The 57,671-nt window shown below is 47.4% G+C and carries 43 protein-coding genes, 1 pseudogene, 1 riboswitch and 1 other annotated feature (2 of these 46 running past the window's edge); of the genes and pseudogenes, 8 read left to right on the forward strand and 36 right to left on the reverse strand.

Translation table 11 applies throughout. The features are described 5' to 3' along the window. From MAMMFC1_RS00415 to epsC, 3 genes are all read right to left on the reverse strand, one after another. Positions 1-4,932, reverse strand: partial view of a non-ribosomal peptide synthetase gene (locus MAMMFC1_RS00415; protein ID WP_126305591.1) — the 5' portion only. The gene continues 2,487 nt to the left of window position 1, outside the view; the window shows 4,932 of its 7,419 coding nt (coding positions 1-4,932); its start codon is at positions 4,930-4,932; the stop codon falls past the left edge of the window. Positions 4,933-4,987: 55 nt separating this feature from the next. Further along, a complete protein-coding gene (locus MAMMFC1_RS00420; protein ID WP_126305592.1) occupies positions 4,988-11,893 on the reverse strand; it encodes an SDR family NAD(P)-dependent oxidoreductase in 6,906 nt (2,301 codons plus the stop codon). Positions 11,894-11,989: 96 nt separating this feature from the next. Beyond that, on the reverse strand, positions 11,990-12,628 hold the full coding sequence (gene epsC, locus MAMMFC1_RS00425; protein ID WP_126305593.1) for a serine O-acetyltransferase EpsC: 639 nt from the start codon (positions 12,626-12,628) through the stop codon (positions 11,990-11,992). A gap of 699 nt (positions 12,629-13,327) precedes the next feature. Here epsC and MAMMFC1_RS00430 point away from each other — a divergent pair. Continuing rightward, positions 13,328-14,371: a helix-turn-helix transcriptional regulator gene (locus MAMMFC1_RS00430; protein ID WP_126305594.1), complete on the forward strand. Its 1,044-nt coding sequence runs from the start codon at positions 13,328-13,330 to the stop codon at positions 14,369-14,371. Positions 14,372-14,635: 264 nt separating this feature from the next. Here the strand turns inward: MAMMFC1_RS00430 and MAMMFC1_RS00435 are convergent, their stop codons facing one another. The 9 genes from MAMMFC1_RS00435 to MAMMFC1_RS00475 form a co-directional block, all read right to left on the reverse strand. Then, positions 14,636-15,397: an ABC transporter ATP-binding protein gene (locus MAMMFC1_RS00435; RefSeq protein WP_126305595.1), complete on the reverse strand. Its 762-nt coding sequence runs from the start codon at positions 15,395-15,397 to the stop codon at positions 14,636-14,638. Positions 15,398-15,406: 9 nt separating this feature from the next. Then, positions 15,407-16,342 (reverse strand): ABC transporter ATP-binding protein, encoded by a 936-nt coding sequence (locus MAMMFC1_RS00440; RefSeq protein WP_126305596.1) that lies wholly within the window; start codon positions 16,340-16,342, stop codon positions 15,407-15,409. After that, positions 16,332-17,873: an ABC transporter substrate-binding protein gene (locus MAMMFC1_RS00445; protein WP_126305597.1), complete on the reverse strand. Its 1,542-nt coding sequence runs from the start codon at positions 17,871-17,873 to the stop codon at positions 16,332-16,334. The genes MAMMFC1_RS00440 and MAMMFC1_RS00445 overlap by 11 nt, the downstream gene beginning before the upstream one ends. Positions 17,874-17,909: 36 nt before the next feature. Next, the gene (gene nikC, locus MAMMFC1_RS00450; protein WP_126305598.1) at positions 17,910-18,758 is read right to left on the reverse strand and encodes a nickel transporter permease; all 849 of its coding nucleotides are present in this window, start codon (positions 18,756-18,758) and stop codon (positions 17,910-17,912) included. After that, positions 18,755-19,699 carry a nickel ABC transporter permease gene (gene nikB / locus MAMMFC1_RS00455; protein ID WP_126305599.1) on the reverse strand — a complete coding sequence of 315 codons (945 nt, stop codon included), beginning with the start codon at positions 19,697-19,699 and terminating at the stop codon, positions 18,755-18,757. Before nikB ends, nikC begins: the two co-directional genes overlap by 4 nt. 52 nt (positions 19,700-19,751) lie before the next feature. Then, positions 19,752-20,519: an ABC transporter ATP-binding protein gene (locus MAMMFC1_RS00460; protein WP_126305600.1), complete on the reverse strand. Its 768-nt coding sequence runs from the start codon at positions 20,517-20,519 to the stop codon at positions 19,752-19,754. Further along, positions 20,519-21,538, reverse strand: coding sequence for a FecCD family ABC transporter permease (locus tag MAMMFC1_RS00465; protein WP_126305601.1), 1,020 nt, complete (start codon positions 21,536-21,538; stop codon positions 20,519-20,521). Before MAMMFC1_RS00465 ends, MAMMFC1_RS00460 begins: the two co-directional genes overlap by 1 nt. After that, positions 21,525-22,580, reverse strand: a complete 1,056-nt coding sequence (locus tag MAMMFC1_RS00470) for an ABC transporter substrate-binding protein (protein WP_126305602.1) — start codon at positions 22,578-22,580, stop codon at positions 21,525-21,527. Before MAMMFC1_RS00470 ends, MAMMFC1_RS00465 begins: the two co-directional genes overlap by 14 nt. A gap of 105 nt (positions 22,581-22,685) precedes the next feature. Further along, positions 22,686-24,707 carry a TonB-dependent receptor plug domain-containing protein gene (locus MAMMFC1_RS00475; protein ID WP_126305603.1) on the reverse strand — a complete coding sequence of 674 codons (2,022 nt, stop codon included), beginning with the start codon at positions 24,705-24,707 and terminating at the stop codon, positions 22,686-22,688. A 743-nt stretch (positions 24,708-25,450) separates the two neighbouring features. Between MAMMFC1_RS00475 and MAMMFC1_RS00480 the strand changes: the two genes are divergently transcribed. The 3 genes from MAMMFC1_RS00480 (at position 25,451) to MAMMFC1_RS00490 (ending at position 28,220) form a co-directional block, all read left to right on the forward strand. Continuing rightward, complete coding sequence (locus tag MAMMFC1_RS00480) at positions 25,451-26,500, forward strand: energy-coupling factor ABC transporter permease (RefSeq protein WP_126305604.1); 1,050 nt, start codon at positions 25,451-25,453, stop codon at positions 26,498-26,500. 143 nt (positions 26,501-26,643) lie between these two features. Further along, positions 26,644-27,456 (forward strand): cobalt ECF transporter T component CbiQ, encoded by an 813-nt coding sequence (cbiQ, locus tag MAMMFC1_RS00485; protein ID WP_126305605.1) that lies wholly within the window; start codon positions 26,644-26,646, stop codon positions 27,454-27,456. Then, entirely contained in the window at positions 27,453-28,220 is a 768-nt protein-coding gene (locus tag MAMMFC1_RS00490) for an energy-coupling factor ABC transporter ATP-binding protein (RefSeq protein WP_126305606.1), read from the forward strand. The genes cbiQ and MAMMFC1_RS00490 overlap by 4 nt, the downstream gene beginning before the upstream one ends. A 61-nt stretch (positions 28,221-28,281) precedes the next feature. Here MAMMFC1_RS00490 and feoB read toward each other — a convergent pair whose 3' ends face one another. The 21 genes and pseudogenes from feoB to MAMMFC1_RS00595 form a co-directional block, all read right to left on the reverse strand. After that, positions 28,282-30,657, reverse strand: coding sequence for a ferrous iron transport protein B (feoB, locus tag MAMMFC1_RS00495; RefSeq protein ID WP_126305607.1), 2,376 nt, complete (start codon positions 30,655-30,657; stop codon positions 28,282-28,284). A 39-nt stretch (positions 30,658-30,696) separates the two neighbouring features. Further along, positions 30,697-30,909 (reverse strand): FeoA family protein, encoded by a 213-nt coding sequence (locus MAMMFC1_RS00500; protein ID WP_126305608.1) that lies wholly within the window; start codon positions 30,907-30,909, stop codon positions 30,697-30,699. Between the two features lie 18 nt (positions 30,910-30,927). Next, positions 30,928-31,158 carry a FeoA family protein gene (locus tag MAMMFC1_RS00505; RefSeq protein WP_126305609.1) on the reverse strand — a complete coding sequence of 77 codons (231 nt, stop codon included), beginning with the start codon at positions 31,156-31,158 and terminating at the stop codon, positions 30,928-30,930. A gap of 43 nt (positions 31,159-31,201) precedes the next feature. Next, complete coding sequence (locus tag MAMMFC1_RS00510; protein WP_158618584.1) at positions 31,202-32,206, reverse strand: GGDEF domain-containing protein; 1,005 nt, start codon at positions 32,204-32,206, stop codon at positions 31,202-31,204. A gap of 138 nt (positions 32,207-32,344) precedes the next feature. Continuing rightward, complete coding sequence (locus MAMMFC1_RS00515; RefSeq protein ID WP_126305611.1) at positions 32,345-32,845, reverse strand: response regulator; 501 nt, start codon at positions 32,843-32,845, stop codon at positions 32,345-32,347. Between the two features lie 290 nt (positions 32,846-33,135). After that, positions 33,136-34,044, reverse strand: a complete 909-nt coding sequence (locus MAMMFC1_RS00520) for a hypothetical protein (RefSeq protein ID WP_126305612.1) — start codon at positions 34,042-34,044, stop codon at positions 33,136-33,138. Between the two features lie 247 nt (positions 34,045-34,291). Next, positions 34,292-35,218: a sirohydrochlorin cobaltochelatase gene (locus MAMMFC1_RS00525; protein ID WP_126305613.1), complete on the reverse strand. Its 927-nt coding sequence runs from the start codon at positions 35,216-35,218 to the stop codon at positions 34,292-34,294. A gap of 384 nt (positions 35,219-35,602) precedes the next feature. Then, a riboswitch (cobalamin riboswitch) is annotated at positions 35,603-35,783 on the reverse strand. Positions 35,784-36,041: 258 nt separating this feature from the next. Continuing rightward, positions 36,042-36,227: pseudogene (locus MAMMFC1_RS22545) on the reverse strand (selenide, water dikinase SelD); the annotation flags it as partial. Between the two features lie 72 nt (positions 36,228-36,299). Further along, positions 36,300-37,937, reverse strand: coding sequence for an aspartate 4-decarboxylase (gene aspD / locus MAMMFC1_RS00535; RefSeq protein WP_197723878.1), 1,638 nt, complete (start codon positions 37,935-37,937; stop codon positions 36,300-36,302). Positions 37,938-38,178: 241 nt separating this feature from the next. Continuing rightward, positions 38,179-38,691 (reverse strand): GNAT family N-acetyltransferase, encoded by a 513-nt coding sequence (locus MAMMFC1_RS00540; RefSeq protein WP_126305615.1) that lies wholly within the window; start codon positions 38,689-38,691, stop codon positions 38,179-38,181. A 10-nt stretch (positions 38,692-38,701) separates the two neighbouring features. Then, positions 38,702-38,899, reverse strand: coding sequence for a DUF1858 domain-containing protein (locus tag MAMMFC1_RS00545; protein WP_126305616.1), 198 nt, complete (start codon positions 38,897-38,899; stop codon positions 38,702-38,704). Positions 38,900-38,963: 64 nt separating this feature from the next. Beyond that, positions 38,964-39,629 carry an ABC transporter ATP-binding protein gene (locus tag MAMMFC1_RS00550; RefSeq protein ID WP_126305617.1) on the reverse strand — a complete coding sequence of 222 codons (666 nt, stop codon included), beginning with the start codon at positions 39,627-39,629 and terminating at the stop codon, positions 38,964-38,966. A 15-nt stretch (positions 39,630-39,644) separates the two neighbouring features. Beyond that, the gene (locus MAMMFC1_RS00555) at positions 39,645-40,844 is read right to left on the reverse strand and encodes an ABC transporter permease (protein WP_126305618.1); all 1,200 of its coding nucleotides are present in this window, start codon (positions 40,842-40,844) and stop codon (positions 39,645-39,647) included. 50 nt (positions 40,845-40,894) lie between these two features. Next, on the reverse strand, positions 40,895-41,293 hold the full coding sequence (locus MAMMFC1_RS00560) for a DUF4418 family protein (RefSeq protein ID WP_126305619.1): 399 nt from the start codon (positions 41,291-41,293) through the stop codon (positions 40,895-40,897). 24 nt (positions 41,294-41,317) lie between these two features. Then, complete coding sequence (locus MAMMFC1_RS00565) at positions 41,318-41,524, reverse strand: hypothetical protein (RefSeq protein WP_126305620.1); 207 nt, start codon at positions 41,522-41,524, stop codon at positions 41,318-41,320. A gap of 566 nt (positions 41,525-42,090) precedes the next feature. After that, on the reverse strand, positions 42,091-42,609 hold the full coding sequence (locus tag MAMMFC1_RS00570; protein ID WP_126305621.1) for a nitroreductase family protein: 519 nt from the start codon (positions 42,607-42,609) through the stop codon (positions 42,091-42,093). Between the two features lie 455 nt (positions 42,610-43,064). Continuing rightward, complete coding sequence (locus MAMMFC1_RS00575) at positions 43,065-43,898, reverse strand: Cof-type HAD-IIB family hydrolase (RefSeq protein WP_126305622.1); 834 nt, start codon at positions 43,896-43,898, stop codon at positions 43,065-43,067. A 28-nt stretch (positions 43,899-43,926) separates the two neighbouring features. Continuing rightward, entirely contained in the window at positions 43,927-44,298 is a 372-nt protein-coding gene (locus tag MAMMFC1_RS00580) for an inorganic pyrophosphatase (RefSeq protein ID WP_126305623.1), read from the reverse strand. 74 nt (positions 44,299-44,372) lie between these two features. Then, entirely contained in the window at positions 44,373-44,801 is a 429-nt protein-coding gene (locus tag MAMMFC1_RS00585) for a GNAT family N-acetyltransferase (protein ID WP_126305624.1), read from the reverse strand. 77 nt (positions 44,802-44,878) lie between these two features. Further along, positions 44,879-45,694, reverse strand: a complete 816-nt coding sequence (locus MAMMFC1_RS00590) for a C39 family peptidase (RefSeq protein WP_126305625.1) — start codon at positions 45,692-45,694, stop codon at positions 44,879-44,881. A 44-nt stretch (positions 45,695-45,738) separates the two neighbouring features. After that, on the reverse strand, positions 45,739-46,764 hold the full coding sequence (locus tag MAMMFC1_RS00595) for an aldo/keto reductase (RefSeq protein WP_126305626.1): 1,026 nt from the start codon (positions 46,762-46,764) through the stop codon (positions 45,739-45,741). 321 nt (positions 46,765-47,085) lie between these two features. Further along, positions 47,086-47,363: a binding site (T-box leader), on the forward strand. Between the two features lie 113 nt (positions 47,364-47,476). Between MAMMFC1_RS00595 and MAMMFC1_RS00600 the strand changes: the two genes are divergently transcribed. Then, entirely contained in the window at positions 47,477-49,657 is a 2,181-nt protein-coding gene (locus MAMMFC1_RS00600) for an anthranilate synthase component I (protein ID WP_126305627.1), read from the forward strand. A 16-nt stretch (positions 49,658-49,673) separates the two neighbouring features. Here MAMMFC1_RS00600 and MAMMFC1_RS00605 read toward each other — a convergent pair whose 3' ends face one another. From MAMMFC1_RS00605 to MAMMFC1_RS00615, 3 genes are all read right to left on the reverse strand, one after another. After that, the gene (locus tag MAMMFC1_RS00605) at positions 49,674-51,401 is read right to left on the reverse strand and encodes an amidohydrolase (protein ID WP_126305628.1); all 1,728 of its coding nucleotides are present in this window, start codon (positions 51,399-51,401) and stop codon (positions 49,674-49,676) included. 15 nt (positions 51,402-51,416) lie between these two features. Continuing rightward, the gene (locus tag MAMMFC1_RS00610; protein ID WP_126305629.1) at positions 51,417-51,776 is read right to left on the reverse strand and encodes a nitroreductase; all 360 of its coding nucleotides are present in this window, start codon (positions 51,774-51,776) and stop codon (positions 51,417-51,419) included. 326 nt (positions 51,777-52,102) lie between these two features. Further along, positions 52,103-53,401 carry a homocysteine synthase gene (locus tag MAMMFC1_RS00615; protein WP_126305630.1) on the reverse strand — a complete coding sequence of 433 codons (1,299 nt, stop codon included), beginning with the start codon at positions 53,399-53,401 and terminating at the stop codon, positions 52,103-52,105. 709 nt (positions 53,402-54,110) lie between these two features. Here MAMMFC1_RS00615 and MAMMFC1_RS00620 point away from each other — a divergent pair. The 3 genes from MAMMFC1_RS00620 to MAMMFC1_RS00630 form a co-directional block, all read left to right on the forward strand. Continuing rightward, entirely contained in the window at positions 54,111-54,701 is a 591-nt protein-coding gene (locus tag MAMMFC1_RS00620; protein ID WP_126305631.1) for a TetR/AcrR family transcriptional regulator, read from the forward strand. 253 nt (positions 54,702-54,954) lie between these two features. After that, positions 54,955-56,121 (forward strand): efflux RND transporter periplasmic adaptor subunit, encoded by a 1,167-nt coding sequence (locus MAMMFC1_RS00625; protein WP_126305632.1) that lies wholly within the window; start codon positions 54,955-54,957, stop codon positions 56,119-56,121. 11 nt (positions 56,122-56,132) lie between these two features. Then, on the forward strand, positions 56,133-57,671 hold the start of the coding sequence (locus MAMMFC1_RS00630) for an efflux RND transporter permease subunit (protein WP_126305633.1). Its footprint extends 1,614 nt past the window's final position; 1,539 of the gene's 3,153 nt are visible here — the first part of the coding sequence; its start codon is at positions 56,133-56,135; its stop codon lies beyond the right edge, outside the window.

The following is a 57,671-nucleotide window of genomic DNA, read 5'->3' on the forward strand; positions in this document are numbered from 1 at the left end:
AAATAACTGGGCGTAGCTAAGGGTGTGGCCGGCGGCAATGACGGCCGTTTTATCCGGAACCACTTTGACCTGCTCAGCCAGGAGATCCTGCAGCAGTTTATCCGTCACGGGCCCTTCAGTCGCATTCACCTGCCGGCGCTGGGCGAGCTGCGCCGGAGGTACCGGGTGCAGAATCTGATCCCAGTCGGCTTCAGGTTCTGCCAGGCCGGCTAGCAGTTGGCAGTAGCTGCCGAACATATCATCAATCATACCCTCCGGGAACAGTTCGTCCACAACGTCCCAGTTGAAGACCAGCCCGCCCTTGATTTCAAATACCTGCTGGTCCAGCCAGACCTGGGAGGTTTCGGCTAAGCCGCAGCATTCGCCTTCCTGCATTTCGAACAAGCTGTTCAACTCATTGTTCAGCCCTAACCCACTGGTAAAAACCACCGGCATAGCTGCTTCCCGCATGCCCCGGCGTGCCGCAAGCTCGCGGATTACTTCAACTCCGCTGAAATAAGGGTGGTCAAGCGTCTCCAGCAGGGCTTTCTGAACCTGCTGCGCCCAGCAGAGGAAAGTTTTCGGCCGGGAATAATCAAGTTCAACCAGCGTTACCGACGTAAAGTCGCCGATAATCCGGTCAATTTGGGGATGTAGTGGCAGCCTGTTGGCCAGGGTGAGATTGAGTGTAAATCGGCTGCCTTTACTCCAGTTGGCGATAATCATGGCATAAGCGGCAAACAAGACGCCGGAGGGAGTAAGCCCCTGCTGTTTGGCTTTTTCTTTTAACGTATTCCACTGTTCGGGCGAAAGGATGGAAAACCTCCGTCTGAAGCGTGGATCGGTAATAGTCCGGGGATTCGTCTTCAGCGGCAGTTCCGGCGCCGGCGCCAGGCTGTCTGTTTTAACCAGCCAGTAGTTTTTTGAGTTCCGGTAAGGTACGGTATCTTTTATCTTTTTTTCCGCTAAAACATAATCGCGGTAATGTATTTCCATATCCGCCAAAGGTTTATCCGGATTTTCATAAAGCATCATCCATTCATTAAAGAAGACCATGACACTGGTAAAATCCATGATTAGCATATCCAGATGGATATGCAGCCTGATAGTATCTTCGGACAAAAGGCTTGCTCTGATATCAAAAAGCGGCCACTTGTCGGCAGGCAGCATTTCATGCGCCATGCACTCACGGATTTCCTGCAGCCTTCCTTCTCTGGTCTGCTTGTCCAGCTTTCGGAAATCATATAGCTCAATAGGATAAGGCTCAACCGCCGGCAAAATCTTTTGCTCACTGGCGTTAACAATAACAGCCCGCAGCATGTCATGTCTTGCAATCAGCATATGCAAGGCATCGTTGAGCCTTGGCAGATTGATATTTCGCATTTCAAATTCCTGATAAATATGGGTGGCTACGTTGCCAAGCTCAAAATACGGATTACGCCCTAACAGATAGGCCTGCTGTAAATCGGTCAGCGGAAATGCCTGATAGCGGTTATCAGGGTCGGCGATCATGGCCGGTAGTTCTGCCGCTGCCGAGCTGCCGACACCCTGCTGCAGGGTGTCTTCAATTACACAAGCCAGCGCTTTTATTGTCTGTGTTTCAAACAGCGTCCCCAGGGACATGTCAATGGAAAATTCCTGGCATAGACGGTTATTAATGCGTACCCCGGCCAGAGAATCGCCGCCAAGGCTGAAGAAACTGTCATTAATACCGATTTCGGCCAGTTGCAATTCGGTTTTCCAGATGTCAGCAATCTTTTTTTCCACCTCAGTACGGGGCGCTATTTGCCTGTCGGTCCCACTGCCTGCTGGCGAATCCGGCGCCGGCAAGCGCTGCCGTTCAACCTTGCCGTTGGCGGTCAGCGGCAGTCCCGGAAGCAGCACATAACTCCCCGGAATCATATACTCCGGCAGTTTTGTGCGTAAATACTCATTAATGCCGGCATAATACGCTTCTTTCCCGGCTGCCGCCTCCTCATAATCATCGGGAACGATATACCCGGCCAGCCGTTTTTGCGTTTTCTCGCCTGTCGCAGCCACAACCACCGCTTTTATCTTGTCATGCTTTTCCAATGCCGCTTCAATTTCCCCTAACTCAATCCGGTAACCGCCGATCTTCACCTGGAAATCTTCCCGGCCAAGAAACTCAATGGCGCCGTCAGGCAGATAGCGGCCAAGGTCACCGGTCCGGTACAAACGCTCCCCGGTCACCGGATGCGTTATAAAGCTGGCACTGGTCTTCGCTTCATCTTTCCAATAGCCTTGGGCCAGACCGATGCCGCCGATATACAACTGCCCCGGCACCCATACCGGCACAGGTTCCAGTTTTTCATTATAGATCTGGAAACTCTGATTCCGCAGCGGGGTTCCGTAAGGAATACTGGCCCATTCCGCATTAACCTTTCTAATGGGATAATAAATCGACCAAATGGAGGCCTCGGTTGCCCCGCCCAGACTGTACAGTTCCACCGCCGGCTGCTGCTGCCATATCTGTGCCGGCAGCCCCACCGGGATCCAGTCCCCGCTCATCATGATCAGCCGCAAGGACTCCGGTATTTGCCTGCCGCTGCCCGCCGTATATTCCACCAGCATCTGTACAATGGCCGGCACTGAGTTCCACAGTGTAACCCGGTTTGCTGCCAGCAATTCCAGCCAGCGGGCCGGGTCTTTGGCGTCCGCGGCCGCCGGCAGGACAATGCTGCCGCCCGCCCCGTGCAGGCCGAAGATATCATATACCGACAAGTCGAAGTTGAGGTTGGAAATTGCCAGGGCGCAGTCGTCGCCGGTAACGCCCAAACGCTGGTTGATATCCAGGATGGTATTGACTGCGCCGCGGTGATCGATAACTACGCCCTTGGGATCACCGGTAGAGCCGGAGGTAAAAATCACATAGGCAATATCGGTTGGCGCCTGCAGGCTTTCAAGCGGCGAATCATCCAGCAAATCCAGGCTGCTGTCGGTCACGCTGACCGTTTGCATGCCTGCCGGCCAAACCAGCACCGCCGTGTATTTTTCCTGGGTTACCGCTATCTTGCAGTCGCCGGCGGTCAGGAGATAGTCCAGCCGTTCGGGCGGAACGCCGGCGTCAATGGGCAGATAGGCCGCGCCGGCTAAAAGAATGCCGTAGACGGCCACGACCTGTTCCCAGCCCTTTTCCATGACCACCGCGACCAGGGTGTTGGGCCTGGCTCCCAGTTCCCTTAGCCGCCTGGCAAGCTGGTTGCTGCGCTTAAACAACCGGGCGTAGCTAAGGGTGTGGCCGGCGGCAATGACGGCCGTTTTATCCGGAACCACTTTGACCTGCTCAGCCAGGAGATCCTGCAGCAGTTTATCCGTCACGGGCCCTTCAGTCGCATTCACCTGCCGGCGCTGGGCGAGCTGCGCCGGCGGTACCGGGTGCAGAATCTGATCCCAGTCGGCTTCAGGTTCTGCCAGGCCGGCTAGCAGTTGGCAGTAGCTACCGAACATATCATCAATCATACCCTCCGGGAACAGTTCGTCCACAACGTCCCAGTTGAAGACCAGCCCGCCCTTGATTTCAAATACCTGCTGGTCCAGCCAGACCTGCGAGGTTTGACTGATACCATAGCTGCTTTCAGCAAAAGAATCCAGGATATTAACCACAGCCGGGGATATATCATCAACTTTCAAGCCGCCGTTCAGGTCAAGGCCCAGACCGCTGGTAAAAACCACCGGCATTAAAGTGCGGTGCTTTCCTCCCTGCTTTACGGCCAGCTCCCGTAAAAATTCAATACCGCTGAAAAAGGTATTATCCAGATTTCGGTACATACGCTGTTGAATTTGTTTGGCGTAAGCGCAGAAAGCACACGGGCTGCTGAAATCCATCTCCATCAACACCACAGAAGTAAAATCACCAATAATTTCATTCACCTGCCGATGCAGCGGCAGACGGCGGAAAAGGGTCAGATCAATCGTAAAACGGGGATTTTTTGCCCAGCAGGCAATAACCAGGGCATAAGCCGTTAACAAAACTACGGAAGGAGTAAGCCCGAACTTTCTGGCTGTTGCTTTGAAGGTTTCCCATTGCTTACGTGTTAACTTTCCCTGTCGTCTGCGGAAAAGTACTTTTTTAATAGCGCTTAGTGGTTTGGTAAAAGGAAGTTCAGGCCCGGCAGGCAGGGTATCAATTTGTTGCAGCCAGAAGTCTTTGGCTTTTTTATAGGGCTCGGTATCTGCAAGCTGCTGTTCGGCCAGTACATAATCTCGGAAAGAAAGCTCCAGGGGCGGTATCTCTAGCTCCGGTTTGCTATAATATAAAGTTAATTCTCTTATCAGCACACTCATACTGAATAAATCAACAATCAGCATGTCCAGGCTGATATGAAGTCTGATTACGCCGTCATTATAGCTAGTGGCACACACCTCAAATAGCGGCCACTTATGGGCAGGCAGAACCTGATGGGACATTTCATCCCGGATTGCCTGCAATTTTTGCCTGGTCCCGGCTTCATCCTCACCCCGCAAATCAACCGTATGCAACTCATAAAGGGGAACTTCCGGCAAAATTACCTGTTCACCGGTTGCCAGAAAAACGGCTCTGAGCATTTCATGCCGTTGAATTACTTTGTTGATCGCCTGCTGCAAACGGCCAAGGTCAATCTCTTTACTTTCAAATTCCTGATACGTATGGGTGGCGATATTCCCCAGATCAAACGCACCGGTTCTCCCCACCCAATATGCCTGTTGGACATCATTGAGGGGAAAGGGAAGCAGCCGGTTGGCCGGATCAGGCATAAGTTCCGGCAATACCTGAGGAGCCGAATTTATTCTCTTTTGGATAATGGCAGATAAGTCACTCTTATATGTCCGGATTAAGTTCACAGTATCTCCGGTAAGTATTTCTTTAGGCGCAATAACTTTAATATCTTCACCCTCCAGCCCCAGCCGGACCTTGTTTTGCGCCAATTGGATGATAAGTTCTCTACTATCCATACGCTATTACTCCTTTATCGTTAGGATAAACGCGTTCCCAAGAAATCCGATCGTTTTAGATCAGGAACACCTCTTGCCCATCAAATGTTCCTGGCGAGTGTTCTCCGGTAACAATGACAGCTGCAAGCGCCATTTGATACTGTAACCCGGCAGCAATTGTTTTTAAGTCATTATTTTCCGCAAAATCCTGTATAGAAAACTCCGTTTTCATCTCTGTATTAATCTTATTTCGTAATTCCAGCATGAGTATCGAATCAAAACCAAAATCCGTTATGGGAGCGTTCTCTTCAATATCTCCTTCAGTAACTTTTAAAAGGACGGCGATTTGTTTCTTCAAGAATTCAATCAGGGTCTTATGGCAGATAAATTCTGTCCGGGGACACTCGGGAGCAGTTTGTACCGGAGGCGCTGCTGCAGGCCGCTTGTCAATTTCGGGGAGCACTTCGCCCTTGCCCTGCGCCCAGTAACGTTCCCGCCTGAACGGATAAGCCGGCAAATTAATTCGGCGGGGGGCGGCAGTACCATACAGCAAATTCCAGGGAAGCTCATATCCTTGACAATACAAATCTGCTAAGGCATACAGTATTTCCCGGTACCGGTCTGGGTCTTCCTGCCCATACCGGGTTTGCAGCAGCAGGTCCCGGGCGCACTGCTCTATGGCCTTTCGACCGGTAAAATCACGGGGAACATTGCCCTGAAACAGATTGGGCAGTTTCGCTTTACTCCCGGTCAGCTTCAGCATCTGCAGGGCGTCGTCCCGGTCCTGGATCACCAGCGCATAACGCTGATTGAAATGCCGCCGGCCGGCCAGCAAGGTATAGCTGACGGCAGCCAGGCTATGCTCTTGTCCGTTCCGGCTTTCCAGAAAATCAACCATTGCCGCAATTTTTTCCTGCAGGGCCTCCGGTGTCTTGGCGGAAAAAGCCAATAAAAAATACGGTGCCTGCTGCTGACAGCTTCCCGGTTTTTCCGCCTCGTAGCTTTGCACCACCATATGAGCATTGGTTCCACTCATGCCAAAAGCACTCACTGCGCCGGTACGGCCGGTACCGTTCACTTTTTCCCAATGTCTGGTAGTTTTATTGACATAAAACGGACTATCCTGCCAGTGAATATAGTCGTTTTCCTGCTCACAGTGCAGACTGGCCGGAATTGTCTCATGACGGAGCGCCTGAACCAGGCTAATCAAACTTACCAGTCCCGATGCCGCCAGAGTATGGCCCAGATTGGTCTTAACAGATGTTACCGCGCAATATTGCCGCTTAGCCGTATAGTCTTTAAAGGCATCATACAAGGCATTGATTTCAACCGGATCTCCCAGTTTTGTGCCGGTACCGTGGGTAACAATATAATCGATTTCCCCCGGATTTACACCATATTTCTGATAAACTTCCTTCAAAAGACTGGCTTGGGCAATGCCGTTAGGGGCTGTGATGCCGTTGGTTTTGCCGTCAAAATTAATACCGCTGCCTTTAATAACCGCATAAATCGGATCGCCATCCGCCTCTGCCTGTGACAAGCGCTTAAATACCACCACCGCGACCGCCTCTCCCGGTACCATGCCGTTGGCCCGTTTATCAAAAGCATAGCATTTGCCATCCGAGGATAACATTCCGGCCCGGCTCATCCGGCTGAACCCCGCCGGCGTAAACAGGCAATTGACACCTGCGGCAATCGCCGTCTCACACTCGTGGTTGCGTAAACTCATGATTGCCTGGTGGGCAGCAGCCAGCCCGGAAGAACAGGCGGTATTAATAGCCATAACCGGACCACTCAGGTTTAAAAAATAGCTTAGGCGGGCTGCTAAAATTGCATTGTGATTAGCTGTTATACTCCCTTCTTCGTCAACAAGGCGTTCATAGTCGCCGTCTTCGACACCCACAAACATACCGACTCTACCCGACTTTAGCTGGTCAGCCCCATAGCCGGCATCTTCCAAGGCATTCCAGGCTTCCTGCAGCAATAATCTTTGCCGGGGATCCATTATCTCCGCTTCCCGGGGAGAAATTTCGAAAAACAGCGGGTCGAACTCACTGACCCCCGGAATCCAGCCGCACTGCCAGGGGTTTTGTCCCAAACCCTGATCGAAAAAACGGTCTGCCGGCGCTGGACCGACCACATCCCGTTTTTCGGCAAGAATCCGCCACATCTCGTCAATATTGCGGGCCTGGGGGAACCGTCCGCTCATGCCGATAATAGCGATAGGTTCACAGCCATTTTGACAATCATGGCCCACCGCCACGTCGGTTAGTTGCCTGGGCAGTGTGCTCGAAGTGGCTGCTGCCAATTGGGAACTTGTTATGTCGGACGGCGCGGCAATCTCTTCCCGGTAAAACGCTTGGATTGCGGCCTGGTGCACGGTTAAAAAATATTGCTCCAGTTTTTCCAATGTAGAATACCCGAAAAATAAGGCCGGTGTAATTTCAATTCCATAATACACTGTTAAATTGCCGGCAAATTCCGCTAAGCTGGCTGAATCAAAGCCAAATTCCGCCAGACTGTCTTCCCGGTTTAATTCACTGACGGAAATCTCCAGTAAATTGGCGGCCTGTTCTTTCAGATCCCATTCCACGCGCTGCGCCAGACTTAATCCCTTCATTTTCTTTCCCCTTCCCTGTACTAAAGGACCGGCAGCAGCAGACGTCAGTCTGGCCGCCTGCCCCTGAGTCATGCCCAGAAACTGGTGTATCCGGTTGGATTCACCCACAAAAACGCTGTATTGGGTATCATGCTGGGACAATATATTTTCAAAGATTGCCAGCCCTTCCCCGGTTTCCAGAAAGCGCTGACCGCTTGCTTTCAGATACGTTCCGGTATTCTCGGCCTGGCCAAAGCCCATGCCGCCGTCCTTCCATAAAGGCCAGTTGATGACAAAGGCCTTTCCGGATAAGTGGTGCTGCTGGTTGCGATAATGGGCATAGGCCATTTGGAAACGATTGCCGATCGCATAATCACACGAGCCGGTATCTCCTAAGATAGCCGCTATTGAGGAAAAATAGCAAATAAAGTCCAGCTTCTCCTCGCTAAGCAAGGCATCCAGCACAATGGTTCCTGTAATCTTGGGCGCAAGTATTTGTTGAAAACTCGTTATGTCCTTGTGAAGAATGCTTTGCGTACCGAGAATGCCGGCAGCATGAATAACGCCATGAAGATCGCCAAATCGTTCTTTTGCCTGCCGCAGGCCTGCCTGCAGCAAGGGTAAGTCACAAACATCGGCCTGCAGATACAGGGCCTGCCCGCCTATAGCCTCTAACTCTTTGATTTTAGCCTGTTTATCTTCATCACAAGGCGATCTGCCGGTCAATATCAGCTTGGCAGAGTATTGGCGCGCCAAATGCCGGGCGAACAAAAAGCCAAGTTTACCACAACCGCCGGTAATCAGGTAGGCCCCTCCTCTTCTCAGTATGTTCTGACCTGATGGTATGTTTGCAGCCTGGGTCCGGCAAATATGCCGCATTCCTTTACGGTATAAAACGCTTTGACTCTTGCCGCCTTGAAGCTCCGCCCAAAGTATCTGCAGCCAATCCCGCATGGCCGCTCCCCGGCTTTGCTGCAGTTCAGGCGTTTCCTGCAGGATTGCCGTAACCTGTGTAGCCGGCATAACCAGCCTTACAGACCGTTCAAACCCAATCCACGATTCCAGGTAACACCTTTCCCAGGCATGTTCAAACTGGCCGGCCAATAATATCCGCCTGGCTTGTAATCTGACTGCGGCAATGGCTTGCAGCAGCCAGACTACCGGGGAATATTCCTTCACCAGACTTTGCTCTTCTACCGCCCACAGATACAATATGGCATCTATCTCACCATGCTCCCGGCGTATGCTCCGGAAAGCCTCCTCAAAGTTTTTACGTTCATGGCTGCAAACCGTATACTGCTGCGGCGTCTGGCGTTCATAGGCAGCGCCCTGCCTGATAAAAATAACCTTAATACACTGATTAATACTATGTATCGCACTAACAACGGCTTGCTGATTGTCCGGATCAGAGACAAAACAAATGATACTGCCGACTGGGACATATGAATTATTGACCAGAGTTTCCTCCTGCCAAAGCTCTTTAAATGTCATGACCGCGGCGGCGGCCCCCTTTGTTGCCTGCATTTTCAGCCGGTCAAGCTGTATATAAGCAGGATCTGCCGGGTCATCCGAGACCGTACCCGTAGTTTGTCCAGGCAAGCCGAAGAAAGTATGGGTAAAAGGATAACCAGGCAGAGGCAGCTTGCTAAAAGAATTGCCCGGATATAATTTTTGCCATTGTATGTCTATACCCTGATTCCATAACCCGACCAGCGACTCTTTAATAGCGGCCGGCGCCATTGGCGAATCCACCGTAATTGTCCTTTCCGCCTGAGAATCCCCGGCTAGTTTGCCAAAATCAAAAGTCGCCGCTTCCGGCAAAGGCGGCAGTTCTGACACGGCCTGCAATTGTCCAACCCATCCGGGAATATCCGCTATCTCAGCCAGCGTCCGGCTGCGCGCGCGTAAATACCGGTAAGATTTTTTCATATTGAGCTTATGCTGCATGGCGTTTAATACGGCCGCTGCCGCCATGAACTCAGGGTCATCTGTTGCCAATAAAGCAATTAATGTTTCTTTCGGCATTACTTCATCCGCGATGAGATCCAGCAATTCATAAAACCGCTGGTCCGGTACCAGTTGCCGTTCCGATAAATTCCATCTCTGGTTAAGCTTATTAAAAGCATCCAGCATAATAAGCATTAACAACAATTTTCTGTTACCGTTTTTCAAACTGTTTGTAAGGGTTGCCCCTTGATTATCCAGCATTGTCTTTATAACTAATCCTGCCGGGTTCAGCTTATTATCCCATTCCAGCAGGCAGTTTTTAAACGTAAACTGCCGGGCGACCGAACGGCTTTTTTCCAAGTAATAGCGGAATAATTCGTCAGCAATATGTACCGCCAGTAAATCCTGAATATAGTCTTCAGTAAAAATATGAGGCTTTATCACCTGCCGGTTAACGATATCATAAAACGGCATTGCCGGCCGGGAAAATGTCAGTTGTTCAACTGTTTTTTCCCCGCATAATACTGCCAGAACATCTTTTAGTTCGGTTATACCGCTGATAGTCAAAGCGGCCCAAATCCCGTTCCCGAAACCGGTAATGGAATGCGCCGACAACCCTGCCGCAAGTAAGATGTCAATCAGGGCATAGGTCGCTATAAAGCAATAGAGAGGTTCATGGGTCTTGGGCCAGTTCTGTTGGAAAAACCCTTCTCTATGCTGCTGACCGGCAGCAAATTCAGCTAAAATGCCCAGTATCTGCTCAATATTTTCCTCAAATAACGGCATTTCTTTGCAAACCGCTGCCGAATCAGCACCGCCGCTCCCGTGAAATTCCCCAATGCGCAAACACCAGGATTGATTCGTACGCTTAACAGGGGAATCGTTGCGACCCTGTTTTAAAAAGTCTATTATCGCCGCCTTATTGTTCAGCAGCGCACCATAACGGTAAGGCAGAGCCTTCCGGCCGGTTAGTAAAGTCAGGCTAATATCCTTGAGTGTATATTGTGTAAAATTTTCGGTTGCGGTAAATTCAAGCCAATTGTCCAGCAAATGCTGCAGCGAAGAGGAACTTTTCGCCGACAGCAGAAACGGATAACAGTCAGAGCCGACTGCCGGCCCGGTTTCTACTTTCCTATCGATATACTCCTCCAATAATACATGGCTGTTGACCCCGCCCAAGCCAAAGGAACTAATCCCGGCCCGCAGCGGTAATCCCGGCTGAGAGCTTGTCCATGCAGTTAAACTAGTGGCCACGGCAAACGGGGAATTGGCAAAGTCAATCATTGGATTTACCGTGTCCAAATTCAAACTGGCAGGTATCTTTTTATAGCGCATCATCAATAAGACTTTGCTGACACCCGCAATGCCGGCTGCCGCTTCCAAGTGGCCGATATTGGTTTTTACCGAGCCGATCTTACAAAATTGCCTATCTGCCGTAAAGCTTTGAAAAGCCTGGTTTAAAGCCTCAATTTCAATGGGGTCTCCCAGGGAAGTCCCGGTACCATGAGCCTCTACATACGTAACGGTGTCCGGGCTTATGCCTGCATCTTCATAAGCGGCGATAATTACCTCCCGTTGCGCTTCCACCCGCGGTGCGGAAAGGGAGACCGCCTTGCCGCCATGATTGACAGCAGCGCCTTTTATTACACCGTAAATGTAATTCCGGTCCTGTATCGCCTGCTCTAAAGGCTGCAGCAGCAATACCCCGACTCCTTCCCCGGAGACAAAACCATTGGCATCTTTATCAAACGTTTTACATTTGCCATCCGGACTTAGCATACGGTTTTTTGACCACAGCAAATACCGCAGGGGAGAAAACTGGTTAACACCTGCCGCGATTGCGTAATCACAGTCACCATTAGCCAAAGACCTCCCGGCGTTATATAATGCAACCATAGATGAAGCGCAGGCTGCATCTATGGCAATGCTTTCACCGCTGAAACCCAATAGATAGGATATTCTGTTGGCCAGTATATACTGATCCATGCCGGTGGCCGAATATATGTCGATATCGGTTTCGGAATAGGCTGTCAAAGAATCTGTGGTTGCCATAACTCCCACATATATGGAGGTTTTCTTCTCCTGAAGCGTCTGCAAAGCTATCCCGGAATCTTCGATACAATGCCAGGCTTCTTCCAGTAAAACCCGTTGCTGGGGATCCATTTTAGCTGCTTCCCGGGGGGAAATATTGAAAAAAATGTTGTCAAACCAGTCAAAATCGTCCAGTAAACCGTACCATTTACTGATACATTTTTGCTCCTGCCTTGTAGCTGAATAATGCAGTTCAGTAAAATTCAACCGGTTAATTTCCCGAATGGAACTAACTCCGTGGCTTATATTCTGCCAGAAGGCTTCATAGTTCGCAGCGCCTGGGAACCGGCAGGCCATACCGACTATGGCAACATCATGGCAATGACTTGTACTGTTTTTCTTCATAGTAAACCCTCACTCCTTGGCTTTGTTGTTCCATTTCTCAGCCATCGGCTTATCCAAATTACCCAATCTAAATAAATTCCCTTTTAGTCATGCGGCTCAGCACGTACCGTCATAATTACAAGTACTCTCAACTTCACCCGGCATACTGAACTCCGCCTTTTTTTCCCGTTCCTGATCCAATTGCCTGTAAGGAGATACCGGCAAAGGCAAATTCACCTGCCGGCCGGCAAGTTTAACAATTCTCGGCGGTGAACCGACCACAGTGCAGTTTTCCGGTACATCCCGGTTCACAATCACGGTTTGCGCACCGATTTTGCTGTTGCTGCCAATTGTCACCGGGCCAATAATAGTGGCACCATGCCCGATAAACACATCGTCACCAATGGTCGGATGCCGTTTTCTTTTTTCTTTCCCTGTGCCGCCCAGGGTAACGGCATGAAACATAACGCAGTTCCGGCCAATCTCTGTGGTTTCCCCGATTACCACGCCACAACCATGATCGCAAAAAAAACCTGGTCCGATTTTGGCTCCCGGATGAATTTCAATGCCTGTAAAAAAGCGCATCAGTTGAGAAAACAAACGTGGCAGAAATGGCACTCCCAGACAATAAAAAGGATGGATTACATATCGGTGGACTGTGATAACATGCAGGGAAGGATAAAGAAGAACTTCTATGTTCTTGCAAGCAGGATCATGTCTGTAAATAGCCCGTATATCTTCGAGCATTGCTCTCATAGGTGTAACAACCCCCTTTTAAATAAATACGAATGTGTCCGGCAAAAAGTGAGACTGAATTTCTTCCTTATATATATCTCCTCCTCTTAATGTCCCCACTCCAAATCAACAAAAAAATCACCAGTTTCCGTTTGTCATTTCAACAACAACTGAAAACTAGTGACTCCCAAGTCACATATGCCTCACTTAATTTCCTTGTGACGGTCAACTTACTAAATTGATCTTCAGATCAACTGATTTCAATGCCATCTAAAAATCTGTTATTACCTTCTTTGATTATAGTAGTACCAAAAGCAGTATGCAATTCATAGATTGCCGATACTACCTGATGATTAAAAAGGACTACTTTTTCGCAAAAAAATAAGATAAAATTTATAATCGGCAAGTCTGATACTTCGCTTTTTAAATTAATATGTTGGACAAAATGTTGTAATAAAGTTATAATAAAGTTATAATAATCGCATAGCGAACAATGGATCATGAAGATTCATGAAAGTATATTTTTATTCGTCTGAATTTCATTACACGCCAAATTCAGGTATGAAACCTTGGGGGAAGCCGCTCCCCATGTTTCATGCCTTTTTGTTTTTCGCTGAAGCTATCGTTATCCCGGCAGATTCAACTAATTGCAAAATTAAACGCCTGGCCTTTTGAAAACTGGGAAAACCATTACTTATATTTAAAGAAATAGGTGATAGTGTGAAAAATATATTGACTATTTCCTGTCCGGAAGATTATTACGCTAAGATGAAAGAAATTGGTTTTATAATACAAAATTTTGATGATCTTTTTGAGTTTGAAGTTCTAAAAGACCATGGCGACGGCCGCATCACCCGCTACTCTTATAAAAACGGACTTGAGATCTGCTGGGCCACTTTGCGCCTAAAAAAAGAATTTGCCTATGATGTCAAACTAGATAACAAATTTTTTGAAATCTTGTACGTAATTTCCGGCCGTATAACCATTTGTGACACTGTCACCGGTGAGCAATACCAGGTTAAGGCCGGCGAATATTATGTCAACGTGAAAGAACAGTACCAAGGGCGCATCATCTATCCCCAACATGAACACATCACTTACATCTCACTTGATCTTTCTGAAGCATTTTTGCGTTTTCATGAGGCAAACACCCATTCTTTTCTTGCTGAAGTAAATAACTTACGCACCTTTCATCGTTTTCATGTCCATCCAGTTGCAACAAATGTAGACATCCAAGTAATCCTGAAAAAAATCATCAACTGTTTTTGTGACAATGTAATTGCGCGTAGATTATTTTTTCAGGCGGTGGCGCTGGAACTTCTCTCCGAGTGGATGACTAATATCAGTTTCATTCAATCGGCCCAGAAGTTATCGATTAAATTAACCAGCGACGACATTGGTCTATTATACCGTGTCAGGCAGGAGCTTGCTGAAAAAATCTCTCAGCCGCCGTCAATTGAAATGCTCGCTAAAAATTACTGCCTAAATACATATAAGCTAAAACAAGGATTTAAAGCCCTGTTTGCTAATACGCCGTATGGATATGTGCGGGATATAAGACTGGAAAAAGCAAAAATATTGCTCAAACATAGTGATTGCTGCATAGGCGATGTTGCAGCCCAGATTGGGTACAATAACAGCAGTTTCGTAACTGTTTTCAAAAAAAAATATGGAATCACGCCAAAACAATACCGCCAACAGTCGGGAACAAATTTATTGGTTGCACTGCCAACTCATACGGATAATGCCCTAGAGCGTGATTGACTGTTATTTGCACCTGCATCAGCCTGTTTTTTCAGTTTGCTTAACTTGTTGCCAGCGAAAAAGAGATATTCGCGCCAATAAGGCCTCGAATATCTCTTTTATCTGTCTATCTCATTCTCGGAAGCTGTATATGTCGCATTAAGGAATTGACACCCGGGTATTAGGATAAGCTGAGGTCAAGCGCCAGCGTCGAAGCGTTCCTAATATCCGGATATAATTTCAATTCTTTAATGCGTTCTATAATAGAATAGAAATTCCTCTATTCTATAATCTTGCGGCATCCGCAAGACTTTTGGCCACAGGATGCTTGACCTGATTTAGCTGCCTTGTTGCCACATTCTCAATAATCTGCCCGGCATGGAGGAAAACGATGCGGTCGGCAACTTGTTTGATGGCGCCTAAGTCATGGGATATCATCAAAAAGGATATTCCTTGCTCTTGGTGCAGTTTTCGCAACAGTTGCAAAATTTGATACTGGATAACCATATCCAGACTGGATGTTGGTTCATCAAGAATAATAAAGTTAGGCTGCAGAATTATAGCCCTGGCCAAACACACCCGCTGGGCCTGACCGCCACTAAGAGTTGCTGGTCTGACGCGGAGGAGGCTGGCCGGCAACGAAACGGCGGCCATGGCCTCCCGGATTCGTTCCCGGCGCTTTTCCGGCGATAATTCCGTCAGATAGCGGAGCGGTTCTTCTAATACTTGCTCCACTTGCCAACGGGGATTTAATGCTTCCGAGGAGTGCTGAAACATCATTTGGATATTGCGATAAAACTCCCGCCTATCCTGATAGTCGGCGTAGCTTTTTCCTGCCAAACACAATTTGCCGCTTTCCGCCGGTTCCAGCCGGAGGGCAATACGGGCTAAGGTGGTTTTGCCGCTGCCGCTTTCCCCGGCCAAGCCGACAAACTCTTTGTCACCGACATGAAATGATACCCCGGATAAAACCGTATGACACTTGCTGGTAAACGCCCCCGTCCTGGAACAATACGATTTATTTAGATTTTCCCCTCGCCAAACCATAAATTCACCTCATTTTAGGATACAAGCCCAGCCTACTTGTTCGTCTCCCTGCCATGCTGGTTTTTCATGCCGGCAACTTGGCTGCGCATACATACACCGCGGTTGAAATTCGCAGCCGGAATGGTCTTGAAGCCGCTCTATATCAAAAAATTTCCTATCCCTGTCAAGTCCCAGCAACAACCGGGTATAGGGATGCTTAGGCTGAGAGTAAATTATATGAGCTGCTCCGGTTTCTACCAGGCTGCCTCTGTACATGACGACCAGCCGGTCTGCATACCGCCCAACCAACGGCAAATCATGGGCAATCAAAAGAACGGCCATGGCCCTGTCCTTCTGTTGGCGGGTGATTTCATCCAGCAGCTCACCGCGCATTCTGGCATCTACCGCTGTTGTCGGCTCATCGGCCAACAGCAAGAATGGGCTCAGGGCAACAGCCATAGCCAATAAAACCCGCTGGCACATGCCGCCGCTTAGCTCATGGGAATAAGCATGTAAAACCCGGTCAATATCTCCCATCTTCACCTGCCGGAGAATATCGTAACTCATGTCATATGCCTGACGCGAATCAACACCCAGGCGCAACCGGAAGATTTCTCCCAATTGGGACGCGATGGACCGGACAGGATTTAACGCTGCCACAGGCTGCTGGGGCACAAAGCCGATATGCGCACCGCGCACCTTCGTCATAGCGGCGTCGTCCAGGTGTTCAAGCCGCCGGTCCTGAAACCTGATACTACCGCCAGTCTGTTTACCATTGGCCGGCAGCAGCCGCAAAATCGCCCGTGCAAGACTGCTCTTGCCGCTGCCGCTCTCGCCGATAACACCTACAAATTCTCCGGGACTAACGGTAAGATTTAGCCGGTTTACGGCAATTACCTGCCTGGCTGCCGTCCGATAGCAAACAGACAGATCATTGACGTTAAGTAATGTACTGCTACTGTACATAGGTTTTCTCTAAAGCCCGGTATAGTTGCCATGTGCCGACTGAAACTTCAAAACCCATGACATTTTTCTTCATCGCCGCCATATTATTGCGATGGAATAATACGATCACCGGGACCTGTTCGCAAATCAGTTCCTGTATTTTATGGTGAAGGTTCAAACGTTCCCTGCTGTCGGCGGTGAGAAACAACCGGTCAATTGTTTTGGTTATTTCCGGTGCCGTTAACACGCTATAGGCAGCCTGGGGGTGATAATAACCCTGCAGATAATGGGACGATGGCTCGTCATGGGGAATATAGGACTGACTAACCATGATCAAATCATAGTTTTTATTTTTCAGTGCATCCATTAAGGCTGCCTCTTCCAGCGGCACAAGCACGGCAGCAATACCTGCATCCTTGAGGCCGCTCTGCACCGCACCGGCCAAAAGACTGTCTTCAGCATTCTTTGCCCCGAATACAATTCGCAGCCGCAGAGGGTTGCCGTCTTTCACCTGCAATCCGTTGGGGCCGGCATGCCAGCCTGCTTCTTTCAGATATTCTTTGGCTTTATTTAAGTCATAAGGCAACACGGCATCCTGGGGCATGACATACTGTCCGTAGACAGGAGAAAAGAAAGTTCGCCCGGGTTCTGCGTTATCGCCTAGCAGTCCCGGTATCATTTCTTTTATATTCAAACTGTGGGCCACAGCCTTTCTTACCGGTAAATCAGTCAGCGCCGGCGAATTTATGTTTAAGAACATAATCTCGGACGTTTGCCCCAGGCGTTTTTTAATGCTAAACTTGTTATTTTGGGCTATCCGGGTTGCTGCAGTCAGCGACTGCCGCAGACTGATAAAATCCACCGTGCCGGCTTCCAGGGCCATCGCTCTGGCGTCCGGGTCGCGAATTACTTTAAATACCAGTTTTTCTGTTTTAGGTATTCCGCCCCAGTATTTGGTATTCCGTTGCATAACAAAATCCTGGTCTTTGTTCCATGATTCCAATACATACGGGCCTGTCCCAATCGCCTTAACAACTTTTCCGGTTGCATCCAAGGCAGCGGGGCTAATAATTGAGAGAGAAGGAACGGCTAAGTCGGACGCGAAGGTAAAGCATGGATTTTTCATCAGAAAAACGACTGTTGAATCGTCCGGCGCCTTTACTTCGGCAACATTATACAGCCATGATTTTGCTGACCCATTTCGCAACATGTCCATGTTTTGTTTTACGATTTGCGCGTTAAGGGGTGTGCCGTCATGAAAAACAACGCCTTGACGTAGGTAAAATGTCCAGGTCTTGCCATCCGGGGCCATTTCCCATTTCTCGGCCAAAGCCGGCGTCAGTTTGAAATCAGCGTCCAGTTCAACTAAGGAATTATAAATTAATGTCCGGATAAAAGGCGACATGTCTGTTCCAGGATCATAGCCGCCCAAATCGGTGTTTTCGCCTATTACAATCTGCTGAACCGTCCGCGGTTCGCTACTGCTGCAGCCTGTAAGAATCATGCTCCCGAATAGAACCACACTCAGAAAACAACATATTGTTTTTTTCATCGCTGTTGTTAACCCCTTTCTCTCATAAACCGGACCTTAACCATTTTTCTCAGTTTGCTGGCCCAGCATTTCGCCGAAAACCTGCAGGCTCAGTACGATCCCCATAATTGCCAATCCAGGCCATAACATTAAATGCGGGGCAGTCTGCATATAGGCTTTGCCGTCGCTGAGCATTGCCCCCCATTCCGGCACAGGCGGCTGAGCACCTAAACCCAGAAAAGACAGTCCGGCGATACTTAAGATAATTCGTCCGTAGTCCAGCGCTGCCAGGACAGCCAAAGTCGGAACAATTGCCGGCAGAATATGGCGCCTCAGAATAGCCGCCGGTCCTGCTCCTGCCGTATATGCAGCTGCTATATAGGTACGTTCCCGCAGGCTAAAAGTCATATTTCGTGTAATCCGGGCGTAGCCTACCCAATGCACCAATGTTAAAGCAAATACGGTATTGCCTAGCCCGGGACCGAGCAAACCGGTTATCGCCAGCGCCAGTATTAACCCTGGAAAAGCCAAGACCCCATCCATTAACCGTTGAAGGATACTATCATACCAGCCGCCGGAAAAGCCGGCCAATAACCCAACAAATGTGCCGGCGGCAACGGTACCGGCTAAAACTACTCCGGCTGCCGCCAATGTATTTCCCGCACCAAACAACAGCCGCGACAGCAGGCAGCGTCCTAACTGGTCAGTCCCTAACGGGTATGAGGGGGAAGGTGGTTGCAATCTTTGCGCGATATCAACATAAAGCGGATCATGGGGCGCAAAAAAAGCGGCAAACAGAGCGACCGTCAGATACATTGCCAACACCGACAGGCTAATTGCCGGCAAGAGCTTTGGCCGCCTGACCTTTTTCCAAGCTGTCAAGATACCGTTGGTTAGGGAACTCATTTCCGGAGATCACCTCCCAGACGCATCCGGGGATCAAACCAGACGCAAAGCAAATCGATGCCTACATTTACCAGGGTGTATACCATCGCCATCACTAGGATATATCCCTGGATTACGGGATAGTCCCGGTTGAAGATGGCATCCATTACCATCTTGCCCAACCCGGGCCAGGCGAAAATACTTTCGATTATGACAGTGCCGCCCAGCATGTAACCAAACGTAGTTCCCAACGAAGTTACCACCGGCGCCAAACTGGGCAAAACCCCGTGATGCAGCAGCGCCTGCCATACGGTCAAGCCTTTGGCTCTGGCATATAACATGAATTCCTGGGACAATACTTCCAGTAGACTGTTGCGGAGCAAACGGGCATGAACAGCTGCCGGAGAAAATCCCAGCGTAACCGCCGGCAGGATAAGATTCAAGAAACCGCCTCGCCCGACGGCAGGCAGCAACTGAAGTTTCACTGCAAAAAAATAAATGAAAAGCAACCCCAGCCAATAGGAGGGCATGGATACGGCCAGCAGCGCGTAAATCCTGCTGATGAAATCCGGTATTTTATTTTCATATTTAGCCGATAGAAGACCCAAGCCAAAAGCAACTATAAGCGAAAAAAACATAGCCGCAGCCGTTAGCTCCAGGGTTGCCGGAATATGCTGCAGAATCTCCGTCGCCACTGGCTGGCGGGTATAGAATGAAACCCCCAAGTCACCCTGGCATATCTGCCACAACCACAGAACGTATCTTTCCCCGAAGGGTCTGTCGAGATGGAGTTCATCCCGGATGACTGCCACCTCTTCCGGTGTCGGATCAAGTCCCCGTTGCTGCAGCAGCAGTACCGCCGGGTCGCCGGGAGTTAGCTGGATAATGGCAAAACAAGCAAAGGTAACAATAATAGCCGTTGGTGCAAGTCCGGCCAGACGAACAAAGACATACCAGCTCATGCCGGCCACACAGGCTGCAAAAAATTACTGATCATGTCATACCCTTCCTTTTTTATACATTAGGCGCCACAAACCGTACCCCCTGATATTCGATCACATTAACCGCCATCTCATATAGCTCAGCCAGGTTTACCTCATTGATTACCTGATCGGCCGGGCCAAAAGCTTTGATTTCCCCTTTTTTAACCAGTGCAGCTTTGTCGGAGAACATGAGAGTATGGTTAGGATCATGGAGACTCATAATAACGGCTAATTGTTTATCTTTGGCCAGCCGCCGGACTGTCTGCAGTGTTTTGATAATATTTTTGAAATCCAGGGGCGCGGTAGGTTCGTCCAGCACCAGCAATCTCGGCTGCTGCACCAGAGCCCGGGCTAGAAGTACAAGTTGCCTCTCGCCGCCGGAAAGTTCCGTATAAAGACGATCGGCAAATTGGACAATAGCAAGCTCGGTAAGCACTTCCTCCACAATTGTATTGTCACTTTTGTCAGGCCCGGAAAGGAAGCCGTCCACATACGGCGCCCGCCCCATAAGGGCAACGTCACGAACTTTATAAGGAAAGAAAGGGGTATGATTTTGAAATAAGACAGCTGCCAATCGGGCTATTTGGCGCGGCTTCAGCGAAGCCATATCCTGCCCGTTAATGATAATTTTCCCGCCACTGGGCCGTACTGTCCCGGTCAGGCACTTCAAAAGAGTAGTCTTGCCTGATCCGTTTGGGCCAAGCAAAGTAACCACCTCACCGGCTGCTATGTCCAAAGATACATTATGAAGCACCTGCTGCCGTCCATAGCTAAAACAGACGTTTTCCGCCCGAATCATCACGTCCAGCCTCCTTTGGCCCGGTTTTTCATAAGATAGGCAAAAAAGGGCGCGCCCAGCACCGTCGTGACAATTCCCACCGGCAGCTCAAATGTAAACAATCCCCTGGCCAAATCGTCGGCAAGCAGCATAAATGCGGCGCCGCCTATGGCGGTCAGCGGCAGCAGTTTACGGTGATCGGCGCCGGCAGCCATACGGATAATATGCGGCGCCATCAGTCCCACCCAGCCGATGGCGCCGCTAACCGACACCGCGGCCGAAACTCCCAGCGAGACCAAGATAATAAAAACGGCTTTGTTTTTCTCCACATCCAGGCCCAAACTTTTGGCTTCCGCATCGCCCATTGACAGGATATTGAGCCGCCATCCCAACAGGCTTAAGATTAGCAGAGTAAACATGATCAGCGGGCCTACGACGGCTACGGCTTGCCAGTTCGCCATATTAAGCCCCCCCATCAGCCAAAAGACGATACCCTGGAGCTTGAGCGGATCTACCATGTATTGAATTATGGCAATGAGAGCGGAAAACAGGGCGGAAACGATAACGCCGGCCAAGATGAGCGCTACCGCCGGAACTTCGCCGCTCTGTCTGGCTAAACCATAGGCCGCGCCCACAGCCAATAGGCCGAAAATGAAGGCACTGGCGGTAACGTTAAATTCACCGGGAAAAAAAGCCAAAGCCAAGGCGGCGCCGAAACTCGCCCCGGTTGACAATCCCAAGGTGTATGAATCGGCCAGCGGGTTTCTAAACAGCCCCTGAAATACCGTACCGGCAGCGGATAGGCTGGCCCCTACCAGCATTCCCAGCAGCAGACGGGGCAGGCGGATGTTGATCAGGATGCTGTCGTAAGTTTCCGGCCAGGGTCCGGGAAAAGCGCCTGGCATAACTTTATGAATCAGGAACTGAACTAAGGACAATGGTTCAATGCCGTAAGAACCTATGAACAAAGACAAACAAAATGCCGCTGCCAGAAAAAACAGGAATAAAACCAAAACTCCGGTTGCGTTAAATACTGACATTTGCTAATTTCTCCCCCGCCGGACCATAAAGTATTTGAAACAGGCGCATTTTTTCCAGTTGCAGGTCTACCGGCCATAATTCAGGATGGAGGTAACCAGCGGCAGCTTTCACGCCATAAATATATTTTAATGTCCATAAATCGCAGGAAAACGCATCCGGCAGCTGATAAACCCGTTTGGATTTTACTGCCGCGATATTTTGCCATTGGCTATCCTGCAAAAATTTGTCCGGGCTGACTGTTGGCCCGTACCAGCTGATGATAACCGCCGGGTTCCACTTGATTACCTGTTCTACGTTAAGTTTAAGATGCTCCTGCTTATTATCGGCAGTCACGCTCTTTCCGCCTGCCAGCATAATCAGCTGAGTTCCGGTGCTTGCCCCGCCGGCGGCGTCCAGTTTTGATTCCGCCCAGGAAAAATAACAGGTTGGTTGCTGCTCAGCCGGCAAATTGCCGACTTTCCGCCGGATGTTGGCCAGTTCCTCTCTGCCGGCGGCAATCAGTTCTGCGGCGCGCGTCTCCTTGCCGGTCAACTTTCCTAAAAGTTCCATCTCCTTGAATATGTCTCCGAAGCTGTTGAGCTGAACGGCAAATACGTTGATCCCCCGGTCTTTCAGGTTTTTTATAATGGCCGGATATCCCGCCCACACAATGACCAAATCAGGTTTTAGTGCCGTGATCTTTTCCAGACTGGCCATTTCCCCTTCGCCGACGTCCGGCAGGGATTTTGCGGCAAACCGGGGGTCAATAGCCTGATAGTAGGGATATATATGGGGCTGATATAGGTAGTTGTTCACAGCAATTACTTTATCTTGCGCTCCCAGCATATAGAGTCCGGCCAAGCCGCTCTCCAACAGACAGGCGATTTTTTCCGCCGGCTTGTCCAGCGACACCGTCTGGCCGGAAAAATCCGTTACCGTGATAGCCCCCGCCGCAGGAACGGAAGGGCCGGCAGGAGCCGGTTTAATGAAAGGATATAGATATAAGCCAATGAAGAATACCGCCAGACATATTGCCAAAAAATTAACCAGGCGGGTGTACAAAGCCAATCCCTCCCTTAAGAAATCCACATGCTAATATATCAGCGCACAGGAAATGAAACTGCGGCGAACATGTACTACAGAGGCGCAAAGGGGATGGGGATGCAACTAAAATTCAAGTATCAGCCTGGCTTGGGCGCTGAAGCCCGGGTCCTGGAACTGCCACGGCATCTTGAATTTTTTGCCGAGGATATTATAGAGGTCGATTTCGCCTTTTACCGTATGTTTGTCCTGCTTGCTAAGCACTTGCGTATACCTGGCGTTTAAAAGGTGGTAGCTGTCAAATTTGGTACTGCCGTCAAAAATTCCGCCGTTGTAATGGTCATAAACGGCCAGGCTGTATCTGTCGGCTTGTTCCCAGGCCAAGCCGATATTGGCCATATTTCTGGGAACAAAAGGAACGAAGTATCCGTCATCCGTCTGGCCGGGATTGGAGATTTTGGCATGAGTGTAAGTATAATTGGCGAACCAGGAAAATTTGCCGGCTAGTTTTTGCCGGTATTCAATTTCGGCGCCTTTGGCTGTGGTTTTACCCACATTAAAGGCTTTTGTTTGGGAAGGATCCGAAGATACGGATTTTTCTACAATGGTGTCGAAAACCTGGTTATAGAAAAGGCGTATTCCTAACTGGCTTTTTTCATTGATACGACAGTCCATGCCCAAATCGGCGGCAATACCGCTTTCCGGCTTAAGATTCGGGTTGGGCAGTTGTCCGTTGCGCCCGGCTACGCCAAAATCGCTGACAAGCAGTGTCCCGCCAACCTGTTTAGCCGCCGGAGCGACGAAGCTGTTGCCCACGTTGGCGTACCAGGAAATTTTTTCACTTTGCTTATAACGCATGCCGGTGCTCCAAAGGAATTTTTGCCAGGTTTTGCCGGTTTCACCCGGCACCACGCCGGAAATCAAATCGTATTTGTTTTCAGTGGTGTTGTATCTGCCGCCAATGCGGAAAGTAACCGGCCCGTTGACTGTTTCCTGTTCGGCAAAAACTCCATAGTTGGTGGAGCTGGCTTGATTTTGCGTAACCCGGGAAGCGGTCTCGGCATACGTCCGGTATTTGGCGTGCTGGTAATCGGCGCCAAAGGTCAGAGTACTGTTTTTGCCGTTTTTCAGAGTAAAGGTAAGGTCCGCCGGCAGAATCTGCTGCTCCACGCCATCATGTTCCCTTAAGGCCGGCGAGCCGGGGTAGTTGTCCTCAGCCCAACGGCGATGGGAGTCCCGGTAGCCTATCTTAAACTCGGAACTAAGTTTATCGTTAAGCCTGGCTTTGTAATTAAAGTTAATCAGGTCGTAGTTATGGTCATAATCCCGGTTTATACGGCCGGCGTCCCCGGTATGGCCGGTATGATTCACAAACAGGGACACGTTGCGGTCAGGACTAATTTCCTGCATCAGCTTGAAATAGATTTTGGTCTTGTCATATTGGGGATTGTCCAGCATATTCAGCCAGGAAGGATTGGTCCCGTAATTGGTATAGTCCGAACTTTCATGGCTGGCCCCGACAAAGTAACTGAGCTTTCCGCCGCGGCCCTGGTTGTAGAAGCTGTAGTTTTTGGTATTGTAACTGCCAAAGCCTACACTCATCCGGGTGAACGGACTGTCAATTTTACTTTTTAGCCGGAAGTTGGTGGTGCCGGCAAGGGGAGTCTGGTTGCCGTTAAAATCCATGCTCAGGTAGTTGGAATACATTACGGAAGCCGATCCCCGCTGGGATTCGATTTGTTCCAGAGCGGCCGGATCAAGGGCCATCGAGTCGGCAAATGAGTCAAAAGGAATACCATCCAGCATATATGTATTGTATTTCGGTCCCAGACCGCCATAAGAACCCCAGTTGGCGTCATTGCGCGACAGAGCGCTAACCGATACGCCAGGCTGGTAAACCAGCAGTTCAGAAAGATTCCGGTTGCCGGAAATTTGCTTTTCCAGGTCTTTTTTGGTAATAACAGTTACCTTTTGCGTGACTTCATCCGCCGGCCGCTCGGTCTTCGTGGCGGTAACTATAACCGGCGGGAGCTCGGCGCTGGATTCAGGTTCCTGGTTTGACGCCTCTTCTGCAAAAACCGTAACAGCATAAAGGGCGGTAGACAGAGTCAATGCAAGCGCAATCCTTTTGGCCAATGGGCAGTACATAATCGGTTTTCCCTCCAAATAATTAATGTTATAAGACCGTATCCGCTGCCCCCAGGTAGTAGTCTATTGTCTATTGGCAGGAAAATATAAATAAAGCCATGAAGGCAGACTACACCCACAGGGAGTAATGAAACCTTCATGGCTTCCAACCGACTTAATGTTGTTATCAACAATTACCGCTCGCCGCATTCATGCAGCCTCTTCTATTGCATGATTATGTCATATTTTTCATATTGCTGTCAATATTCATATTGCTGTTAATAATCAATAATTAATTTACTTAATTTACTAATGAAAAACATAAATAAGGCTGCCGCTTATCTGCACAAAAGATTATACCGGCAGTGGCAAGATTATTGAAAAAAAATTCGACCATTAGCAGGATAACACACCATTGTGTCGAAATTAAACTACATATGGAAATGATTCACAAGCTACCAAACCATGAAGGTTTGGAGTGAAGTGATGTTTCAAGATGGATTTATGCATTAAGTTATTTTCCTCAAGAAGTGAATATCAAATGAAACCTAATGGCTACGAAGGTCATATCCCATCTATTCGGATGGGATTACTTGCGTAGCCTTTTTGGTTTTTGCTTTTCACTTGTTTGGAGGTACTGCTTGTCTTATGTTTGAAAGGAGGATAAATACGGCTAAGTTATTATTTTGCGATACTGTGGATGTATTTTTAATATCTATACTTAATAGTTTATAATTTTAATTATTTTAAGGAGTGGGTTTTTCATGCATATGGCAGATGCTCTAATTTCCCCTGCTGTCGGCGGCGCTATGTGGGCAGCGACTGCAGGCATGGCTGCATACGCAGCCAAAAAAGTTCAGACCGATATTGATGAAAAGAAAGTTCCCCTTATGGGAGTATTGGGCGCTTTTGTTTTTGCCGCTCAAATGATTAACTTTACCATCCCCGGAACCGGGTCCAGCGGCCATATAGGCGGCGGCGTCATCCTTGCCCTGCTGCTCGGGCCCCACGCCGCCTTCCTGACGATTGCGTCCATTTTGACCATTCAGGCTTTATTTTTTGCTGACGGCGGCCTGTTAGCCCTTGGCTGCAATATCTTTAATATGGGTTTTTTCCCTTGTTACCTTGCCTACCCGCTAATTTACAAGCCCCTGACCGGGAATAATCCTACCCAGGGACGCATCATGCTGGCTTCTGTCCTGACCGCCGTTGTCGGTCTGCAGCTGGGCGCTTTCGGCGTTGTTTTGGAAACGCTGTTCTCCGGCATTTCCGAGTTGCCGTTCACTACTTTTGTGCTTCTCATGCAGCCCATTCACCTGGCTATCGGCCTGGTGGAAGGCTTGATTACCGCGGCTGTAGTTGGCTTCATTTATAAGGAATCCCCTGATATTCTCAAAAAAGCCGCTGAAAGCGTGCGCCTGGAAAGTACTCCGACCAAGAGAGTATTCGTCGGCTTGCTAATCCTGGCAGTTGTAACAGCCGGCGCCTTCTCCTGGTTTGCTTCCAGCAATCCCGACGGCCTGGAATGGGCAATTTTTAATACAAGCGGCGAAGAAGAATTGGCGGCGCCGGCAGGAATTCACAAGGTGCTTGCCGAATTGCAGGAAAAAATAGCTTTCTTGCCTGATTACAATTTCAAACAGAGTGAACCTCCGTCTTCCCAGCCGGCTTCAGCCGAGGCAAAGAACGAAGCAGAGCCGGCCTGGCCGGCGGTTGACACCGGAACATCGGTAGCCGGCATCATCGGCGCGCTTCTGACACTGCTGCTGGCCTACTTCGTAGGCAAAGGACTGCAGTGTTTGGCAAAACGCTAAAACGCTAGTGATAAATTTGTAACGGGATAGGCATATAGCGTATCCCGTTATATTATTGCAACCACTCAGGTATTTAAGAATTCTGACTCCGAGTAACTATTCAAGTACCTGAATAGTTATATATTATCATAGTGAGGACCATTATGCTAAAAATTGAGTCCAACTGGCTGGATTTAAGACTCCTTGACGACCTTGCCGCCCAAGATACCGTCATCCACCGTTTAGACCCCGGAACAAAGCTGTTGACCACGCTTATCTTTATTATAATTGTCTCATCTTTTCCCAAGTATGAGATAACCGGCCTGGTTCCGCTTTTTTTCTATCCTTTTGCTTTGATTTCATTGGGCAATCTGCCGTCCGCCCACTTGCTGAAACGTTTGCTGCTGGTATCGCCTTTCGTTATTTTTGTGGGAATTCTAAATCCCATTTTCGATCAAACGCCGGTTGCCAAAATCGGCTCGGTGCTGATCTCCGGCGGCTGGATATCGTTTATAGCAATTACTGTCAAATTGTCTCTGACGGTAACGGCTGCTTTGATTTTAGTGGCGACAACAGGGATGAATGCCATCTGCTCGGCTCTCCTGCGGGTTGGGGTTCCGAAAGCAATTGTTGTTCAACTGCTGTTTATGTACCGCTATCTCCATGTTCTGATAGAAGAGTTCGCCCGTACAGTACAGGCCTATAGCCTGCGTTCTTTTCACGGCGGGGGCATTCATTTTAAGGCCTGGGGATCACTGTTAGGCCAGTTGCTTTTACGGACTATAGAACGGGCGCAGCGTATTTATCAGTCCATGCTGTGCCGGGGATTCGACGGCGACGTCCGCATCGTGCGCAGCAGCCAAATCCGGAGTTTCGACCTTCTTTATGTGCTGGGCTGGACTGGTTTTATTCTTTTGGCCCGCTTTTTTAATATCCCGCAATATTTGGGCAAACTACTGACGGGGGTTTTCTCATGAGCCATCACACCATTGATTTTATAGATGTACAATATTCCTACCCCGATGGGACCGAGGCGCTAAGAAATCTGGGCCTGCATATCGGTCACGGCGAATCGGTGGCTATCGTGGGCGCAAACGGGTCCGGCAAGACTACCCTGTTATCTCATTTGATCGGTATCTTATTTCCAACAACGGGTACCGTCAATATCGGCGGTTTTCCTGTTTCCAATAAGACATTGCCCCATATCCGGCAAACTGTCGGCATGGTTTTTCAAAACCCGGACGACCAGCTATTCATGCCGACGGTATTTGATGATGTGGCTTTCGGTCCGCTCAATTTGGGATTTGAGGCTGCCGAAGTGGAATCCCGGGTTATTGCCGCTCTGAAAACAGTCGGCGCTCTTGATCTTAAGGACCGTCCGCCGTACAGGCTTTCCGGCGGCCAAAAACGGGCTGTAGCCATTGCCACCGTATTGGCTATGGAGCCTTCGATCCTGGTCATGGATGAACCGACGGCCGCCCTTGACCCCCTGGCTCGCCGCCAACTGATCAATCTCCTAGAAACATTTTCCCACACCAAAATCATTGCCACCCACGACCTGGACATGGTGCTGGATCTCTGTGAAAGAACAATTGTTTTAAAGAACGGGTCGGTTCTCGCCGACGGCCCGACCGGCGAGATTTTCGGGGACGAAGCGCTGCTGGCAAAGGCGCATTTGGAAAAGCCCCTGTCCATGCAGGGCTGTCCTATTTGTTCGCCAAAGAAAAGCATTATACCGTAAGTAAAAAACGACTGTTCCAGGTTCACCCTGGAACAGTCGTTTTTTCTTTTACTCTTTTTCGTTAATAGCCAAGCAGCCTGCCGATTTGATATACGCCAAAGGTCATCAGCCAAGCCAGCGCCGTGGAATATACGGAGCTGAAAAGCGGCCATTTCCAGGAATTCGTTTCCCGTTTGATGATGGCTATTGTTGCCAGGCAGGGCGAGTAAATCAAAACAAATACCATTAACGCGTAAGCGCTTAACGGGGTAAAGGATCCATCGGCGGCCAAGGCCTGCTGCAGGTCCGTGGAGGTTTCATCCACTTCCCCGACATTATAAATTGTACCTAAAGTACTAACCAGAACTTCCTTGGCGGTAAAGGCAGCAATCAGGCCGATTCCGCTCCGCCAATCAAAGCCCAGCGGCTCGATAGCCGGTTCAATGAAGTGTCCCAACTGCCCGGCATAGCTTTGCGCCAGCTTTTCGCCGGCCTGTTCTTTCGCAAGGGTGTCGTTTTGCTCATCAAACTGGTTTTTCAATTCCACATAGCGGGAGGCAAAAACATACAATGCCGGATTTGCCCCTTCGATTTCCTTCATTTTAGCTTCTTTATCAGCTTCTAATGCATTCAGGTCTTCACTACCCGCAGCCAGGCCTTCCGACTGTTCCGCAAATTCTTTGTCCACATCGGTTAAATCAGTAATCATGGCTTTTAATTCGGTATTATCTTCCACGGCGGCTATATGCAAAGGCTGGCTTATTTCTTTTTCAACCTGTTGGCTATAAGCTGTTTGGGCCTGAGCCGATAAGGCCTCATAGTTTTGGGAATAGGAAACGTCACTGGGATAGTTGATAAGAAACCAGACTAAAATGGATACAGCCAGAATGATGGTGCCGGCTTTTCTCAGGTATATCATACTGCGCTCACACATGTGAATAACAATAGTCTGCAAAGTCGGCAACCGGTACTGAGGCAGTTCCATAACAAAGGGTTCTCTTTCCCCTGCAAGCAAAACGCTGCGGAAAATGCGGGCCATGACGATAGCCAGTACAATACCTATCAAATAAATGGAGAATAATACCGTTCCGGCGACAGCTTCATGAAAAAATGCGCCAATTAGTATGGTATATACCGGTAAGCGGGCGCTGCAACTCATTAATGGCGTAACCAGAATGGTTACCAGCCGGTCCTTGGGGTTTTCCAGCGTACGAGTCCCCATGATAGCCGGAAGACTGCAGCCAAAACCTAATAACAATGGAATGAAGGACTTGCCGTGTAAACCGACCGCGTGCATGATCCGATCCATAATGAAAGCGGCGCGCGCCATATAACCGGTATCTTCCAACAGGGAAATGCCAAAAAACAATATCAAAACTTGCGGTAAAAATACAATAACTCCACCAACACCGCCGATGATGCCATCCACAATCAATGATTTCAGATCTCCATCCGGCAAGTAGGAACTGGCGAAATTTCCCAGGATACCCATACCATTCTCAATCCATCCCTGCGGAAAGGCGCCCAGAGTAAACACCAAATTGAACATCAGCCACATCAAGCCAAGGAAAATGGGCAGGCCAAGCAGCCGGTGCGTAAGAACTTGGTCAATATTATCCGATACAGTCAATACGGATTCCCGTTTGGCAATAATGACTTCCCGGGAGAGACGGCCAACATACTCATAGCGATAATTGGCGATAGCTAATTCCGGTTCCATATTTAAGGCTTCTTGCAAAATTTGGCGGGCGTCGGTAGCAGCGGCAACAACGGCTGCACCTTCAGGCAGTCCGGCGATCAGCTTGATTATTTCCTGATCGTTTTCCAAAAGCTTTAAGGCAACCCAGCGCCCGGGAAACCGTAAATCGTACCGTACTTTAGTCAGCAATTCTTCCAGTGATGCAATTTTTTCTTCTAAATCGGCGCCATAGTCGATGCGCAAAGGCTCACGCACTTTATTACCGGATTCATTGACCACGGCCGTCAACAACTCATCCACGCCGGTACGGCGGTTACCGACAGTGCCGACTACCGGCACACCCAGTTTTTCGGCTAAAGCGTTAAGGTCAATTTTGGTCCCCATATTTTTGGCCACATCCACCATGTTAAGGGCCAAAACCATTGGTCTTTCCAATTCCAGCAACTGCACGGCCAGATACAGGTTGCGTTCCAGATTGCTGGCGTCCAGGATGTCAACAACCACATCCGGTTTATCCTGAATAATAAAGTTTCTGGCAATCAATTCGTCCAGGGCGTGAGCCGTCAGGCTATAAGTACCGGGTAAATCAACCAGCAATAAATCTTTATTTTGGTAACGGCGGAAACCCTCCCGTTTTTCTACCGTTACGCCGGGATAGTTGCCCACATGTTGCTTGGCGCCGGTAATGCTGTTGAAAAGCGTTGTTTTTCCCGAATTGGGATTACCGGTCAACGCTACAGCAATTTTGCCATTTCCCATAGCAGCAGTCCTCCTTGTTTTTCATATTTCTTAGTTTTCTTAGGCCACATGAATGTGGCGGGCCATGGAATGGTTCAGCATAATCCGGCTGCCGCGCACACTGATGACAAGCGCTGTGGGATGGCAACTCACCACGTACACCGGTGTTCCTGGAATAAATCCAAGATCACTCAAACGGGACCGCTCCTCGCGGGAGCCGCCCAAATCAGTTACAATCCACTTCCGGTTCCTATTGGCCAGATGTATCGGCATAGTATCGTCCCCCCTATCTTAAGTCAGCTCAATTTCAATGTTTTTGGCCTCATCCTTACGCAATGAAAGATTAAATCCCTTTACCTTAATCTCCATCGGATCGCCCAGCGGCGCGTACTTTCGCACTTCTACCTTCGTCCCTACAACCACTCCCATATCCATGATACGGCGTTGGATCGGGCCTTTGCCGCAGATTCTTGCAACATGGCCGGTTTGCCCCGGCGTTAACTCGCTTAACAATTTAAACATTACTTTTTCCTCCTTGTGTTTGTTTCCCGCTTTTTGCAGGTTCTTATGATGCGCTTATTTTTTGTTCTGACACGGGTTGGACTCCTGATTCCAGATCGTAATAGCAGACCCGGTTGCGTCCTGCTTCTTTGGCCGCATATAACGCCCGGTCGGCATAACGGTATAGCAATTCTGGCTCGGCTGCCGCCGGCCGCCGGTCATGGACCATTCCCATTGAACAAGTTATCTGCAATACATTACCATCACAATCATGGAAAACATGGTTACGAATTGTTTCTTGCATGCGTAGGGCGACAGCCAAGGTTTCTTCCCAACCCGTGTCCGACAATAACAGGCAAAATTCTTCCCCGCCGATACGGGCTGCCAGGTCGCTGAGCCGCAAACCCTGTTGCAAAACCGCAGCAAGCTCTATCAAAACCGAATCACCTACCTGATGCCCATAACAGTCATTAACCCGCTTAAAATGATCCACATCGATGATAATCAGCGAAATGGACCTGATATTCCGGTTGCGCCGGCACATCTCCCGTTCCAAATGATCAAAAAAGTGGCGCCGGTTGGGGAGCTTGGTCATCCAGTCAGTCATAGCCATTTGCAGCAAGCTGGTGTTCGCCGCCTCTAAAGCTTGTTTTTGCTCCAAAAGTTCCGAACGGGTTGAAGTAAGGTCGTTAATTGTAGTTTCCAGCTGTTGTTCCCTGCATTTAATCTGGTGCGCCATCCAGTTCATGTCCCGCATAAGAGAAATAAATTCATTTTCAGCGTCGCTGTCCGCTTCCTCGTTAGGCAGCCCGTCAAATCCGTCATACTTATTTTGTTTCACTTGCCGGCAAAAATCTTTGATTTTGGCCAGTGATCCGGTTACCAGCCAGCGCTCAACCAGTTTAGGCCCTAATAGTCCCAATAAGATAGCTGTTACCATTCCTATTGCAGCCGCTCGGTCAAAATTATAATTCCGTGCTAATTCCGTACGCCCTACCACTATTACAACAAACAGAGGCAATATAGCCGACAGCAGCATAATACTTTTTAGTTTGGTATTGATTTTCACGATTATCCTCCCGCTATGGCATTTCCCTAATGCCATAGCTAAACCGCAGCATACGGATGGAATTACCCCCTCTTATTGGGTCAAATAATAATTGATAAAAGTAATCATTATCAATTTTAAAATAATTTTTTCCCCTATTTAATTGCCTCCGGCTTTATTACTGATGTAAGCTCCCCACTTTTCAGCAGCTTTATTGCCCAGAGAATGATACGTCCTGGCAGGCAGCGGTTTATCCATAACATTAGCCGCAGACCTGGCTTTTCTTTGTTCCGCCGCCGTCGCTCCCAGCACCTCATCAACCACCGATAATAGCTTCTCTTCGGTAAAGGGCTTAAAAACATAAGCTTTTGCACCGTGTTGCAGAGTCTCAAAAACTTTGTGTTTCTTTCTAAGAGCGCTGACCACGATTATATTGGCGCTTGCGTCAGTGTTAATAATCTTGTCTAAGGCTTTAATACCATCCATTCCCCGCAGCGTTATATCCATTGTGACGATATCGGGACGGTGCAGGTTATATGCCAGAACGGCCTGCACCCCGTTCGCTGCCTCGCCGACCACAACATGACCGGCTTTGAGCAAAAAAGCACCGATAGTCTTGCGCATCATTAAGGCCTCATCCACAACTAATACACGCGCCATATCCATCTCTCCCTCAAATTACTTACGTTTGAGCAGCAACAAACGGGCCCTGTTCAACCCAACACCAATTCCCTGTACTTCTTGCCGGTAGTTTGCCAATTCGCAATTATGTAGGACGCCTGTTATCCCTTTTTAAACGACTTAAATTGATAACAATTATCAATTTCATCTATATTGTAGCATCCAATCTTATTGATGTCAATTATCAATATCAATTATTCAATATACAAAATCCGGCTGTCAAAGCCTTTACAGGGCTAAGAACAGCCGGTTCTTGTATTTGCAACATTTTAGAAAGCAAAATTATATTCAAGGGTTGTCGTTTTTTCCTTTGAGCTTACGTCATCATATTTTAGCGTTAATACACCGGCTTGCCCAAAGGAGTGTTCCCAGGCTAATTCCGTTCCCTTCTCATTATGGTACCCGGCCAAATCATCAAAGTCAGGGGCAGCATAAGCTTTAATATTACGATGAGTCAGACTGAAAGTATCCATATCTGTAGGGCTGTAGCTTATTCCGTAGACCGTACCGTTTTTGTCGCTGCTGGCGCTTGACCATATATATTCGGCGCTCAAATCGGCTTTCCCGAACTTGTTGGTTATGTACAATCCATAATAGCTGTCAGCGGATTCTAACCCGGAGATGTGCAGGTGTTCGCCGCCAAGGGTGGTGTTTTCCCAGGTCTTGTTGATTTCGCCGCCATAGGCGCTTTTATCGGAATCACTATCAAACAGTCTTTTGTCAATTTTCCCTGCAAACAGGTGGTAGACGATATCTTTTTCTTGATGCTGTAAATCCACGCCTTTGAGCATGGCATTGCCCACATTATCGGTAAGATCCAAAAGAGTGCCGAACGGCCCGAGGATGGTATCCTGCACCCCAAATACCACTTTGGTATTCTCGCCTTTTTCGTAAACAAAGCCGTACTGATCAAGCTTGGACACTTCCGGCGTGTCATCATCGCCGCCAAAATGACGGTACCCGTAACGGACAAACGCTTTCCAGTTCTCTCCCAGACTGGTTTGGGCCTTTAACCTAAAAGTTGTTTCCCAGTTATTTTCTCTGTCACCGTCCTGAATTTTGACGTCGTCATGCTTAAGGTTAATGTCGCCGCTAAATTCAACCGGACTGGCATAACCCCATGAGTTTACAGACGCAGCCATACATAGAGCCAGCATGATGGTTTCTAGTTTTTTCAATGTTTGTCTACCTCCCGGAAAAATTATTTTATAAGGTACGTCCAAATTGTAACATTCCGGGTTATATTAGTCAATGATATTGATAATTATTTTCATTTATTCTCAGTAAAAAAGGTATGAAACCTGGGACTTTTATTTGACCCAAACGGTTTCATACCCACATTTGTCTAAAATACTGGTATAACCTGAATGACATAAACATAAAAACATGACATCTGTCATATCAGAGAATTTTGCCGCTGTCCGGTTAGTGATTTTTATCTGCTTTCTGATTCAATTGTTCGATGGCATCCTTAACATGTTGAACATAAATTTCTTGTATTCCAGGATTTTCGCCTAATCCATGAACATATGCCTCAACTTTAAATCCGGCAGCGGTCAGTATGCTTTTCGCCGAATCTTTTTCATCGCCGGCCATATCATTGGTGGCATGATCCCCGGCAACCAGCATAAGCGGCATCAGGGTGACTTTTTTAATTTTGTTGGCTTTCAACTGTCCAATTATATCTTCTAACGCCGGGCATCCTTCAACCGTATACACAAAAACATTGTTTACGCCTGCCTGACTGAGTTTATATTGCAGCGCGGCATAAGCGGCACTGCCGGGATGAACTCCGCCATGACCCATGAGCACTACCGCTTCCTGATTTTTTAATTGCGGAAATTGAGTTTTGACGGCTTGGAAGGCCTTCATATAATCATCCGGTTTATCTCCCTGCCCCAGATAGTACAAAATGGGCCTGCCCAAAACTATATTATCAAAAGCTTTTGCCTTTTGGTATGTTTGCACTGCTTCCTTGACCATGTCAAACTCTTCCCCTGGGGAAATATGCAGCGGCTGCACTATGACTTCCTTGTAACCTTCAGCCTGCAACCGGTCCAGCGCCTGTTTCTCGTTTTCAACTTTGATACCATCCCGTTCCGCGAGCGTTTTGATAATAATGCGGGAGGTAAAAGCCCGCCGGACTTCGTAGTCCGGAAATGCTTGCTGAATTTTCTTTTCCACTGCTTCAATCGTCAGTTTTCTGGTTTCCGGGAAAGTAGTACCGAAACTTACAACTAAAATTGCTTTTTTAGTCGGCTGTGGCGCCGCCTGAACGGAACTCATCAGGCCAAAAAGTCCAAACGTCGTAAGGGTGATCAATAAAATTGCACTGAACAGCTTAGTTTTCATGATTTTAGTCTCCTTTTTTGTTTTGTATGGTAAAGCAAAAGAATTAAGCCAGTCCGGTTTCACCTCCCAACAAAGATATATATGAATATGGAATAATTGTAAAAGGGAAAGGTCCGTCAAAGGACCTGTGCGCTATACGCGCAACAGAATTATAATTAATATTCTCAAAGAGAAGGGAGAACGGAATCAAACAGAGAAAAATCCCGGCTTGCTGCGGGAGAAAAGATAACAGCGCAAAGCTAATAAAAAATCCTGGACCCATAGGCCAGGAGTGATCAGCGTATAAAGCCGGCTTTAAGCAAAAATCCCGGAACACCAGGTGCTCCGGGAAGAAAAACAGCAGCTTTATGCCGTAATCCCCTCCCCATACCTCGTGGGTAAATAATGGTGATTGTCAGACAGGCAGTTCTCCTGACTCTGGATCATGGCTTACTTAAACCTTCCCAAGACTTACGTCTCAGTGGCATATCTTAAGCTTGCTCCCCATTACAGTGGCGGGACCGCACCGGCTTTTAACCGGACTTCCCTATTAAGCCCATTGGGCACCTGTCTCATGTATATGAAGTTAGTGAACTCTTATAATTCAGTTTATAAGACAATCAGCTGCTTGTCAATACTTTGATAATAAGATTTGTTACTATTGCAAATATTTACTGGTTATAATCCCCCGGCCCATAGTCAGGCTGTACGAATATACTGCCGGCGTCTTTGTCAACACTTTTTTAAGGAGTTATTTGAATATGGTGAGTTGGGTCTGCAACCATCTCACCGATAACGGCCGCTACCGGGACCCGGGCCTGTTCTGCAGAAATTCCAGGTTTTTGACTCCCACTTCTACCATCACCTCGGCGGCAGTCTTGTTTAAGGTGCCCATAACTTCAACCGCCTGGTCGATCGTCTCCTGAGACACGGCGCCGCGCTTAATAGCGGTAGTGATGATCCCGATGCCTAAAGGCTTAGTCAGAACCAGGACATCTCCCGGTTTAGCCGCTGAATTGATGACTACTTTTTATTGTTGCCGGCAGCTTGCGAGTTTATGGACTATTTGCGTGGAGGAAACACCGCCTGGCACCGTGACTTCTTACAAACTAACCTCTGATTCCTTCCATTCGACTACGTATTGTTCCAATACCTTGCGCAATTCATGCCCGATCTTGGCATAGGCATCATCATCCAGGTTGGCCAGTGATACTCTGACGGACCAGGTCGGCCCGTGAAAGCCGCCGCCATGCAACAATACAATGGAAGAATTTTGGGCTAAGCGAAAAAGGATGTCAACAGGTTCATATCTTCGCTGTAAGAAATCCGTAAATTCCCTGCCGTAGTTATGATTAGACCACTCCTCCAAATCAAATTGAGTATAATAATCCGCATTATACGGCAGATTGGGCTGCGGCAATCCCAGACCTTCATACAAAAGCTTAATACGGCGATGGCAGATGTCCTTTGTCTGTTGCTTATATCTATTCCCTTTATCGAGTAGTGCAAAGGCAGCCAGCAGCATCATTTGCACTTGTTGCGGCGTTGATAAACCGGCGGTGTGATTTAGCGCCACCTGGCGGCTGTCGGCCACCATCCGATCGATGAAGCGAACATTCTCAGGCTGCTGTGAAAGGGATGAATACCGGTTTTGCAGAATCTTTGCCCGCTCTTGCGGTAATTGCTTTATTAGCTGATCAAAAACATTGTCTTGGTGAACAGCGACAACGCCCAACCGCCACCCTGTCACCCCAAAGTACTTTGAGAATGAGTACACACCGATTGTATTAAAGGACAAATCGGCCATCAATGAACGATAGCCGTCAACAAAAGTTCCATATACATCATCAGATATAATCATCAAATCGGGGTTGTGATTTTTCACGATCCCGATTAGCTGTTTGATCGATTCAGGTTGAATGGCCACAGAGGGTGGATTACTCGGGTTGACCAGAAACAGTGCTTTAATGCTTGGATCGCAAAGCTTGTCGATCTCCGCCGGGGGGTACTGCCAGGTATGTTTTCCTTGATTGTCTACGCCTTTGGCCTTGATTTCAACGACATCAAAATTATAGCGGGCTAAGCGCGGAATCTCAACATAAGGCGGAAATATGGGGACCATAATGGCAATTTTGTCCCCACGCGACAGTAAATAGTTTTCATACAAAGAATCAAAGACATAGCACATAGCGGCGGTTGCCCCTTCAACAGCAAACAGGTCATATCTTTCGCAGGCTGAATCGCGGCTGCACATTTCTTGAATCAGGAAATCATGAACAATCGCTTCTACGTGCACAAGCATCCGGTCTGGCATCGGATAGTTATCACCGATAATTCCGTCCACCAGTTCATAGATCCACTCTTCGGCGTCAAACCCATGAGCAGTTATACCATAATCAATAACATCCTTAAGCAATTTCACACCAGGAGTGAATTCATTATTTTGGCAATAAGTTTTAAAACGTCCTTCTATTCCTTTTCTTCTTGGCTGGCCCGCAAGGTCTTGCGCGTTCCAGGCCTGACGACTTTCCTGCACGGCAAATTGTCCCAGAACGAAAAAGGCTTCCCGTGGTGTTGCCGCAATCCAGTTCGGATTCCCCCGGCCGGCATTAAGCAAGACACGCGTGCTCTTCTTCTGTCCTTCAGCCAGACTAATTAGCTTGTTGTTGAATTCAAAGGGGCTAAGCTCCCTATAAGAATAATTCATTTTCTGATGTTGATCATCATTATGCTCCACCACGCACTGTTCCTCCTCTAGCCTCAGTAAGACAAAATTGTATATTACCTTATATTGCGCCTGCCGGCATGCTGCTCCTAATATTATTTGCTTTCTATATTTTATTAAAACTCGTCTATCTCATCTATATGGAACGCACTAAACAATTAAAGCTGCTTAAGAATGCAAAGACCCTGCAATACACTTCATCCAATGTATTGCAAGGTCTTTTTTACTTTGACTTATCTTCACCATCTTAAACCCGTTATTCCTCTAAAGGTATATCGGGTCCCCGGAGTTCGTATTGATAAAAACTTAGGTCAAGCCATTTGCCAAATTTATAGCCGGCTTTTTGAATGGTGCCGGAATAGCGAAACCCCAATTTCTCATGCATGAACCTGCTGCCTTCATTGCTGGCGTCAATCCCGGCAACCAGCGTAGCAAAGCCTCTTTCGTCAGCAATCTTAATAAGCTCTCGCATCAGTTTGGTTCCGATATGTTTTCCTCTGTGGTTTTTATGAACATAAACGGAATGCTCTATTGTGTATTTGTATGCGGGCCAGGCCCTAAACGGCCCGTATGTTGCAAACCCGACAACAAGATTGTTTTCTTCGAATACCAGGACAGGAAATCCATCGCGGACCTTTTGCTCATACCAGGAGATCCTGTCTTCAATTGTTTGAGGTTTATAATGATAGACTGCTGTCGTATTGACTATCGCGTCATTATATATTTCCATAATAGTGTGTAAATCATCGTGCCGGGCATAACGTATCATAGTGCACCTCTTACTCCAACGCGACTTTGTTAAGATCAGCGATTAATACATCAATGTCGATACCATGGGCCACTGCGCCTTGTTCAATGTTTTCAAAGCTAGCGGCAAAACAGCCAAAGCACTTCATGCCATAATTGCGAAATACTTCTACTGTATTGGGATATTTTGCAACAATTTCGCCAATACCCATGTCCTTGGTAATTGCCATGATTTTCCCTCCTTTCTGTTTTCTTATACGAAAAAAGCCATTAGCAAAATGCATTACATTCAAATTAGCAAATGGCAGAATGCAACTTTCCTTCTTCCAGGCGGAAAATTTGATCAGCTTGCGACGCCAAACCGGCGTCATGGGTAACAATAACCACACCGGTTCCACTTGCCCGGGCTGTAAGCAGGCACTCGGCAACCTCGCCGGCTAAAACCGGATCAAGATCATTGGTGGGTTCATCAGCCAATAAAATTGGCGGCTTGAGTAGTAAGGCCCGGGCGAGAGAAACCCGCCGCAACTGTCCAAGACTTAGTTGCTGCGGTTTATGGTGCAGACGGTGGGACATACCGAAACGTTCCAGCAGGTCCCTGGCCTGTTGCTCCACGTTTTCCCCGTTGCGGATGAACCAGGCAGGCGCCATCACATTCTCTAAGGCTGTGAGCGAATTAATTAACCGGGCTCTCTGAAAAACAAAGCCCAGGTACTGCCCCCGCAGTTTAGCCAGCTTATTGGAATTCAATCTATCAATATCAAGGCCATCCACCAGCACTTTGCCGGAAGTTGCCCGCTGCAGCAGTCCCATAATGGATAACAGCGTGGTTTTTCCGCCGCCGGAATGCCCGCTAATTGCTACCGCTGTCCCTCTATCCAGCGTAAACGAGATATCTGACAAAATAACATCTTCCCCGTAATTCTTGCCAATGTTGCTCAGTTCCAGCAGATTGCCCATATTTCTCCCTCCCAATCAGTCAAACTCGCCCCGTGTCATAATAGTGCTGGGATCAATACGACTGCCCCGGTATGCGGGCAGCCAGGCAGCTAAAGCTCCTAACCCGGTAAACAGCACCGTAATTCCAATCGCAATACCGGCAATAAAAGCCCAGGACGGCTGTATAAAAGGAAAAGATTGATAGGCTTCCAGCAGTTTCAAGCCCCCTTTATACAACCCGCCGCCCAGCAACAAACCGGCAACAGACCCGGCGAGCGATACCGCCGCCGCTTCACCGACAATAACGGCGCCAATATCCCGGCGGGAAGCGCCAAAAGCCAGGTAAAGCCCCCACTCCGCTTGCCGCTCCCACGTCAATGCATAAAACCGGGAAAAAAGATGCAGCAGGGATGTTAATATAGTCAATACACCAATACCGCCGATTAACAAGGCAAATACCGTGAATTGGTCGGCAATCCGTTTTTTTACTTCGGCTGCCACAATGGGCTTCATTAACCCAACATTTTGGATATCGCTTACAACCTTATTAATATCCGCACCTTCATCAACCTGCACCAAAATAGTTGAAATAAGCTCAGACGGCTGCCCCATCTTCCCCCACACCTGCTTTAGCGCTACATCCTTGCCAACTACCCGCCTGGCCTCATCCATGCTGACCAGCAGGGAATAATCGAGGGTCGTGCCGGTTTCTTCCGCTACGGAAACAATATTGTACCATTTGCCTAAAACCGATATTTTATTTTCGGTCCAAGTTGGCACCTTCGCCCCCAGAATGACTTCGTCGTCCTTAAGTTCGGTTTTGTGCACTTTCTTAAGCCAGGGGGCGATGATCCAGTCACTGGTCGGGTCATAACCAATCATACGGTTTTGGGTCCCAATATCATGGCAATCTGCTGTCAGAGAATGGGTAAAAAACTGTGGTGTAACCCTTTGAACTCCCTGAACAGCCCGCACGCCCTCCACCAGATCTTTCGGCATATAAGAATTGGCTGTCGCCCCGCCGAATAAGAGCAGGCTGGGTTCCAGCGTCACATCGAAGGGCACAATAACAATATCCGCTCCCATACGCTGTTTGGAAAGTTCCAAGCCTGAAGCAACCCCTTTGTAAATAGCCGCGATGCCAAAAACAATGGCTGCGCCAACCGCAATGGACACAATGATAGCTATGCTTTGCAGCCGGCGATGCAGCAGGCTTTTCCAAATAAGAAATAGCATGGTATCTTCTCCTCTGTGATATCCTGACTTTAACTATGGATGCGACATATTCAGTCGTCCTTACTTTTCCATGTTAGCCCCACAATCCCGGCTCCTGCCAAAGCCAGCAAGCCGCCGCCAATAGTAGCGAAAAAGGTAGTTTTCCCGCAGGCTCCGGCTTCGCAGATACCGATGGCCCATGGCTGGGGTAAAACGATGACAATGATTCCAAGTAAAAATACAATAAATCCGGTCAACAAACGTGCTTCATTGGTGCGCAGCACCAACAGGGCCGCGGACAGAATTACCGCCAGCAGCGTAATAATAAACTCTGCCTGATAAGCATAATGACACTTCATCGGACCGCCATTTTTCATAAGCCCGTTGCAAATAGGAAAAATTCTGGGTAAAACCAGCAGCACGACACTGATAAAGACAGCACTCCAGGAGAATAGTTTATATTTTGTCATCCATATCCACTCCTTTTTTCCCACTTATTTAAGCCCATCAGTACGGTCAGGCAATGCAACCGCCGCATTCAGGCTGCTGCCGGTTGCCGCGGCGGCAAACGTCAGCGAAGACTTGTGCATTTCATGATTGCCGCCATGCCGGAACGGCACCCTATTGACTCCGGCGTACAACACGCCAATCCCCAGCAAGAATACCAACAAAGCAATCACTAAAAATCTCTGCAACGTCATGTTTACCCTCCTGTTTTGCGTTTTTTAATATAAAAGGCCTGGAATGCCTGTAAAGCAATCCCGGCCTTTAGTCATTCTAATCAGCCTGGAAATAATACTGCATCACAAATGCTACAATGAAAAAGCTTGGTTTTACACTCATTTCAGCAATAAGTGCAAAACCAAGCCTCCAGTATTTCTGGTCAACTTTGAATAGCGTCAAATATTCGTTTGCAAAAATAATAAAAGCTATATCCCATAACTACACGGGATGCAGCCTCTAGTTCTTCCGACCAGTCAGCAATGCCTCTTTACATTCTAAACCAGTTTTATGCTTATTGTACATCTGCGCCCTCTAATTGTCAATATATATCCGCACAAAATTGTGTTTAATGCGTGATTATGTTGAAGAGGGTCCCGCCAGTTATTAAGTGGTGGTATTTTCTTCATCCGACCTATTTTCGGCTATATCTTTAATTTTATTAAGTACAGCCCTATTTTCCCTTTTATCAACGGCAGTTGGTTTTTTAAAACAAAAACAAGGGATAGGTTCAACCCTTGAGTAGAAAACCTATCCCTCTCATTTTTTAATAGCTCTCCCAAACCACAATTTCGTTCAACGGCTTGCGGGCTTCATTATGCCTGTCCGGCGACTTGGCCTCCCCGGCGGCATAGCCGACACCCAGTATATTAATTGGTTCGATATGGGCCGGCAGATTGAATTCCTGCCGAATAACCACCGGATCGAAATAGCACACCCACAGCGTTCCCAGCCCCAGTTCAGTCGCCGCCAGGATGATATGGTCGGCAACAATGCTGGCATCAATATCCACGCTGTTCTTATTGTCATATGGCCGTACCCAGGCGGCTTGATGATCGCCGGCCACAATAATCGCCAGCGGCGCGCCATACACATTAGCCCCTTTTTTGAGTTTTGCCAAACTCTCCTTCTCCCGCACAACAATCAACCGGCTTGGCTGATTGTTCTTGGCTGAGGGCGCTACCCGCCCAGCTTCCAGTATCTTTTGAAGTTTTTCTTCCTCCACCGGTCTCTCTTCATATTGGCGCACCGAATAACGCTTCTTTACCAATTCTAAAGCACTCACGGCAATCCCCCCACTATTTTTGTTATGGTATTGAAACTTACCCCTGGCTAACATAAAAGGCGCGGATCTCATACAAAAAGATCAGCGCCTCTAGTCTTTATCTAGTCGGACACACCTAGTACCTCATCTGCATTAAAATCTCTGCTAATTTAGCGGTCTTTTTCCGCCCTGCTTCGTTGTCGTCACCTTGCAGATTCCCGATATGCGCGGCTCCTCCGCCTCGCAGGCCAAAAAAATCCTCGCTAAATTAGCTATCGTTTTAACACAGATGAGGTACTAGTCAAAATAAATTTGATTCCTTTACAGATAATTGTACTGGAATTATTTAGTGGTGTCAACATGATTATCAGAGCCGGCAGAACTGTTAGCCTGCAGGGCTATACCGCATAGCTTTCCAGTAGCACCGTTAGCCCATAATAAGATAAGATAGGATGTATGCGACACAGGCGCCAGGATTACGCTTCTTTTTCAGCGATATACTTTGCAACAGCATCCGAGTTATTATCGCCAATGACCCCGGTTGCCTTTTCTTTGATCACATGAAGGGCATTCGCCACTGCGTAGAATTCGTCACAGGCGTTTAACAGGGGCAGGTCATTGATGTTATCACCAAAACCGATAATCCGGTTAAAACCGCAATAATCACGGATATAATTTACCGCATTGTATTTTGAAGCATTCGGACCATATATCTCAAGAAACCATAGATTTTCCACATATACGTCATGAGAAAGCACCATATCAATGCCCTGCAGTTTTTTTATGTCACCGACCATGTTCGCCAGCCGTTCCTGCGTATCCATTAAAGTAAAGTAGACGATCTCGTTGTCTGTTATCTTACTGGAAAAGCAGTCAACCTGCTCAAATGGCTTGGCATATTGGGTTACGCGTTCGTCATAATAGTCCCGTAAGGCAGGGGTATTCAAAAGTTCGTAATACGCATGCAGTTTATTATCAGATATGGCATACATAAAGCCGGTAATTTGATGTTTTCTGATTACTTGAAGAATTGCGTCAGCAATCTCCGGGGGTATTGTTTCGGTCTTTATGTATTTCCCGGCAGCAATATCATAGATTGCCGCCCCGTTCATCAAGATAATAGGTATATTAATGTGCAAGCCCGCCAGCATTTTTGTTGATGACACGGCCGTCCTCGCTGTCGCTACCGAAAAATACACGCCGTTTTCAATCAATCTATTAATTGTTTTCCTTGCATAACCGCTGATTTCTTTGCTGCTGTTTAGCAGCGTGCCATCTAAATCCGATATATATAAAGATTTTATTGCCACAAACCGGTTCTCCCTCCCATTTTCCTGTTCATATTAGCGCCAGATCCTTCTTTTGTATCAATATACCTTTCATGTACTGACTTTCATTATGAAAACGATAAATAGAAGCCTTTTCCTCGTCGGTGCAACCTAATAGCAGCTTGATTTCAGAGTCCTTCTTAAGTAAGTCTACGGTGCAAATCACCGCATCAACCGTCCGTGCTTCATTGCTCCCGCTCCATACATCAACACCGCCACCATCCATGGATGTAGTGCTGCCTTTCAAATACCCGTAGTCTACTTGATATCTAATATGGGAATATCCCGGGTGATAGCTTCCTTTTGGCCGGTCAATCACCAATTCTGATTCTTCCACCAGTTTATCCAGGGCCTGCCAGAAGGCTATATCATTTGTATCCATTTTCTTTAATTCTCCTCATGATTGTAACTTTCACTTATTACCTTATCTGTGTCACTAACTAAACATATTGGAACTTATTTTTTATCCCAGAACTGGATCATACCATGACCAAAATTTTCATTAGGTCTTTTCCAAAAACCAAATTTTTCATAAAAATCTTCTTTCCCTTTTGCGGCCATTAATCCGACAATAGCCCCCGAACAGGCATTTTTGCTAATATAATTCATGATTCTCTTCATCACGGCCGTACCAATACCCATTTTTTGGTGTCCGGGTTTTACAATAACATCCTGTATATAAAAACATGTACTCCCGTCGCCCACTATCCTGGCAGTTCCAATTACTTCCTCGTCCAATAACACAAAAACCGCATACAGAGAGCTGGCCAAGCCTTTTTCCATGCTTTCCTGATCTACATCTCCCCAGCCTACTAAGTTGCGCAGTTTGACTATTTCTTTTGCTGCCGGCAGGCCTTCAATAATTTCATATTTACCTTTATCCATAGTGCTAATCCTTTCTCAAAGATTCTTGGGTGATGATAACGAAGCATTGTGGAAAAAGACCGCAAATGCATCAACGATTAATTATTTTTTAATAAAGGCGGCTTTACTGCCAACCACTGTTGTTGTTGCTGACCTTTGGGGAGCATATGGGCATCAAACCACATGTAATAGAATTTTTCCACCGGATTAACAACATAACCGTCTTGCAAATGATCTGCGGTGTCATAAGAGTCTGCCAAAATCAAAATATCGTCTGCCACTGTATCCGTTCCCATAGTGTCGTAACCGATTATTGCCCGCCAATGTCCACCCCAGTCAATATTTTCGACCAATATGGGGGTATTATCTTTCAAATTTGCTATTGTAAAATCTCTGAAGTCTTTAACTGTTGCAAATGTAATGCCGTCTTTATTAGCGGCAGCCAGACTTGATTTAACATCCCAGCCAATCAGTTTAAAGAACTTGACCATTCCGTTTGTATCTGTACCTGTTCCTGGTTTCGTACCCATTATTTTGGCTACTTTGCGTTCATCCCAGCTTGTATTGCCAAAATGAACAAGTACGGTTAGAGCAGCAGCAGGACCGCAGGTTATTTCCGTCGTCTGTTGATAAGTTTTATATTCAGAAAGAATAGTTAAGGTATCTGTTGATTGCAGATTATAAAAATCCAGGAAAGAATAATAGGGAGAACTTTTAACATTTCCTATACCGTTATAGGAAGAAGCACCTTCACTAGTGAGGTCATAACCGGCGGGATAAGGAATTACGCGGCTTTCCTCCGTATTATCGGCAGCGTAACCTATAGTATCTGCGTTATTTGCGGCAACAACATCCGCAGTGCTGAAACTAATTCCCAGAATTACACAAATAAATAATAAATAAATCTTTTTCACAGTATCACTTCTTCCTGTTTTATTCTTCAGTTTCCATGGCTTTACTAACCTATGCTTTTACGATGCTGTTCAAAAAGGTCATAGTTGTTTTTCAATATCTCCGGAATAGGAAGCTCATACGGGCAACGCTCAATGCAGGTTTTACAGTCAGTACATTGGGGGACAGTCTCCATAGCCGCTTTGGCAAAGTTTACTGATATCTGTGGAGACATTCTCTTGACCAGAATCGGATATCCCATAGCCGGCGTAATCTTTACGCCGTTGGGACAAGGCTGGCAATATTCGCAACGGCGGCAAAACTGCTTCCCTAATTCGTTCCGGTATTTATCCATCAGGCCAATATCTTCTTCTGTGACAACATTTGACTGTTCATACAAAGCTGCTACTTCATCAACGGAAGCGATAGAGTCGTAGCCGGGGATGGGTATAAAATCCGGATATTGGCGCAAAAATTTAAAGGCAAGGGAAGCATTGGCAAGCGCGCCGCCGGCAAAAGGCTTCATTGCAATAAGACCTAAATTCATTGTTCGGGCAGTTGTGTGCAACTCGTCTTTGGGTTCATCTTCGATAAAGTTAAACGGGAATTGAATGGTATCAAACAGGTCGGTTTTAATTAATTTAACCGCCATCGGCAGGCTGTGAGAAGTGATGCCTATGTATCTAATTTTCCCTGCTTCCTTGGCCTTGACCAGCGCTCCCAAGGCTCCCTCCGGACCGGTTAGCTGCTGCCAGTCTTGCTCCCGCGACACTTGGTGCAGCTGATAAAGATCGATATAATCAGTCTGCAGCATTTTTAAGCTGTTTTCCAAGTGTTCCAAAGCCCCGTCTGCATCCCGCTTTCCCGTTTTAGTGGCAATAACCACCTTATGCCGGATATCGCTAAAGGCTTTGCCAATCTTACATTCACTGTCCCTATACGCATTAGCAGTATCATAAAATGTGATTCCTTTGTCAAAAGAATAACGCAAGATTTGAACAGCTTCGTCAGTCGGCAGTCGCAGGATCGGAATACCGCCAAAACCAACTTCAGAAACTTCCAGCCCGGTTCTCCCCAAAATCCGATATTTCACGTTGAAGTTCACTCCTTCTGATTGGATATTGTTGACCCAATTCTTTACTCTTGCTGCCTGATTTTTAAAGATAAACAGATAAGCTCAGAGGCTGCATTCCAAAATGGAATACAGCCTCTAATTTATTGACTAGTCAGTCGTAACTCTAATTTAATTTTATTATAGATTGTAATCTTTTGTCAATATGATCTCTTCCATATATTTCAAAACATTTCAGGGATTAATCTGCCGGCGGCTAAGACGTATAGGAAAAAACGCATATGAAAAAATCTTGACAAGAAATATAGGGCGAGACTATAATACAATCAATATAATTTTTGCGAAAAAGCTGTGAGCAGTAAGAGTAGTCATGTAAACTTTAGCTCAGCGAGCCGGTGACCGTTTATCGGAGGTGTGATGACCGGCCTAAAGCGCATGGTGAATGGTCCTGTGAGCTGTCCACCGAACGTTTTTTCAACCAGTAGGCTGGGCCGGTTGCCACCGTTAAGAGGATAAGGTATCGAATATATATTCTGTTATATATTCCGTACTTGAAGGAGATAGGAAATTTTTTTATTTTCCTAACTAGGGTGGTACCGCGGAACCATTTCGCCCCTGTGTATGGGGTGAAATGGTTTTTTTATTTCTGAAAATCGGGTGATATCCGGTTAAGCATAGGTGGACAGGAACGGGCAAACGTGGATCGAATAACATGAAAAGGAGTGTTTTATCTATGAATTTTTTATCAAATTTTTTAGTTACCCCTGTTGACGAGGAATTCAGAACAAACGGGGAAATTATAATTACACGTTCTGTCCAAAAAACCGCTATCATGTCTGCAACTGATGGTATTCTGCAGAAAATTAATACCCAAAAAGGCGCCCTTTTTTCCAGCAGTTACGAATATCCTAACAGATACTCAAGGTGGGATATTGGTTTTATAAACCCCTGTATGGAAATAAGAACATTGGGGAAAAATTTTGAAATCAAGGCACTAAATAAACGCGGGGAGATACTAATTGAACCCATTTTAAAAAAATTAGAAAACTGCCCGGAAGTTTTGGAAGTTTTGGCAATAAATTATTCATATAATTGTTTACAGGGAACCGTCAAAGAGAGTACCGGCTCTTTTCCGGAAGAGCAACGCAGCAAGCAACCAACCGTTTTTTCCGTTTTGCGGGCCGTAAAAGAGCTTTTTTATTTGCCAAATGAAAACTTTTTAGGGCTTTACGGCGCATTTGGCTATGACCTTGTCTTTCAGTTTGAGCCTATGGACTTTAAGCATAAACGGGATGATGACCAACCCGATTTAGTATTATACCTGCCGGATGATTTGGTGGTAGTAGATCATCAATTATCTGTAGCATATAACGTTACTTATGAATTTAGTTTTCACGGTAAAAGCACCATAGGACTTGAACGTTCGGGAGAATTTACCGGCCACAATAATAAAACAGACGACAAAAAATTGCCGGATCATACTATTGGTAAATATGCTGATTTAGTCAGAGAAGCTGTAAAATCTTTCAATAGAGGTGATTTATTTGAAGTCGTTGCTTCACAAACCCTTTATAAACATTGCCCATCCAGTCCTTCCGAAATTTTTTTGCGATTAAAAAGAATAAATCCAAGCCCGTACGGGTTCATAATTAATTTGGGTAATGAGTTTTTAATTGGCGCTTCACCGGAAATGTTTTTAAGGGTTGAAGGAAACCGAATTGAAACTTGCCCTATTTCCGGGACGATAAAACGTGGTAAGGATGCCATTGAAGATTCCATTCAGATTAAAAAGCTGCTAAATTCATACAAAGACGAATCGGAATTAACCATGTGTACCGATGTGGACAGAAATGATAAATCGAGGGTATGTATTCCGGGGTCTGTTAAAATATTAGGGCGAAGGCAGATTGAAATGTATTCCCATTTAATCCACACCGTCGACCATGTGGAAGGGATATTAAGGGATGAGTTTGATTCGTTAGATGCGTTTTTGACACACATGTGGGCTGTTACCGTTACCGGCGCGCCTAAACGCGCAGCTATCAGATGGCTGGAAATTCGCGAAGAATATCCAAGAAAATGGTACGGCGGGGCTATAGGCTTTATGAATTTTAACGGTAATATGAATACCGGGCTTACACTCCGCACTGTAAGGCTAAAAAACGGGGTAGCCGAGATAAGGGTCGGGGCCACTTTGCTGTATGACTCAATACCGGAGGAAGAAGAAAATGAAACATATTTGAAAGCCGGCGCTATATTAAAATCTATTAATGCTGATTGTAAGCCGGAAGAAGAAATGGACTTTATGGATAGTTTTAATAAGGCGGGTAAGGGAAAAAGAATATTGTTAGTCGATCATGAAGATTCCTTCGTTCATACACTGGCGAATTATTTTAAACAAACAGGGGCTGAAGTTATGGTTCTGAGAGCTCCTTTAGCCCGAAAAATGCTTGGTGATGATGAATTATTTAATTTGGTATTGCTTTCTCCAGGACCGGGAAGGCCATGTGAATTTGATCTTAATGAAACAATTGATTTATGTATACGAAAACAGATACCAATATTTGGCGTCTGTTTGGGTCTGCAGGGAATTGTTGAATATTTTGGCGGCGAGCTTGGACAATTATCTTATCCGCAGCATGGTAAATCCTCCTTGGTGAAAATATGCCATGCCAGCCATTTGTGGCATGGTTTGCCCGGTGAATTTAAGGTTGGACGCTATCACTCCCTATATGCTTTGAATGTTCCTGCCAGCCTTAATGTCACAGCCGTTGATAATGACGGTATTGTTATGGCGATAGAACACAAAGATCTGCCAATCACTGCCGTACAATTTCATCCGGAATCGATTTTAACATTAGAGGATAATATTGGATTTAAAATTGTTGAGAATATTGTAACTTTATTGTCATAAAAGTTATTAAAAAAATTCAAGCTTGTTTTTGAACAGCCTGGGATTTGTCAGTATTCTCATAGACCAGTTTACCATCAAAAAAGGTCATCACAACCTTAACCTTGTCAATATCCACCGGATTTATTGTCAATAAATTTTGATCAAGCACCGCCAAATCGGCTAGCTTACCCGCTTCGATGGAACCTGTCTCATGGTCTATAAACATGGTATAGGCGCCGTTTATCGTAAAGCTTTTAATCATTTGCCGGATAGTGGCCCGTTCCTTTTTATTTAGCAGACACAGGTCATCGTCCATATCCGTTATATCCTCAATTTCATATGAGCTGCCATTGTCTATGTTGCGGGTAACACCGATATCTATCCCTGTAAGCGGATAAGGCACCCGGGTTATGGGATGGTCGGAAGAAGACGTGACAGTTACACCGTTGGCAAAAAAAGTCCCCAGCGGGTATTCTTCCTCCGCCCGCTCTCCTAAGATCCGGTAATCCACATCCTGCCACCAATGAGGACTTTTGAAGTGCCAGTACGGCTGCACGCAGGCAATTACATTCAGTTCTTTAAACCGCGGTATGTCTGTCTTGCCGACAAGCTGCAAGTGAGTAATAGTATTCCGGTAGTCCCCTGGGGGAGCCTTCGACTGGACATATTCCAAAGCATCCAAAATGTTTCGGGTAGCCGCATCCCCGATAGAGTGAACATGAATCTGCAGTCCCAGCGAGTTTGCCACACAAAAAGCCTGTTTGATTTCTTCCATATCCCATAAAAAGTCACCATAGTAATTTGGCCCTTTGCCGGCCGCAAGCGTATAGGGCTTTAGCAAACAGGCGGTTCCACCCTCAACGACGCCATCGGCAAAAAATTTGGCTGTTGTCACTCTTAATAATGGCGAATCATATTGTTGCCGCAGTTCGTTAATCGCCGCAAACTGCCGGGACAAATCATCCTGGGGATTGACCGTAGTGGCACAGCGGATACGGAGCGCCAGCTCTCCCCGTTTCTCCAGTTGGTCACATGCCTGCAGTATAATTTTTATATACTGACCCGTAATACAAAGCGTACCGGTAATGCCAAAGCTATGCATCTTTTTCTGAAATGCATTCATGGCATCTGTGTACTGGTCCAAACTGTACTGGGGCTGAGCGGCAAGGGACATGGCCCCTTCTTTCAGAGTCCCCCATAACTCACCGCTGACAGCATCCTTTTCTATGACCACGCCTGCAGGGACTTCTGTCTCGCAGGTTATACCGTTCACTTCCAGTGCTTTGGAGTTAACCCATAAACTGTGTCCGTCCATAGCCCGGAGCGCCACGGGAATATCCGGGGCAATAGCGTCAAGGTGCTCCTTACGGGGTCCTTTCGTCAGTTCATCGCCGGTAAATGCGCTCCACAGCCAACCCCGGCCATAAACTGCCGTAGCATTGGGGTGTTGATCAATATATTTTTTTACCGCTTCAATATACCCCTCCAGGCTCCTTATACCAAACAACTGTACTTCGTAAAGCTCTGATAAGGACAAACCGGGCGGATGAATATGCGTATCAATAAGACCGGGAATTACCATTTTCCCTTGCAGATCGATTACTTTCGTATTCTTATTTATGTAATTCGCAACTTCAGCATCACTGCCAACAAATATAATTCTGTTGCCTTTGATAGCTACGGCTTCATAAATGGTATCCCGGTTATCGGCACTGTAGACGACCCCACTAGTCAATGCCAGGTCAGCAAAAACCTTATCGCCCATTTGATATCACCTGCCTTATTCCTCCCGTTTTTTTCCGAATTCTTCCCGTGCATAGCGTTTGGCTTCGTCAAGTTCCTGCTGGGTAAGCAGTGAATTGCGCAGGTTACTGACTTTTTTGCCTATATGCTCATCAAGGAAGCGAAAAGTGGCGGACTTTTCCTCCAGTTCGGCCTTCATGAAACGGATGCAGCCATGACATTCAGGATTGCGCACCTTATGTTTTCGTGCGTCGATCCTATGCCACCAGGCCAGGCTGCGCATACCGAAGAGCAGCGGCTCCCGAATCAGCCGGAACCACCAGTGCCGTTCATAGCACCACTTGGCGAGGCGGGACGCACAATTCTTGCAAACGACGGGGGATACCTCCTGCGTCATAGACAAATTCTCCTTTCTCAAGCATTTTTCAGCCTAATGCATTAACATGCTGGTTTCATGCTTTTCCATCACCTTCTGTCAGAAAAGGCTGGGAAAAGATGTCATTCTTTAATGCGCTATAATTGCAATATAATATAATAATATAATATAGAAACAAAAGCTCCTCTATCACCTAAAGAAATGCAACAAGGGTGCATTTTCCCCTTGTTGCATCAGTTATAATGTTTAATTTGCTAATATACTATCACTATTGGTAAACAGTGTCAATAATAAAATAACCTTCTTCCCGAAACCATCATAAACATCCTATGGCCCTCACCCCCAGGCTAATCCTGGCTTGCCGGCAGAGCCTGCTCAAGATAATAAATAATATCGTCTATATCTTCCAGGCCTACCGACAGCCGGACAAGATCATCGGCCACACCACTGGCAAGCTGCTCTTCGGGGGTTAACTGCTGGTGAGTGGTACTGGCAGGGTGAATGACCAGCGACTTGGCATCCCCTACATTGGCCAAATGAGAAAACAGACCCAAATTATCAATGAATTTTTTACCGGCATCAAGACCGCCCTTGATGCCAAAAGTAAGTATGGCTCCGGCTCCCTTGGGCAGGTATTTTTGAGCCTTTTCATAAGAAGAGCTGCTTGTTAACCCGGGATAGTTTACCCAAGTTACATATGGGTTGCCTTCTAAAAACTCAGCAACCTTTTGCGCATTGGAAACATGGCGCTCCATACGCAGGGAAAGTGTTTCCAGACCCTGTAAAAACAAGAATGAGTTAAAAGGACTTATTGTCGCTCCGGTATCACGCAGTAAGCTCACACGAATTTTAAAAATATAGGCCGCTTTGCCAAATTTTTCAATATAGGATAGTCCGTGATAACTCGGGTCAGGTTCAATTAAGCCGGGAAATTTGCCATTATCCCAATTAAAGTTGCCGGAATCAACAATAACACCGCCAATCGAGTTTCCATGTCCACCAATAAATTTCGTTGCTGAATGAACAACAATATCCGCTCCCCATTCAAACGGCCTGTTCAAATAAGGTGTGGCAAAAGTATTGTCAATGATTAAAGGAATGCCATTTTCATGGGCAATTTTTGCTACATTCTCTACATCCAAAACATCGATTTTCGGATTGCCAATAATTTCGGCATAAACAGCTTTTGTTTTAGGGGTAATAGCTTGACGGAAATTGTCAGGGTCATCCGGATTCACGAAGTGAACTTTAACTCCCAGCTTGGGAAAAGTGTGATGAAATAAGTTGTAAGTACCTCCATAAAGGGCGGCGGACGATACAATCTCGTCGCCTGCATTGGCAATAGTAAGTAGTGAGTAAGTTATAGCCGCCTGCCCGGAGGCGACCGCCAGGGCGCCGACACCGCCCTCCAGCGCTGCTACCCGTTCTTCAAAGACCGTCTGGGTGGGATTAAGCATCCGCGTATACACATTGCCAAGCTCCTCCAGCGCAAACAGCCGGGCTGCGCGTTTGGTGTCTCCCAAAACAAATGACGTACTCTGGTAAATCGGTACCGCCCTTGCCCCGGTTGTCGGGTCGGGTACCTGCCCTGCGTGGAGGGCCAGGGTGTCAAACCCGTGCTTTCTTTCATTTTGTTCTTGACCCATTTTTCATCTCTCCTTTTTAAAATAAAAAAGAAGACCAGCGCAGACTCTAACTCTGCCCGGCCTTCAGTAAGGTTACTGATCAGCTCGTTTATCAATTATCTATTAAATTTGGTCACTAACCATCCTATCCCTTTACGTACTTGCGCCGGAAAAATAAGAAAAACGCTAACCGCATCCTTTTTGACGACCGGCAGGCAAAGGATAGCCTTATTATAAGAGAGGTTAAGCGATAGATGTCGAAGCGTTAATAAGGCTGTCCTGCGCCGTCCTAAACATCTATACTATACAAAAAGGCTAGGGCACTCCCTAGCCTTCAGTCTCTCTGATCAGCAATGGTAAATAATTCACTTTATTTTATCATAATTAGTGATATAATGTCAATCTTTCTGATATTTGGTGGCTTCACTGACAACCCAATGGCTTAAAAACGACGCTGTTGATATCAAAAATTTTTCAACATCACTTTGCTCAAGTTATCAAAAACCGAGGCTTTACGTTTTCTAACAAGTTGGCCTGGAAACTTCTAATCCAATTTGATTTCTTAAATTAATCCGGCTTAGCAATATCTCTGGGAGTAGCAGAATAGTTGGCTAATCCCTCTTTCAATCTAATCAAGCTGTCGGCTTCTAAAGAACAGTTGACTTGGTTGACAAAATTATGGCAAAATAGTAACCAACCGATAGATATGGAATGGTAGGGAAGTGAAGTTATGACAAAAAGTAATATTACTATTGCCGCATTGCGGCTATTTTTGTTGCGAGGCTATAAATATGTTTCCCTGGTGGAAGTTGGCAAAGAGGCGGGCGTTACCAAAGGCGGCATATACCATTATTTTGCCGATAAAAAAGACTTACTCAATGCCGCCGTCCAATGCTTGTTTGATCACATAACGGCTACCATTCTTTCCCTGATTAGCGAGGAAAAGAGCATTCAGGAAATATTAACAGCGCTTATCGTCGACCAGGCTGTCGAAGTACATATTGTTAAAACATTTGGGATTGAACAGGAAACTTTTCAAATTAATCATATAAACTTTATGTTTGAAGTGACGACGCACTTTCCCCAGTTCTTTAAGCGGGTTGAGGGCGATATGCTGACCACCTGCGAGGCAATAAGCTTAAGATTGCAAAAAGCCGTGGCCGACGGGGAAATTAGAGCTGATCTCGATATCAATGCGCTGACAACCATCATTTTTACCCTTCTCCAGGGTCAACGGGTGATAGCATTCCGCTATGCCGACCGCAGCACAAGGGAGCAAATCGTGGCCAATATTTGCAGGTTGCTTGGTATGCAACCTTAACGCCTTTGTTTCTAAAATAACAAGAAACTGTAACAAAAATGTAACAGAAGGGTAAAAGGTTTGTGTTAAACTGTTAATAATAGCATACCGACCGGTAGGTATAGGGGTGTACTCCCCCTCAATAATACTGGATTTTTCCAAAAAGGATTATATCCAGGCTTATACGGCTACAACACCAACTAAACCCAGCTAGAGATGGGCCATCGGCCAGCCAGTGAAATAACCAGTATCCGTATTTCAAGGAGGAAGAACTGTGACTATCAAGCCGTCGAAAAGGCTATCCGTTGGACTGATCGTCCTTATTGGCCTAATCGGTTTTACCGTTTTCCGCAGCGGCGTTTTGACCAAACCGCAAACGGAAACGCCCCAGGCCGTGGACGTAAAAGTCGTGCAGGTAGTGCAGCGTGATACCCCGATTACCTATGAATTCGTCGGGAAAGTAAGCTCAAAAAATGAAATAAAAATCATGTCCAAGGTATCGGGCAACATTGTGGCCAAAATGGTCGAAGGCGGCGATACCGTTTATCAAGGCCAGCCCCTGTTTCAAATCGACAACAAGCAGTACCGCTCGGCGGTAAACGCCGCAGCGGCAACGCTGGCCAAATCCCAGGCGACCCTTCGCAATACCCAGAGAGATGTTGATCGCTACAAAAAACTGGCGGCCATCCAGGGAGTTAGCCAGCAAACGCTTGACAGCTACATCGCCCAGGCCGAGGAGGAAGCGGCTACGGTTGCGGCCAACGAGGCCAGTCTGCAGCAAGCGCGCGAGGACGAGCAGGATACGCTGATTGTTGCCCCGGTTGACGGCCGCCTGGACATCAATGATTTAAGCCTTGGCTACTATGTGACCGCCGGGTCGACTACGCTGGCTACCGTGTCGTCGCTTGATCCGATCTGGGTGCAATTTACCATGAGCGAAAACGAATACTTAAACCTTGTTCAGGCGGGAAATGGTACAATGCCGGAAGCTTTCAAGAATAACCTCAAACTTGTGCTCAGCAATGGCACGGAATATTCCCTGCGCGGCCAAATCGAGCAAATTGATAAAGGCATGAGCGATACTACCGGCACGATTACCATGAAGGCTTCCTTCAGCAATCCGCAAAAGATGTTGATTCCGGGCATGTTTGCCAAAATTGTCGCCACCGGCGAAGTACGCAAAGGGGCGCTGTCAATTCCGCAGCGGGCAGTGAAAGAACTACTCGACAGTACAATTGTTACCCTTGTAAAAGAAGATAATACGGCGGAAAACCGCGCGGTGACAATGGGCGAGAAGGTCGGCAACACATGGATTGTCGAGTCTGGACTCAACGTGGGCGACAAGGTTGTCGTTGATGGAATCGATAAAGTCCAACAGGGAACAACGCTGAACGTGGTCATAGTGCAAGCGGACGACTTGCCGGCATCGACGCAGCAGTAGGAGGAATTTTTGTGGCTAATTTTTTTATCAACCGGCCGATATTTGCCATCGTTGTGTCCATTGTCATCACGCTGCTGGGTACCACCGCCGCTTTTACCCTGCCGGTTGCTCAGTACCCGCAGATTTCGCCGCCGACCATCTCAGTGAGCGCCAGTTATCCGGGCGCGAACGCCAATGTTGTCAATCAAACGGTCGCCCAGATTATTGAAGATAAGGTCAACGGGGTCGAAAACATGGTGTCCATGTCTTCGAGCAGCACCGATTCAGGTTCCTACTCGTTGAGCATTCAGTTTGACTCGGCCAAAGACCCGGATACTGCCGCTGTCCAAGCCCAGAACCGGGTTTCCGAAGCCAATGCAGGACTTCCCACCGCCGTTCAGACATCGGGCATCACCACGCGCAAAGCGTCGCAGGACATGGCGTTGATTTTTAATCTCTGGTCGCCGGATGAACTATATTCCGAAAACTTCCTGAAAAACTACGCCAGTATGTATCTGATTGACGATATCAAGCGGGTCAAAGGGGTCGGCGATGTAACGTCGTTCGGCTCCGACTACAGCATGCGAATCTGGCTGCAGCCGGAGAAAATGGCACAGTTGGGAATATCGGTGGGCGAAGTGACGTCCGCTATCGAAGCGCAGAATATCCAGGCGCCCGCCGGCGCCCTGGGGACAATGCCTACTGATTCCAAACAGCAGTTTCAGTATACCGCGAACGTGAAAGGGCGCCTTACCGATGTAAAAGAATTTGAAAACATTATTATCAGTGGGCAGTCGGACGGCTCGTTTATCCGCTTGAAAGATATTGCCCGGATCGAACTGGGCAGCCAGCAATATAGTTTTAACAGTCGGATCAATGGCCACCGCGGCGCGGGTATTGCTGTCAAGCTGACCAGTGACGCCAATGCGCTTGAGACCATCGGCAATGTAAAAGACGTTTTGGCGGCGGCGGCGAAAAACTTCCCGGCGGGGATGGAATATCGGATTGTTGTCGACAACACCAAATTTGTGCGCGAATCGATGATTGAGGTTGCCAAAACCTTTGCCGAAGCCCTTCTCCTGGTGATGATTGTCGTCTTCATCTTTCTGCAAAGCTGGCGGACCACCTTAATTCCGCTGCTGGCCATCCCGGTGTCGTTACTGGGAACCTTTGGCGCGTTCAGTCTTTTGGGCTTTACCATCAACACCCTCACATTGTTCGCGATGGTGCTGGCGATCGGTCTGGTTGTCGATGACGCCATAGTAGTCATTGAGGCGGTAGAACATCATATGCGTTACAACGGCCTCAGCCCACGGGACGCCACCATACGGGCGATGAGAGAGGTCTCCGGTCCGGTTGTCGCTATTGCCTTTGTACTGGCGTCGGTATTCCTGCCGGTGGCATTTTTGGAGGGAATGACAGGGATATTATACAAACAATTTGCCCTGACGATTGCCGTATCCATGGCCTTGTCGGCAATTGTTGCTTTGTCGCTAACCCCGGCCCTTTGCACCTTGTTACTAAAACCATATGATCCCAATGCTCACACAGGCAGGGTAGGCCGCTTTTTT

This window comes from Methylomusa anaerophila, from assembly GCF_003966895.1.
GTDB lineage: Bacteria > Bacillota > Negativicutes > Sporomusales > Sporomusaceae > Methylomusa > Methylomusa anaerophila.

Bases quoted from the DNA above. Each gene is read 5' to 3' on its own strand.
- MAMMFC1_RS00420 (WP_126305592.1), bottom strand. From the start codon at position 11,893: ATGAAGAAAAACAGTACAAGTCATTGCCATGATGTTGCCATAGTCGGT.
- epsC (WP_126305593.1), bottom strand. From the start codon at position 12,628: ATGAGAGCAATGCTCGAAGATATACGGGCTATTTACAGACATGATCCT.
- MAMMFC1_RS00435 (WP_126305595.1), bottom strand. From the start codon at position 15,397: ATGGTTTGGCGAGGGGAAAATCTAAATAAATCGTATTGTTCCAGGACG.
- MAMMFC1_RS00440 (WP_126305596.1), bottom strand. From the start codon at position 16,342: ATGTACAGTAGCAGTACATTACTTAACGTCAATGATCTGTCTGTTTGC.
- MAMMFC1_RS00445 (WP_126305597.1), bottom strand. From the start codon at position 17,873: ATGAAAAAAACAATATGTTGTTTTCTGAGTGTGGTTCTATTCGGGAGC.
- nikC (WP_126305598.1), bottom strand. From the start codon at position 18,758: ATGAGTTCCCTAACCAACGGTATCTTGACAGCTTGGAAAAAGGTCAGG.
- nikB (WP_126305599.1), bottom strand. From the start codon at position 19,699: ATGAGCTGGTATGTCTTTGTTCGTCTGGCCGGACTTGCACCAACGGCT.
- MAMMFC1_RS00460 (WP_126305600.1), bottom strand. From the start codon at position 20,519: ATGATTCGGGCGGAAAACGTCTGTTTTAGCTATGGACGGCAGCAGGTG.
- MAMMFC1_RS00465 (WP_126305601.1), bottom strand. From the start codon at position 21,538: ATGTCAGTATTTAACGCAACCGGAGTTTTGGTTTTATTCCTGTTTTTT.
- MAMMFC1_RS00475 (WP_126305603.1), bottom strand. From the start codon at position 24,707: ATGTACTGCCCATTGGCCAAAAGGATTGCGCTTGCATTGACTCTGTCT.
- MAMMFC1_RS00480 (WP_126305604.1), top strand. From the start codon at position 25,451: ATGCATATGGCAGATGCTCTAATTTCCCCTGCTGTCGGCGGCGCTATG.
- cbiQ (WP_126305605.1), top strand. From the start codon at position 26,644: ATGCTAAAAATTGAGTCCAACTGGCTGGATTTAAGACTCCTTGACGAC.
- MAMMFC1_RS00490 (WP_126305606.1), top strand. From the start codon at position 27,453: ATGAGCCATCACACCATTGATTTTATAGATGTACAATATTCCTACCCC.
- feoB (WP_126305607.1), bottom strand. From the start codon at position 30,657: ATGGGAAATGGCAAAATTGCTGTAGCGTTGACCGGTAATCCCAATTCG.
- MAMMFC1_RS00500 (WP_126305608.1), bottom strand. From the start codon at position 30,909: ATGCCGATACATCTGGCCAATAGGAACCGGAAGTGGATTGTAACTGAT.
- MAMMFC1_RS00505 (WP_126305609.1), bottom strand. From the start codon at position 31,158: ATGTTTAAATTGTTAAGCGAGTTAACGCCGGGGCAAACCGGCCATGTT.
- MAMMFC1_RS00515 (WP_126305611.1), bottom strand. From the start codon at position 32,845: ATGGCGCGTGTATTAGTTGTGGATGAGGCCTTAATGATGCGCAAGACT.
- MAMMFC1_RS00525 (WP_126305613.1), bottom strand. From the start codon at position 35,218: ATGAAAACTAAGCTGTTCAGTGCAATTTTATTGATCACCCTTACGACG.
- MAMMFC1_RS00540 (WP_126305615.1), bottom strand. From the start codon at position 38,691: ATGATACGTTATGCCCGGCACGATGATTTACACACTATTATGGAAATA.
- MAMMFC1_RS00545 (WP_126305616.1), bottom strand. From the start codon at position 38,899: ATGGCAATTACCAAGGACATGGGTATTGGCGAAATTGTTGCAAAATAT.
- MAMMFC1_RS00550 (WP_126305617.1), bottom strand. From the start codon at position 39,629: ATGGGCAATCTGCTGGAACTGAGCAACATTGGCAAGAATTACGGGGAA.
- MAMMFC1_RS00555 (WP_126305618.1), bottom strand. From the start codon at position 40,844: ATGCTATTTCTTATTTGGAAAAGCCTGCTGCATCGCCGGCTGCAAAGC.
- MAMMFC1_RS00560 (WP_126305619.1), bottom strand. From the start codon at position 41,293: ATGACAAAATATAAACTATTCTCCTGGAGTGCTGTCTTTATCAGTGTC.
- MAMMFC1_RS00565 (WP_126305620.1), bottom strand. From the start codon at position 41,524: ATGACGTTGCAGAGATTTTTAGTGATTGCTTTGTTGGTATTCTTGCTG.
- MAMMFC1_RS00580 (WP_126305623.1), bottom strand. From the start codon at position 44,298: ATGGATACAAATGATATAGCCTTCTGGCAGGCCCTGGATAAACTGGTG.
- MAMMFC1_RS00585 (WP_126305624.1), bottom strand. From the start codon at position 44,801: ATGGATAAAGGTAAATATGAAATTATTGAAGGCCTGCCGGCAGCAAAA.
- MAMMFC1_RS00600 (WP_126305627.1), top strand. From the start codon at position 47,477: ATGAATTTTTTATCAAATTTTTTAGTTACCCCTGTTGACGAGGAATTC.
- MAMMFC1_RS00605 (WP_126305628.1), bottom strand. From the start codon at position 51,401: ATGGGCGATAAGGTTTTTGCTGACCTGGCATTGACTAGTGGGGTCGTC.
- MAMMFC1_RS00610 (WP_126305629.1), bottom strand. From the start codon at position 51,776: ATGACGCAGGAGGTATCCCCCGTCGTTTGCAAGAATTGTGCGTCCCGC.
- MAMMFC1_RS00615 (WP_126305630.1), bottom strand. From the start codon at position 53,401: ATGGGTCAAGAACAAAATGAAAGAAAGCACGGGTTTGACACCCTGGCC.
- MAMMFC1_RS00620 (WP_126305631.1), top strand. From the start codon at position 54,111: ATGACAAAAAGTAATATTACTATTGCCGCATTGCGGCTATTTTTGTTG.